Source organism: Caulobacter sp. 05L422, from assembly GCF_056397765.1.
The window spans coordinates 112,149-166,590 of the sequence record NZ_JBFTOB010000011.1 but is presented as its reverse complement, the minus strand read 5'-3'; the positions used below and the strand labels follow the sequence as shown (position 1 = coordinate 166,590).

Below are 54,442 nucleotides of genomic sequence, written 5' to 3'. Positions count from 1 at the left end.
AATACACGCGCTTTGTCCCCGTTCGACGCCGACGGCGGGCGGGGCCTGCAACGCCAGGCTCCCCGGACACGCTGAAGTAACCCCCTCCAGCCCAGTCCCGCTCGATCGCCCCCCGCCGCCGCATCGGTCGCTGGCCATGCGCCCTTTCCTTGCGACGAGGTGGGATCAGGATAAGGGCGGTCTGAAAGGGTGAGGACAAAATCGGGTCGAGAAAATTCAGAGCGTTGAAATCGTGGGAGTTTGTTCGCTGACCGCCGAGGATAAGTCGCCATCCGGGGACATGCTCTCACGGCAAGGCCTTGCAGATCGATCCTGGCGCGTCGGGTGAGTGCGTGTCCCTAACGTCATCCACGACGTCAGAGGCTCATCTCGACTGAGGCTAATCCCAAGCTCAGCGGATCAAGGTGGGGACACGCACTCACCCCGACCGCCCAGCGAACCGGCCGACGCACGGCCGTGAGAGCATGTCCCCGGCCGCGATCACCAACCGCCCGCCCCCCGCACCCAGCCGGACCGCCCCTCGGCGGCCAGGCCGCGCCCTGAAATCCATGGTGGCGAGCCTGCTCTGGGGTCTGACCGTGTCAAGGACGGCGCGCCGCGCCGCCGCGACGCGGTCGCCGGAGGCGATCCTTGACACGGTCAGACCCCAGAGCTCCAATTCCACCAAGGGTTTCAGGACGTGGCGTCATCCGCTGAGGGGCGGATGGCTGCTCGGCCTGCACAAAGGGGGGCTAGGCTTTGGCGTTGCCAGCGACTTTTGATTTGAAGGACGCGGGGATTGTCCGCTTTCGTTCAGTAGAAGACATACGAGAATTTCTGACGAATGAGCTTGAGTCCTGGAGATGGATTTCAGGTATCCATTCTAGGATACATAATCCAAACGATGTACTCTCAGGAATAAGAAATTTATGGGACACGCACCAACAACACATTGGGAATGCTATAGACGCCATTAACGGCGGAAATATCGATGGCGGAGAGAATCGATTCGTTTCGTACTTTGTTGAAGGGGTTCCACTGCCCATTACAGGCTCCCCAAGGCGCGCATTAATCGACGATGTACACGCCAGCATTGGCGAGCGAGCTGCGATCGGAGCTTTAGCGACCCTCACCGATCGGCGGTTTGATGGGCAAGACTCGGAGCAAATTCGAGGTGTGTTTGCTGCCCACGAATTTCTGTCGGGCACCGGTAAGGCGGCGCGACAAAGCGTACAGAGCGGCCTCTCAAAACTCCTCAAGCAGCTCGGTAAGCAACAACAGCGTGCAGAGGAAAAGGCCGACGATCTAGATCGGCGCATTGAGCTGACAGAGCGTCGTCGCGTGCGGCAGTTTCAAAAACTACTTGATGTTGGACGGCGCAGTCGACGCGAGTTTGGCCAGCGCAATCTTGATGAGATCGCCCAATTCACGGATCAAATAAATGATCAGGTCGCTGGAATTATCCGTGAAAAAGACGAATCTATTGCGAGTATCCAGCAAACCGAAAAAACATACTCGGAACATATGGGGTTGCAGGCACCGGTAACGTACTGGCGCAAGAAGGCTAAAGGGCATAGGATAAATAGTTGGATATCGGGTATAATTGGTTTAGCGTTTGCGGTTTCTTTGGTTCATTTTGGAATTACGCACGGCGTCTCGTGGATTTTAGACCTTATTGCGAAGGTGTTCAAAGAAACTAGGCAGTGGCAAGCAACGTATTCCGTGCTCGGGATCGCGGCATTCGTCCTCACCATCATCTTCTGGATTGGTCGCTTAATTAGCAGAACTTATGTGAGTGAAAGCCACCTGGCTATCGACGCGGAGGAACGCGCGGTGATGGTCGAAACATACCTAGCGCTGACGCAAGAGAATAAAATCGACACCTCTGAACGGGTACTCGTCCTTGGCTCCTTGTTCCGCGCATCGTCAGACGGGCTGGTAAAGGATGATGGCGCGCCAGATATCGGCGGGCTGACGACCTGGCTATCTAAGGCGGGCGTTGGCGGTCCAGTCTCTGGAAGGCTATAGCCCGCCGCCGTCGATCTAGCCCCCTACTCCGCCGCCCCAGCCTCCCCCGCCCCCTCGTACGCCGCCATCATCGCCATGTTCAGGATCTTCGACACCGAAGCCGACAACGGCGCGATCTGCACCTGCTTCGACAAGCCCAGCAACACCGGCCCGATCACCGTCGCCCCGCCCAGGCTCTGCACCAGCTTCGTCGCGATCGAGGCCGAGTGGATGGCCGGCATGACCAGGATGTTGGCGCTGTCGGTCAGGCGCATGAACGGGTAGTTGGCGCGCTTTTCCGGGTCGAGCGCCAGTTCGGGCGGCATTTCGCCCTCGTATTCGAAGTCGACGTCCATCTCGTCGAGCATGGCCACGGCCTCGCGCACCTTGTCGGAGCGCTCGCCCATCGGGTTGCCGAAGGTGGAATAGCTCATGAAGGCCACGCGCGGCTTGAAGCCCAGGCGCTTGACGGCGCGGGCGGCCTCGACGGCGATCTCGACCAGCTCGTCGGCGTCGGGCAGCTCGGTGACGTTGGTGTCGGCCACGAACACCGTGCGGCCCTTGGCCAGGACGACCGACATGCCCATGATCCGGCCGCCGGGGGCCGGGTCGATGACGCGCAGCACCTCTTCCAGGGCCTGGTCGAAGCTGCGGGTGACGCCGGTGACCATGCCGTCGGCCTCGCCCAGGGTGACCATCGAGGCGGCGAAGCTGTTGCGGTCCTGGTTGATCAGGCGCTGGACGTCGCGCTTGAGGTAGCCCTCGCGCTGCAGGCGCAGGTACAGGGCGTCGACATAGTCGGGATTGCGGTCGCTGAGGCGGGCGTTGACGATCTCCAGGCCCACGGTGTCGGGGTCCAGGCCCACGACGCGCATGTTCTCGTGCACCAGGTTCTCGCGGCCGCAGAGGATGGCCTTGCCGTAGCCGCCGGTCTGGTAGGCGTAGGCGGCGCGGATCACCGAGGGGTCCTCGCCTTCGGCGAACACGATGCGCTTGGGGTTGGCCAGCACGGCGCCGCTGATCTTCTGCAGGAAGCCGGCGGTGGGATCCAGGCGCTGGGCCAGGCTGGCGCGGTAGGCGTCCATGTCGGCGATCGGGCGGCGGGCGACGCCGGTGTCCATCGCGGCCTGGGCCACGAACGGCGGCACGTACCAGATCAGGCGCGGGTCGAAGGCCGAGGGGATGATGTACTGCGGGCCGAACTTCAGCTGGCGGCCGTGATAGGCGGCGGCGACCTCGTCGGGCACGTCCTCGCGGGCCAGCATGGCCAGGGCGTTGGCGCAGGCGATCTTCATCTCGTGGTTCACGCGGCGGGCCCGCACGTCCAGGGCGCCGCGGAAGATGTAGGGGAAGCCCAGGACGTTGTTGACCTGGTTGGGATAGTCGCTGCGGCCGGTGCCCATGATCGCGTCCTTGCGGATCGCGTGGACCTCTTCGGGGGTGATCTCGGGGTCCGGGTTGGCCATGGCGAAGATGACCGGATTGGGCGCCATGCTGGCGATCATCTCGGGCGTGAAGGCGCCCTTGGCCGAGAGGCCCAGCAGCACGTCGGCGCCGACCACGGCTTCAGCCAGGGTGCGCAGCGGGGTGTCGACCGCGTGGGCGCTCTTCCACTGGTTCATGCCCTCGGTGCGGCCCTGGTAGAGCACGCCCTTGGAGTCGACGGCGATGACGTTGTCGGGCTTGACGCCCATGGCCTTGATCAGCTCCAGCGAGGCGATGCCGGCCGCGCCGGGGCCGTTCAGCACGACCTTCACGTCCTCGATGCGCTTGCCGGTGATGTGGCAGGCGTTGATCAGGCCGGCGGCGCAGATGATCGCCGTGCCGTGCTGGTCGTCGTGGAACACCGGGATGTCGAGCAGCTCCTGCAGCTCGGTCTCGATGCGGAAGCATTCGGGGCTCTTGATGTCCTCCAGATTGATGCCGCCGAACGTGACGCCGATGTTCTTGACCACCGTGATGATCTCGTCGGCGTCCTTGCTGGTGACCTCGATGTCGATGGAGTCGACGTCGCCGAACCGCTTGAAGAGCACGGACTTGCCCTCCATCACCGGCTTCGAGGCGAGCGCGCCGAGGTCGCCCAGGCCCAGGATCGCGGTGCCGTTGGAGATCACCGCCACCAGGTTGCCCTTGGAGGTGTACTCGTAGGCCAGGTCAGGGTCCTTGGCGATGGCCAGGACGGGCACGGCGACGCCGGGGGAATAGGCGAGGCTGAGGTCGCGCTGGGTGGCCATCGGCTTGGTGGCGACGACGCCGATCTTCCCGGGGGTCGGATAGCGGTGGAAGTTCAGCGCTTCCTCGTCCGTGAAGGTCTTCTTTTCCGCGTCGCTCATGGCGCGTTCCCCTGCTTAGTCACACGGTGATGGAGGCGACGAACGATGCGACGCGTCCTTATATGGCCGCACCGTAGCGACCGGGCGGGGCCCTAACAACCTCGCGCGCTTGAAGTTTTTAGGGTGCAAACGCTTGTTCTGCTTGGGATTAGGCCTGTCCAGCGTTGTCATTCGGCTTGACCTGAGGGGAGGTCTCGGGAGACTACCGCGCGCGTCATCCCCGGGAGATCGCCTTGAGCCAGAACGACTTAGCTCCGCAAAAAGGTACCGTTACCATTGCTCTCGCGGGCGCCTTGGGACGCATGGGTCAGGCCTTGGCGAAGACGCTGGACGGGCGCGCGGATGCGAAGGTCGTCGGAAGATTTGATCGTCCCGGAGCGACGGGCGAGGGGTTGGTCGAGCGCGACGAGGCCCTGAAGGCCGCCGACGTGGCCATCGACTTCACGATTCCCGAGGCGTCCGTGGCCCTGGCCGAGGCCTCCGCCGCGAATGGCGGGCCGGCCCTGGTCATCGGTTCGACCGGTTTCAGCGACGAGCAGAACGCCCGCATCGCGGCGGCGGCGACCAAGGTCGCCATCGTCAAGTCCGGCAACTACTCGCTGGGCGTCAACATGCTGATGGGCCTGGTCCGCCAGGCGGCCGCCGCCCTGCCCGCGCGCGACTGGGACGTCGAGGTCTACGAGGCCCACCACAAGCGCAAGATCGACGCGCCCTCCGGCACCGCCCTGATGCTGGGCCAGGCGGCGGCCGACGGGCGCGGCGTGGGCCTGGGCCAGGTCTCCGACCGCGGCCGCGACGGCGTCACCGGACCGCGCAAGGAGGGAGCCATCGGCTTCTCCGTGGTGCGCGGCGGCGGCATCATCGGCGAGCACAGCGTGATCTTCGCCGGCGAGGAAGAGGTGCTGACCCTGTCGCACTCGGCCACCGATCGGGGCCTGTTCGCGCGGGGCGCGGTGGCCGCCGCCTTGTGGGTCAAGGGAAAGCCGCCAGGCCTCTATGACATGCAAGACGTGCTCGGTTTCGAAAACTAGAACGCAGATGCGTTCTAGATCTCCTTGTTTTTACGCGCTTTCTCCGAGCCATTCGGTTTCGGCAGCGCTCGAAAGCGCTACGGGGCCTAACAATCGCCGCAGCTTGCGGCATTGTGCGCCCTGATGGCCGAGCCCTCCACGCCAGATCCCCAGAACGACGCAAAGCCGTCCTCCCCGTCGCGGTCCCGCCGCGCGGCGCTGCTCGACGCCGGTCTGGAGGCGATGAGCTTGGCCGCCCTGGCCTTCATCGCCATCGGTTTCTCGGCCTATGCGGGCCGCCGCGAGATCAGCCGCGAACTGGCCCTGGCCTGGCTGAACGACAAGGGGATCGAGGCGACGCTCGACCTCGACGACCTGGACGCCACCGGCTTCGCGGGCCGGATCCGCCTGGGCCCCAAGAACGCGCCGGTGTTCTCGGCCGAGCGGATCGAGGTGGCCTACGACCTGGTCTCGCCCTGGAGCGGCGGCGAGTTCGCGCTGAACACCCGCGCCGTGCGGCTGGTGCGGCCGCGGGTCAACGCCCGGCTGGACCAGAACGGCCTGAACTTCGGGACCCTGCAGCCGCTGATCGACGCGGCGTTGAAGTCGCCCGCCGAACCGACCACGCCGGGTCCGGCGATCCTGATCGAGGACGCCCGGGTGCTGCTGCGCACGCCCGGCGGCCCGGCCCGCCTGACCGGCGACGCCAGCCTGGACGACGGCAAGCTGCTGCGCTTCGACGGCCGGCTGGCGGCCATGCGCTACGCCACCCGCGACCTGTCGTTCGAGGCCGACGGCGCCCTGGTCAAGGCCCGCAAGCGCGGCGACCGGCTGACTGTCGACGTCCAGCTCGGGCTCAAGACCCTCAGCGCCGGCCAGCTGGACCTGACCGAGGCCCAAGGCTCGCTGCAGGCCGACCTGACCTATCCGGACCTGAAGACGCTCTCGATGGTCGGCCCGGCCGAGGCGCGGCTGGCCCTGAGGGCCCGGGGCGCCGAGGTCGAGGCCGCCAGCCTGGGCGGGCTGGAGGCCAATCTGGTGGTGGCCGGCCTGCTGAGCGGCGACTTCAAGCGCGGCGGCCTGACCGGCAAGACCACCTTCCACGCCCGGGGCGAGCGCCTGACCGCGCAGGGACTGGACAGCCGCGACGTGGTCGCCGACCTCGACCTGTCGAACCTGGCCCTGACCTATGATCCGTCCGGCGTGCGCGGCTCGGCCCGCACCCGCCTGAGCGCCAACGCCGACAGGGCCGTGGCCGGGGGCGCGGCCCTGTCGCGCACGGGGCTCGAGGTCCAGTCGTCCAGCGTCACCCTGGTCTCGGACGCCCAACGCAGCTCGATCAGCGGTCCGCTGACCGTGGCCCTGGGCGCGGGCCGGGCGGCGGCGGGCGGAGTGGTGCTGTCCAGCCTGGCCGCCGATGGCAAGGGCCGGTTCTCGGTCGGGACCGACGGGATCGCCCTGGCCCTGGACGCCCATGCCGACGCCGACGGCGCGATGAGCGGACCGGACGCCGCGCGGGTCAGCGCCGCCCTGCCCAATCCCGACTACGCCCAGGCCGCCGCCAAGGCGCTCTCGGGCTTCGAACTCAGCGCCCCGGCCCTGAAGCTGGGGATCACCGGCGGCCAGACGACGTTGTCCCTGCCCCGCCCCATCGCCCTGACCGCCGCCGGCGGGGCCAAGGCCGTGCTGAGCGCGCCCGGCGGTCCCCTGGTCGCGATGCGGGACGGCGCGGGCGGCGGCCGGGCGGCGCTGGCCCTGGGCGGCGGCGGCCTGCCCGACATCACCTTGAAGGCGCCCCGCTGGCGGTCCGACGCCTCGGGCCTGACCAGCGACGTGATCGTGGCGGGGACCCTCGACGTCCCGCCCCTGTCCGAGCTGGCCGGAACCCTGGCCGGCCAGGCCCGGCTGGCCGGCGGTGGTCTGACGCTCCGGCTGGACCGCTGCACGCCCCTGACCGCCCAGGCGATCCTGATGGGCGAGCCGCCGATCAGCGACGTGAAGTTCACCCTCTGCCCGACCGCCCAGCCGCTGGTCGTCGCCAGCGGCGGCCTGTGGCGGGCTTCGGGGCAGGTCAAGGACGGCCAGGCCCTAGTCAATGTCGCCCAGGCCCGGGTCGAGGGTGCGGCCGCCAGCTTCGTCGCCGGCGGCAAGGGCTTCGACGCCGCCCAGGTCAAGGTCACCGGCGGCCGCATCGTGGAGGCCTCGCCCGACGGCAAGCGTTTCGAGACGGTCGCCATGCTCGGCGAGGTCGACCTGGCGCGCGGCCAGTGGACCGGCAAGCTGAACGCCTCGACGCTGGACGGCCGCCCGGTCGGGACCATGACCCTGCGCCACGACGTGGCCAGCGGCCGGGGCCAGGCCGATATCGACGCCTCGAAGCTGACCTTTTCCAAGGGCGGCCTGCAGCCCCTGGGCCTGACGCCCCTGGCCGCGATCGCCCGCGACGCCGAGGGCCCGGCCGCCTTCACCGGCAGCTTCCACTGGGCCGGCGAGGTGATGACCAGCGAAGGCCAGGTCTCGACCACGGGCCTGAACTTCAAGAGCCCGTTGGGCCAGGTCCACGGACTGAAGGGGCGGATCGTCTTCGACAGCCTGGCCCCGCTGACCAGCCCGCCCGGCCAGGTCCTGACCATCGACAGCATCGACGCCATCGTGCCGATCCAGTCGGTCAAGGCCAGCCTGAGCCTCGGCGCCGAGGCCCTGCACCTGGAGGCCACGACCTTCGAGGCCTCGAAGGGCAAGGTCACCCTGGAGCCGCTGGACCTGCCGCTGGACGGCAAGAGCGCGATGAAGGGCGTGGTCAACATCGCCGGCCTGGACCTGGGCCAGCTGGTCGCGGGCTCGACCCTGGCCGACAAGGTCAAGGTCGAGGCGGTGATCGACGGCCGCCTGCCGTTCGAGGCGGGCCCGGCCGGTTTCAAGTTCGTCGACGGCAAGGTCTACGCCGTCGGTCCCGGCCGCCTGTCGATCGCCCGCGAGGCCCTGACCGGCGTGCAGGCCGGCCAAGGCGGCGTCGACCCCAACGATCCGCTGACCGTCAAGAAGGACGCGCCGGTCAACGCCATCCAGGACTTCGCCTACCAGGCCATGGAGAACCTCAGCTTCAGCACGCTGGAAGCGGGGGTCAGCAGCACCGACAAGGGGCGGCTGGGCGTGCTGTTCCATATCAAGGGCGAGCACGATCCCAAGATCGTCGAAAAGGCCCGGATCGGCCTGATGGAGCTGCTGAACGGCAGCGCCTTCCAGCGCCGCATTCCCTTGCCGGCCAAGACGCCGGTCGACCTGACCCTGGATACGTCGTTAAACTTCGACGAGCTCATCGCGGCCTGGCGGCGCGGATGGCAGGAAAGCGAGGCCGTGACGCCCGCTCCCTCGCCTCCCGCCACGCAAGCGCCACGTTCAGATGCGGTTCAGCCTTGAAACCGCAGATTCCCCGAGAACTGGAGACACCCGCCATGAAGCGCGCTCTGATCCTTCCCCTCCTCGCGGTGGGCGCCCTGGCGGCGTGCACCCCGACGGTGCGGGTCAAGGTCGACCCGATCAACATCTACGCCAAGCTGGACGCCGACGTGCGCGTGCGGCTGGACAAGGAAGTCCAGTCGCTGATCCAGCAAAACCCGAACCTGTTCTAAGAGAGGAACCGACATGATCCGCAAGACTATGACGGTCCTGGCCCTGGCCGCCTCGCTGGGCGCTGTGGCCCTTCCCGTTCTCGCCCAATCAGCCGCCGCCAAGGCGGCCGTCGACGCCGGCAAGGCGTCTGGAACCGTGGGCGAGCAGGCCGACGGCTATCTGGGCGTCGTCTCGGGCGGCGACGCGGCCCTGCGCGCCGCCGTGGCCGAGATCAACACCGGCCGCGCGGCCGCCTACAAGGACATCGCCGCCAAGAGCGGCGTGACTCCCGAGGCCGCCGGCCAGGCCACCGCCAAGCAGCTCTACGCCCGCCTGGCGCCCGGCCAGTACTGGAAGCCGCTGGATGGCGGCTGGACGAAGAAGTAGGGCGGTCGGGCCCTTCTAGGCCCTCCCCCCGCGGGGAGGTGTCGGCGAAGCCGACGGTGGGGGGAGTGATCGGCTGATGGCCGCACCCCGGATCAATGATCCGAAAACTCCCCCCACCGGCCTTCGGCCGCCTCCCCCACGGGGGAGGACCTTTGCCCGGCCCCACCTTGAACCCTCCTCCGCGCGTCGCCACCTAAGTGTCACGTTGCGAGGCCAGGCGCCGATCTCGGGCCTGATCCTCGCGAACGAAGTCGCTTGAGCGAGGACTTCGCGATGACCCGGACGATCCTGTTCGACAGCCCCTTCCTGCTGGGCTTCGAGCACACACGAGACCTGATCGAGCGCGCGGCCAAGGCCGCCGCCGAGAGCTATCCGCCCTACAATGTCGAACAGTCCGACGACGGCGGGGTGCGCATCACCCTGGCCGTGGCCGGCTTCTCGCCCGACCAGCTGCAGGTGACCGTCGAAGGCGGCCAGCTGGTGGTGGCCGGGCGGCGCGACAGCGAAGGCAAGCCCGAGGTCGACAAGGCCTATCTGCATCGCGGCATCGCCGCCCGCGGCTTCCTGCGGACTTTCGTCCTGGCCGACGGCATGGAAGTCACGGCCGCCACGCTCGAACACGGCCTGCTGCACGTGGACCTGGCTCGTCCGGAGCCCGAACGGCTGGTCCGCCGCATCCCCATCCGCTCGGTGGGCTGAACCTCAAGTCGGCCCGCCGACGCATTCTCATGACGATCCCTGGTCGCGGTCTGAACCGAGACGCGCCACGGGGCGTTCCCTTTCCGAAGGAGGTGGTCTTATGACACCGAACCCCGCTACCCCGTTCTTCTCCGCCGAGGCCTTCGCGGCTTTGGGCGCTCCTGACCTGGTCTATGTCCGACCGATCAAGGCCGCGGAGATCCTGGCCGACGTGCCTGTCGGCGTCAGCGACGAGGTCGACCTTTCTCCTGACCAGACGCTCTACGCGGTGTTCCGCGCCGACGGCGCCCGCCTGGCCGTGCTGACCGACAAGGACGCGGCCGTCGCCGCCGCCCTCGCCCACGAACTGGCGCCGGTCTCGGTGCACTAAGCCACCGTCAGCTCCGAGCCGACCCTTGTTCCCTTCGGGTCGGCTCGTGAGCGGCTCTCCTAGTCGAGCCGACGCTGCAGGCGCCGCAAGGACGGCATCCCCTTCAATTGGGTCAGAATGAACGCCGGCTTCCCCGCTTGGCCGCCCGTCGCGGTGCAGGTGAAGCCCTGGAACGGCGCGCCGTCCCGGCGCAGCAACAACAGGCCAGGCGACAGCATCTCGGCGCTGTAGGTCACCCTGTCCAGGACGTCGTGTTCGTCGAGACTCTTCCGGATCTTCGAGACATCCGTCTCGGGCTGGCTCGACCCGTAGTACATCATCCCGCCATCGGCCGAGAACCGCATGTAGTCGCGGGGGAAGCGGGCGTAGTGCGCCTCCACGCCGGTTTCGCCGGCGGTGACGACCTGGCTCTCCCACAGGCCCACGACGTCGGCATAGGCGCAGGGCTTGCCTTCCGCCAACGGTTCGGTCTCCAGTCCCTGGGCGACGGCCGATCCGCCGATCAGCAGCATCATGCCCGTGGCGAGGAGTAGCGTCCTGATCATCGAATGCCCCCGATGCGCCCGCGCCCTGAATGGCGGACCCTGGGTTGTCACTACCAGCCGGACGCGAGGCGGCACAAGCCGGCGCCCGCCCTTGTCCTGTCGACGCGCCCCCTCCGGGCGCGGTAAGGGTTCGTGACCTTCGACAGGGCGAGGAAGACGGAATGAGCGACGCGAGGATCGGACGCAGGGGGCTGCTGGGCGTCGCCGGGCTGCTGATCGCGAGCCCCGCCTGGGCCGCGCCCCCCAAGCCTCAATTGGCCAAACCCCGCGTGGCGATCCAGACCGATCACGGGACGATCGTCGTCGAGATGGAGACCGGCAAGGCGCCGATCACCTCGGCCAATTTCCTGCGCTATGTGGACGCCCACAAGTACGACGGCGGGACCTTCTATCGCGCGTCGAAGACCAAGGGCGTCAAGGGCGCCGGCTCGATCCAGGGCGGCCCGCCCGTCCGGGTCCGCCGCTACGCCCCCATCGCCCATGAAAGCACCCGCCTGACCGGGATCAAGCATCGGGCCGGGACCATCTCGATGGCCCGCAACGCGCCGGGCTCGGCGACCTGCGACTTCTTCATCTGCGCCAGCCCGCAGCCCTATCTCGACGCCCATCCGGGCGGGGCCGGCGACAACGAGGGCTTCGCGGCGTTCGGCGGCGTGGTCCAGGGGCTGGACATCGTCAAGAAGATCCTGGCCCTGAAGGCCGACGGCCCCGCGGCCTATCCGGCCATGAAGGGCCAGATGCTGAATCCGCCGGTGAAGATCCTGAGCATGAAGCGGGTCTAGGGAGTGGGCGCTACGAGGCGGCCTGCAACAGCCACCTCCCTTTCAACCGTCATCCCGGGCCTTGTGCCCGGGACCCCTCTGTCCGCCGCAGGTGCGGGGGTGTGGCGCGCCGGCGCGCCATTGCTGCTCACCGTCAGCTGAACCAGGGGTCCCGGGCACAAGGCCCGGGATGACGGTGTTTATTGGTGTGTTGGAGGGGAAAACCCTCAGGCCGCCGTGGGCTTGCTCTCGTGGGCCTGGGTCAGCATCACGTGCACGGCGTCGGCCGAGCGGGCCTTGCGCAGCTGCTCGCGCATGTCGGGCTCGCGCATCAGCCGCGAGATGCGGGCCAGGGCGCGCAGATGGCTGGAATCGGCGTCCTTGGGCGCGAACAGCGCCACCAGCAGGTCGACGGGCTTGTCGTCCACGGCCCCGAACGCCACCGGCGTCTCCAGGCGCATGAACACCGCCCGGACCCGGTCCAGACCGGCCAGGCGAGCGTGCGGAATGGCCACGCCCTGACCGACGCCCGTCGAGCCCACGCTTTCACGTTCGACAAGCCCCTCGAGGGTCTCGTCGGCGTCGACGCCGAACACGCGGGCGGCGACATCGGCGATCACGCCGAGCACCTGACGCTTGTTGGAGGCGCTGACCCGCAGGGTGACCGCGCCAGGCTCCAGTAGATCGCCGATGGTCATGGGTGGAAACTCGCTCGCAGTCGGTCGTCGCGCATCGTCGCCACAGAGAGGCCTACCGAAACGCGCCGACCGACTGGAGGTTCGATCAGCTTGCGGCCGGTGCGTGCCCGTTCAGCGACTTGGTGCGTTCGGGGTCGATCCAGCCGATATTTCCGTCAGGTCGCCTGTAGACCACCGACAAACCGTCGTGGGCGGCGTTCCTAAACACGATTGCCTGGGACTCGGTCAAGTCCAGTTCCATGACCGCCATGGAAACAGTCATGATCTTCAGCGAGGACTGGGTTTCGGCGATGATCATGGCGGAAGGCGCGCCGGCGGGGTGGCTGTCCTCCGCCGTCCAGTCGTCTTCGTCGATCTCGTCGCCTTCCGGGGCGCGCAGCACGTACATAGCCGCGTTCTCGGCCTGCTTGGCGGTGGCGGCGATCGAATGGCTCTTCAATCGTCGCTTATAGCGTCGGACCCTCGTCTCGATCTTGGCCAGGGCGGCGTCGAAGGCCGCGTGGGCGTCGCCGCCCGAACCATGGCTGATCAGCTGCTGGCCCGAAGCCAGCTTGACCGAACAATCGACACGGAAGGCGAAGCCCTCCTTGCTGATCACGACATCGGCGTCACCGCCGCGGTCGAAATACTTGCCGATGCTCAGGGTGATTTCGTCGGAGACTCGCGCTCGCAGAGCCTCGCCAACGTCGACATGCTTGCCGGAGATTTGGACTTGCATGGCCTATCAACGCGCCCGGTTCGGTCTGGTGTCAAGCGTCGCAAAAGCGACTTAAAACAGCCCCGGAATCATATGCAGGAGGCGCTCGACCGCCGCCGCCACGACCCCGGCGCTGACCACCAGCAGGCCCACGCTGACCGCGGCCATCAGGTAGCCCAGCAGCACCAGAAGGCCGTCGCGCTGCAGCAGGGCCAGGGCCAGGACGGCCACCGTGGCCCCCGGCGCGAGGTTGCCCAGCGGGATCGGCAGGACCAGCACCAGGGCCAGCAGGGTGCAGACCACGCCGATCAGCCGCTCGCCGATCGGCCCGAACAGGATCTCCACCCGCGGCCGGGTGACCAGCTCCATCCGCCGGACGATCGGCGTCAGCCTACGGAACAATCCACGCAGGTCGTCGCGCTTCAGCGGATGCTCGACCAGCTTGCGCGGCAGCCAGGGAATATCGGAACCCCAGGCTATCTGCGGGGCCAGCAACAAGATCGGCAGGCTGAGGATCGTCGACGAGCCCGGGGGCAGGGGCAGGCAGTTCAGCAGGCCGAACACCAGCAGCATGGCCCCGAAGGCGCGGCTGTCGAACTGCTCCAGCATCTGGCCGACGGTCAAGACGGGACGCGTGTCCTCGCCGAAACTCTCGATGACGTCGGACAGGCTCTCGGTGGTCATGTCTTACCTTAGGTCGCGCGGATCAAACGCGTAGCGCGACCATTCGCAGCATGACGTCAGGCGGTTTCCTTGATCAAGCGCCGCCGTTCGACTGACGAGGGAATTCGCAGCGCTTCACGGTATTTGGCCACCGTGCGGCGGGCGATGTCCACGCCGGCTTCCTTGAGGATCTCGACGATGGCGTCGTCGGAATGGACGTCGGCCTCGGTCTTCTCGGCCTCGACCAGGCCCTTGATCTTGTGACGGACGCTGGCGGCCGAGTGGGCCTCGCCGCCTTCGGACGACTGGATCGCCGAGGTGAAGAAATACTTCAGTTCGAACACGCCGCGCGGGGTGGCGATGTACTTGTTGGAGGTCACCCGGCTGACCGTCGACTCGTGCATGCCGATGGCGTCGGCGACGGTCTTCAGGTTCAGCGGACGCAGGTGCTCGACGCCGTAGGCCAGGAAGCCGTCCTGCTGGCGGACGATCTCGCTGGAGACCTTCAGGATGGTCTTGGCCCGCTGGTCGAGGCTTTTGACCAGCCAGTTGGCGGTGGCGAAGCTGTCGGAGACGAAGGTCTTTTCCTGGTCCGTGCGCGCGCCCTTGCTGACGCGGGCGTGGTAGCGCTGGTCGACCAGCACCTTGGGCAGGGTGTCGGTGTTCAGCTCCACGTGCCACAGGCCGCCGGGCGTCTCGCGCACGTGGACGTCTGGCACCAGGGTCTGGGGCGGATCCGAGTGGAAGGCCGCGCCGGGGCGAGGGGTCAGGGCGCGGATCTCGGCGACCATCTCGCGCAGGTCCTCGTCGTCGACGCCGCACAGCTTGCGCAGGGACGCCATGTCGCGCTTGGCCAGCAGGTCAAGGTTGTCGAGCAGGGCGGCCATGCAGGGGTCGTAGCGATTGACGTCCTTCAGCTGCAGGGCCAGGCACTCGCGGACGTCGCGGGCCATGACGCCGGCCGGCTCGAAGCCTTGCAGGACGGTCAGCACGCCTTCGACGAAGGCCAGCTCGCAGCCCAGGCGTTCGGCCACCTCGTCGATGTCGGCGCGCAGGTAGCCGGTCTCGTCGACCGCGTCGATCAGCACGCCGGCCACCACGTTCTGGGCGGGCGACAGGCCGGCCACGGCCAGTTGTTCGGTCAGGTGCTCGACCAGGGTCGGGGGGCGCGACAGGGCGCCTTCGTAATTGTCGTCGCTCTCGAAATTGCCGCCGCCGCCGGTGCGCGACCAGTCGATCTGGCCGCCCGCCTGTTCGGCCCCGGCTTCGGCCCCATCCGGACCTGGCCCGTCGCCGGTGGCGCGCTCGCCGGGCGAGACGTCGTCGGGCGTGGCGTCCATCTGGTGGCTGGCGGCGCTGTCGGAGACGGAGTCGAGGCCCAGGTTCTCGGTCGGACGCTCGACGACCTCATCGGCCGCGCGTTCGGTCTCGACCGGGCCGTCGTCGCGCGCCAGCAGGGGATTGCGCTCGAGCTCGGCCTCGACGAAGGCGTCGAGTTCGAGGTTCGACAGCTGCAGGAGCTTGATCGCCTGCTGAAGCTGCGGCGTGATGACAAGGCCCTGGCCTTGCCGAAGCTCCAATCGATGGCCGAGAGCCAATGCGCCCTCCTGGGCAAATCAACGAACCTGTTGATCGCCATTGAAGGCCAGTTTGGTTAACGGGGCGCCAACGCCAGCAAAAAGCGGGCCACTGCGACCATCTGGCCGCCGAGACCGGTGTTTTTCTCGGCATCGGGCGCCAAGGTGCTGATATCGCGGAGTTTTCCAGGCGCAGAAACATGGGCCTCAGGTCCGCGCGCTCCGAAGAACCGAACGCGCGGCCTGTTAAATCTTGCCCAGGGCAGGGGGCCTCGACTTGAAAATCGAGGCCAGCAGGGCGGTTAGACCCGCTCGTCGAAACTGTCGCCGAGATAGACGCGGCGGACCTCGGGGTTGTCGACGATCTCCTGCGGGGCGCCTTCGAACAGCACCTCGCCGGCGTGGATGATCGAGGCCCGATCGACCATCTGCAGCGTCTCGCGGACATTGTGGTCGGTGATCAGGATGCCGATGCCGCGGTTCTTCAGGTAGCTGACCACTTCGCGGATGTCGGAGATCGCCAGCGGGTCGATGCCCGCGAACGGTTCGTCCAGCAGCATGAACGAGGGTTCGCTGGCCAGGGCCCGGGCGATTTCGACGCGGCGGCGCTCACCGCCCGACAAGGCGACGGCCGGCGACTTGCGGATATGGGTGATCCGCAGCTCTTCCAGGATCTCGGTGACATGCTCGCGCGCCCGGCGCTGGTCCTTCTGGCGCATCTCGACCACGGCCATGACGTTCTGCTCGACCGTCATGCCCCGGAAGATCGAGGCTTCCTGCGGCAGATAGCCCACGCCCATGCGGGCGCGCTGGAACATCGGCTGGGACGTGATGTCCTCGCCGTCCAGATAGATCGAGCCGTAGTCGGCGGCGACCAGGCCGGTGATCATGTAGAAGCAGGTGGTCTTGCCGGCCCCGTTGGGACCCAGCAGACCCGCGACCTCGCCGCGCTTGAGGCGCAGGGAGACGCTCTTGACGACCGGGCGGTCGCCGAACGACTTGCCGATGGCGTCGACGAAGAGGCCGTCTGAGGAGGCCGCGTCGTTGACGCCCAGGGATTGCATCGAAAACGCCATGGGTTCCTACGGCTTGGTCGTGGCGGCGGGCTTCTTGTCTTTGTTCTGGTCGGGATAGAGCACCGCCCGCACACGCGTCTTGCCGCGACCCGTGGCGTTGGATTCCATCTTCACATCGTTGGTCTTGGTCTTGATCGTCATGCGGTCGCCGCGGGCCACGTCCTGGCCCTGCACCGCCACGACGTCGCCGGTCACCACGACGGTGTCGGTGGCGTAGTCGTAGACGGCGTGGTCGCCGCGCACGGTCTGTTCCGGCGTCACATAGAAGACGTTGCCGTCGGCCTCGACGCGGTCGACGTCGCCGCAGTCGTTGTTGCCGGTGGGCGAGGTGGTCTTACCGGGCGTCTTGCGGCGGTTGTAGACGGTCATGGTCGCGGCCCGCATGCGGGCCTTGTCCTGCAGGACCTCGACCGCGCCGCGGAAGATGGTCTTGCACTGGCTGTTGATGACCTCCTGCTCGTCGGCGGAGATGTCCACCGGCGCGCTGGAGTTGTTGCCGCCGGCCGCGGTCTGAGCCATGGCGGAGCCGCCCAAGAGGCCGCTAAAGGGCAAGAGGGGGCCGCTCAACAGGCTGAAGGCGATCGCCGTCGGCGCCATCCATCGATTCATCAACCACGTCCTCATGTCTATTCCGGAGCCGTCCCTGGTTCGGGGACTGCTTCACCCGTCTTCCGGTCCATCCGTGTCTTGACGCCGCCCCGGAAGATGATGCGGTCGCCCTTGTCATATACGGAGTAAGCGTTGGATTGCACCTGTCCAGTTGGACCTTCGCCTTGAAGCGTGGTTTCGCCGGTGGTGTTGCCGTTGCGGGTGTCGACCAGCGCCTCGTCCGAGGCGAAGCGGTAGCCGGCGCCGTCGTCCATGCGGACATTGCCGATCAGCTTGAGCAGCAGCGTGTCCTCCCGATAGACGCCGCGGTCGGCGGTCGAGCGGGTGGGGGCGGGGCTGCCGACGCCCAGGGTCAGGGTCGGGGCGTCCAGGAACACCCGCTTCAGGTCGTTTTCGTCGCGCACCGCCGAGCGGGCGGTGATGATGAACGGCCGCCCGTCGCTGGACTGGCCGTAGAAGCGCGGCGTGACCATGCGGATCTGCGCCTTGTTCTCGGCCGGCCGCTGATCGCCGGCGGTGAACGAGCGCCAGGCCACCTGGCCGCCCACCGTCGCCAGCAGGGCGGCCATGGCCACAGGCAGGACCACGCGCGCCAGCTTGACGCGGCGCGAACGGGCGCGCCAACGGCGCAGGTCCCGTCTGTATCCCGCCCGATCCGCCTCGAGGGTGGTCATGCCTCCCGCCTCAGCTGTGCGCGAAGATGTCGACGTCTTCCCAGCCGGCCAGGTCGAGGGCCGCGCGGTGGGGAAGATAATCGAAGGCGGCCTTGGCCAGCTCCATGCGGCCTTCGCGGACCAGCATGGCGTCCAGGCGCTCGCGCAGGGCGTGGAGATGCAGCACGTCCGAAGCCGCGTAGGCGACCTGTTCGGGCGACAGCGTCGCCGCGCCCCAGTCCGAGCTCTGCTGGACCTTGGACAGCTCGACGCCGACCAGTTCGCGCGTCACGTCCTTCAGGCCGTGGCGGTCGGTATAGGTGCGGGCCAGCTTGCTGGCGATCTTGGTGCAGTACACGGGAGCCGTCATGACCCCCAGATGCAACAGGAACATGGCGATATCGAAGCGGCCGAAGTGGAAAAGCTTCACCACCGACGGATCGGTCAGCAGGCGCTTGAGGTTGGGCGCGTCGTAGGTCGAGCGGTCCAGACGCACCACGTGGGCGTCGCCGTCGCCCGACGACAGCTGGACCACGCACAGCGGGTCGCGGCCCAGGCGCAGGCCCATGGTCTCGGAATCGATGGCGACGGCGGTCGCGCCGGCGAAGGCGCCGTCCGGAAGGTCGCCTTCATGCAGAAAGTTGGCCAAGTCTTCTCGTCTCCGCGCCTCGGTCTCGTTGCGCGGACGCTGCGAATTCCCGATGCGCCTGAATAGTGGGGCGCCGACCCTGTCGGCCGGATGAACAGGATATCTAACGCCTGGCCAGCGTGACCGCCAGCCCATCCCGCGTAAGAGGAGCGCCGCGACATGACCCGCGCAAGGGGATCGCGTCCCCGAGGGGACGAAACGCTATTCTGGATTTTGGGTTTTCTTTCGGCGCCACCCCGACCTTCTTTCGAAGGTTGGTAGGGGGTGGTGCCCAGGAGAGGACTCGAACCTCCACGACCTTTCAGTCACTGGCACCTGAAGCCAGCGCGTCTACCAATTCCGCCACCTGGGCCTGCGGGGCAATCCGTGGATCGCCGCGAGGCCGGGACGTTTATGCAAAGGTTTTGACCGCGTCAATCGCTTAGTTGCGCATTTCGTTGCGATTGGTCTCCGGCTCGTCTATCCCCCGGCTCACGAGTTTAGGACGAGGTTGATTATGCAAGGTCTGGTCACGGTGTTCGGCGGCTCCGGCTTCGTCGGCGGCCAGGTCGTTCGGCAGCTCGCCAAGGCGGGCCATCGCGTCCGCGTGGCGGTGCGCAATCCGAACCTGGCCTACAAGATGCGCATGCTGGGCGATGTCGGCCAGATCGAGGTCGTGCAGGCCAATGTCCGCAACGCCCCGTCGGTGGCCCGCGCGGTCGACGGCGCCGAGGCGGTGGTCAATCTGGTCGGCGTCCTGTGGGAAAGCGGCCGGCAGAAATTCCAGACCCTGCACGTGATGGGCGCCAAGACCATCGCCGAGCAGGCCAAGGCCGCCGGCGTCAAGCGCCTGGTGCAGATCTCGGCCCTCGGCGCCGACATCAATTCCTCGTCCAAGTACCAGCGCACCAAGGCCGAGGGCGAAGCGGCCGTCCGCGCCGCCTTCCCGGGCGCGGTGGTGATCCGCCCGTCGATCGTGTTCGGCGCCGAGGACAAGTTCTTCAACAAGTTCGGCCAGATGGCCGCGCTGTTCCCCGCCCTGCCGCTGATCGGCGGCGGCGAGACGAAATTCCAGCCGGTCTATGTCGGCGACGTGGCCCAGGTGGTGGCGAAAGCCGTCGCCAGCCCGGCCGCCGAGGGCCTGACCTACGAGCTGGGCGGCCCGGCCGTCTACAGCTTCAAGGAGCTGATGGAGTTCATCCTGGTCGAGACGGCCCGCAACCGCGTGCTGGCCCCGATCCCGTTCTTCGCGGCCGGCTGGATCGGCAAGATCGGCGACCTGTCGCCGATCGCCCCGCCGCTGACCTCCGACCAGGTCGAGACGCTGAAGACCGACAATGTCGCGGACAAGGGTCTGCCCGGCCTGGCCGAGGCCGGCGTGGTTCCCACCGCCGTCGAGGCGGTGGTCCCGTCCTACCTCTACCGCTACCGCAAGGGCGGCCAGTACGCCGAGGTCCCGGCGGGCGCGTTCTAGGAATCGAGCCAGTGGACGTCGCGCCGCGAAATCCACTCGGCGACCTGATGGCCGAGTGGCTGTCGGCATGCGATTTCGCAGTCCTGGACCATGGCTTCCTGGAGCATGGTCGCGACTACGGCATGACCGTGCAGGACACCCTCGGCGGCGATATCGGCACACACAGATTGGTCTTCACCCACGTGGTGGCGATGACCTACGAGACTGCCGTGTCCGACGCCGCCTGGGGTCGGTCCTGGGACGACGTGTTCCTCGATCACGAACGGGCCAACGACCTGGACGGCTACGTCTGGGGAACGAACTGGTCTGACGCCTATCCAGGCCTCACCGCGCCCGAGGTGGACGCCGAGGCGATGGAGTGGGCGCGACGCCTCGACAAGCCCATGTACGCCATGAGCCTTGTCACGGACCGTTTCCGCCTCCGTCTCATCTATCATGATGTGCGGTCGCAGAAGCTCAGCGACGACGCGTCGCTGATTCAACAGACGATCCATCCACTCTGACGGCGCGCCTCAGCGCGGGATGTAGATCAGCCCCAGCCCGATCACGCCCACCACGATCCGCCACCAGGCGAACGGGGCGAAGCCGCGCTTGCCGATGAAGGCGATCATGGTCTTGACCACGACCAGACCCGACAGGAACGACACCACGAAGCCGATGGCGATGGTGCCGGCGTGGCTGGGGTCGATGTCCTTGTAGCTCTTGAGCAGGTCCAGGGCGAAGGCCCCGACCATGATCGGGATGGCCATGAAGAAGCTGAACTCGGCGGCCGCCTTGCGGTCCACGCCGATCAGCATCGAGCCGACGATGGTCGAGCCCGAGCGCGACACGCCCGGCAGCAGCGACAGGCATTGGAAGAGGCCGATCAGGAAGGCGGTCTTCAGGGACAGCGCCATGCCGTCCATCTCCTTGGGAGCGGGGGCCTTCTTGTCGACGATCAGCAGCAGGATCCCGCCGATGATCAGCGACACGCAGATCACCTGGGGCAGGAACGGGTTCTCGAAGAAGTGCTTGATCACCCCGTGCAGGGCCAGGCCCGCGGCGAAGGCCGGGATGCAGCCGATGATCACGCTGAGCGCGAAGCGGCGGGCTTCCGGCTTGGTCGGCAGGCCGACCACCACTTGCCACAGGCGCTGGAAATAGACCGCGACCACGGCCAGCACCGCGCCCAGCTGGATCAGGACGATGAAGGTGTCCCAGGTCGGATCGGTCAGGCCCAGGGCGATCTTGGTCAGCAGCAGGTGACCCGTCGACGAGACGGGGATGAATTCGGTCAGGCCCTCGACCAGGCCCAGCACGATCGCGATCAGCCAATCCGGCATCGTCACTCCTTCTAAGGGGTCCCTAAGGGCCTTGGGCCTCTAGGCGCATGGCCTCTGAAACGCCATGCCGGGCGTGCGCCCGACACGGTAAACAACTCGTTTATCCACTAAGTGGACCATTGTGGGCTATAGCTGCGAGTCGCTCGCAATAACCCCACGGTCATCACGGATATATTTGTCCACCATTTTGACTGACGCATTCTTCTTGCCGCGCAGAGTCCGTATGAGGCCCGCGCACGCAAATTTTTCCCCGGAAGCGGGGACGAGGGAAGTCGCATGGCCGAGCGCATGCTGAAATTCACGACCGTCGCCCGCACGACGCCCGAAAAGCGGGCGGCGGACGAGCGCAATGGCGACTTCCACGAGATTTACGCCGACTTCATCGACGCCAAAGCCACCGAGCAGGCCTCCCGTTGCTCGCAATGCGGCGTGCCGTTCTGCCAAACCCACTGCCCCCTGCACAACAACATCCCCGACTGGCTGCGGATGACCGCCGAAGGCCGTCTGGAAGAGGCCTATCAGCTGTCGCAGGCGACCAACTCCATGCCGGAGGTCTGCGGTAGAATCTGCCCTCAGGACCGACTGTGCGAAGGCAACTGCGTCATAGAGCAGTCGGGTCACGGCACCGTGACGATCGGCTCGGTCGAACGCTACCTGACCGACAAGGCCTGGGAGATGGGCTGGGTCAAGCCGCTGACGGCCAAGGCCGACCGCGGCCAGTCCGTCGGGATCATCGGCGCCGGCCCGGCCGGCCTGGCCGCCGCCGAGAAGCTGCGCGAGGAAGGCTACGCCGTCACCGTCTATGACCGCCACGACCGGGCCGGCGGCCTGCTGATCTACGGCATCCCCGGCTTCAAGCTGGAAAAGGACGTGGTCGAGCGCCGCACCCAGCGCCTGGCCGACGGCGGCGTCGTGTTCAAGCTGGGCTTCGAGGTCGGCAAGGACGCCACCCTGGAAGACCTGCGCGCCGAGCACGACGCGGTGCTGATCGCCGTCGGCGTCTACGCGGCGCGCGACCTGGTCGCGCCGGGCGCCGGCAGCCAGGGCGTGGTGCCCGCGCTGGACTATCTGATCGCCTCCAGCAAGAAGACCCTGGGCGACGACGTGCCGGCCTATGACAGCGGCGTGCTGAACGCCGACGGCAAGGACGTGGTCGTGGTCGGCGGCGGCGACACCGCCATGGACTGCGTGCGCACCGCCATCCGCCAGGGCGCCACCTCGGTCACCTGCCTCTATCGCCGCGACAAGGCCAACATGCCCGGCTCGCTGCGCGAAGTGGCCAACGCCGAGGAAGAGGGCGTGACCTTCGAATGGCTGGCCGCGCCGCGCGCCGTGATGGGCGAGGCCACGGGCGTCACCGGCGTGCGCGCCATCCGCATGCGCCTGGGCGCCCCGGACGCCTCGGGCCGCCAGACCCCCGAAGAAATCGACGGCGGCGACTTCGATCGTCCGGCCCAACTGGTGGTCAAGGCCCTGGGCTTCGAGCCCGAGAACCTGCCCGAGCTGTGGTCGGCGCCCGACCTGAAGACCACCCGCTGGGGCACGGTCAAGGCCGACGTCCGCCACCAGATGACCAATCTGGACGGCGTGTTCGCGGCCGGCGACATCGTGCGCGGCGCCTCCCTCGTGGTCTGGGCGATCAAGGACGGCCGCGACGCCGCCGACGCCATGCACCGCTACCTGATGACCAAGACTGGCGCCTCGGCGCTGATCGCGGCGGAGTAAGATCATGTCCGAGCACGACCTCTATCTGAAGAACCGCCAGCTCCTGATCGACGGCCATGCCTACGATCCCACGACCGAGCGCGACGCGTGCGGCGTGGGCCTGGTCTGCGCCATCGACGGCCAGCCGCGCCGCGAAGTCGTCGAACTGGCGATCAAGGCCCTCAAGGCCCTGTGGCACCGGGGCGCGGTCGACGCCGACGGAAAGACCGGCGACGGCGCCGGCGTGCTGGTCAGCGTTCCGCAGGACTTCTTCATCGACCAGGTGCGCCGCACCGGCCACGCCCTGCGCCAGGGCCCGATCGCCGTCGGCCAGATCTTCCTGCCGCGCACCGACCTGGGCGCCCAGGAGGCCTGCCGCACGATCGTCGAGGCCGAGGCCCTGCGCTTCGGCTTCTACATCTATGGCTGGCGCCAGGTGCCGGTCGACACCTCGGTGATCGGCGAAAAGGCCAACGCCACCCGTCCCGAAATCGAGCAGATCATGCTGGCCGCCCCGGCCGGCCTGGAAGGCGAGGCCCTGGAGCGCGCCCTGTTCCTGTGCCGCAAGCGCATCGAAAAGCGCGTCCATTCCCAGAACCTGTCGGGCTTCTATATCTGCTCGTTCTCGGCCAAGTCCTTGATCTACAAGGGCATGTTCCTGGCCGAACACATCGACGAGTTCTATCCGGACCTGAAGGACGAGCGGTTCAGCGCCGCGGTGGCGATCTTCCACCAGCGCTATTCGACCAACACCTTCCCCGAATGGCGCCTGGCCCAGCCGTTCCGGATGCTGGCCCACAATGGTGAGATCAACACCATCAAGGGCAACATCAACTGGATGAAGTCCCACGAGATCAAGATGGCGGCCGACGCCTTCGGCGAGTTCGGGGACGACGTGAAGCCGGTGATCCAGCCGGGCGGTTCGGACAGCGCCAACCTGGACAACACCTTCGAGGTGCTGGTCCGGGCCGGCCGGGACGCGCCGATGGCCAAGACCCTGCTGGTGCCGGAAGCCAACGGCCCGCACATGAAGGCCTCGCACAAGGCCCTCTACAGCTACTGCAACGCGGTGATGGAGCCGTGGGACGGCCCGGCCGCCCTGTGCGCCACCGACGGCCGCTGGGTCGTGGCCGGCAAGGACCGCTCGGGCCTGCGCCCGCTGCGCGTGGCCTATACCGACGACGGCCTGGTGATCATGGGCTCGGAAGCCGGCATGTGCGGCGTCGAGGAAAGCCGCATCACCCGCAAGCTGGCGATCTCGCCGGGCCGGATGATCGCCATCGACCTAGTGGGCGGCAAGCTCTACGGCGAAGACGACATCATCGACGAACTGGCCGAGCGTCACCCCTACACCGACTGGCTGGGCAACATGGTCGATCTCGAAAAGGAGATCGGCCCCGGCCCCGAGCCGCGCAAGTACGGCCGCGAGGAGCTGACCCGCCGCCAGGCCGCCGCCGGCTTCAGCCTCGAAGACCTGGAAATGGTCCTCGCGCCGATGGTCGAGGACGGCAAGGAAGCCGTCGGCTCGATGGGCGACGACACGCCCCTGGCCGTGCTGTCGGAGAAGTACCGCCCGCTCAGCCACTTCTTCCGCCAGAACTTCAGCCAGGTGACCAACCCGCCGATCGATCCCCTGCGGGAGACCGGCGTCATGAGCCTGAAGACCCGGTTCAAGAACCTCGGCAACATCCTGGCCCAGGACGCGGCCCAGGCCGACGTCTACGTGCTGGAAAGCCCGGTCCTGACCACCGGCATGTACGAGCGCATCCACGGCCTGCTGGGCGAGAAGAGCGTGGTGGTCATCGACTGCACCATGCCGCTGCCCGTGCCGGAAGCCCGTCCGGGCGACGCCTTGCGCGCCAATCTGGACCGCATCCGGGCCGAGGCCGAGGACGCGGTGCTGCGCGGCTGCGGCGCCATCGTCCTGACCGACGAGGGCAGCCAGGCCGACCGCGTCGCCCTGCCGATGATCCTGGCCACCGGCGGCGTCCACGCCCACCTGGTCGCCAAGGGCCTGCGCTCGTACGTCTCGATCATCGTCCGCTCGGCCGAGTGCCTGGACACCCACTATTTCGCGGTGCTGGTCGGCGTCGGCGCCACGGCGGTCAACGCCTACCTGGCCCAGGAAAGCTTCCAGGATCGCCTGGAGCGCGGCCTGATCGGCGACAAGTCGCTGCGCGACGTCTGCATCAACTTCAAGACGGCCATCGAGGGCGGCCTGCTGAAGATCATCTCCAAGATGGGCATCAGCGTCATCTCCTCGTACCGCGGCGGCTACAACTTCGAAGCCGTCGGCCTGTCGCGCGCCCTGGCCGCCGAGTTCTTCCCCGGCATGCCCTCGCGCATCTCGGGCATCGGCCTGGCCGGCCTGGAGTCCAAGGCGGTCGAGCTGCACCGCAAGGCCTGGGGCGAGGCGGCCGTGACCCTGCCGGTCGGCGGTCTCTACAAGCTGCGCCGCTCGGGCGAGGCCCACGCCTTCGAGGCGCGGCTGATCCACACCCTGCAGAGCGCCTGCGACACCGGCGACTTCGAGCTCTATCGCCGCTGGTCCAACGGCCTGCGCACCCAGAAGCCGATCCAGCTGCGCGACCTGCTGGACTGGCGCTCGGACCGCAACCCGATCTCGACCGACGACGTCGAGAGCGTCAACGAGATCCGCAAGCGCTTCGTCACGCCCGGCATGAGCCTCGGCGCCCTGGGCCCAGAAGCCCACGGGGCGCTGAACATCGCCATGAACCGCATCGGGGCCAAGTCGGTCTCGGGCGAGGGCGGCGAGGACAGCGCGCGCTACAAGCCCCTGCCCAACGGCGACAACCCCAACAGCGCCATCAAGCAGGTGGCCTCGGGCCGGTTCGGCGTCACCGCCGAATATCTGAACCAGTGCGTCGAGCTGGAGATCAAGGTCGCCCAAGGCGCCAAGCCCGGCGAGGGCGGCCAACTTCCTGGCTTCAAGGTCACCGAGATGATCGCGCGTCTGCGCCACGCGACGCCGGGCGTGATGCTGATCAGCCCGCCGCCGCACCACGACATCTATTCGATCGAGGACCTGGCCCAGCTCATCTATGACCTGAAGCAGATCAACCCGATCGCCCGCGTCACGGTGAAGCTGGTCGCCGCCACCGGCATCGGCGCCATCGCGGCCGGGGTCGCCAAGGCCAAGGCCGACGTGATCCTGGTGGCCGGCGGCGTCGGCGGCACGGGCGCCTCGTCCCAGACCTCGGTGAAGTACGCCGGCGGTCCGTGGGAGATGGGCCTGTCGGAAGCCAACCAGGTGCTGACGCTCAACAACCTGCGCCACTCCGTGGTCCTGCGGGCCGACGGCGGCATGCGCACGGGTCGCGACATCGTCATCGCCGCCATGCTGGGCGCCGAGGAGTTCGGCATCGGCACCGCCTCGCTGGTGGCCATGGGCTGCATCATGGTGCGCCAGTGCCACTCCAACACCTGCCCGGTCGGGGTCTGCACCCAGGACGAGGCCCTGCGCGCCAAGTTCACCGGCACGCCGGACAAGGTCATCAACCTCTTCACGTTCATCGCCGAAGAGGTTCGCGAGATCTTGGCGGGCCTGGGCTTCAAGTCGCTGCAGGAAATCGTCGGCCGCACCGACCTGCTGGCGCAGGTGTCGCGCGGCGGCGAGCACCTGGACGACCTGGACCTCAACCCGCTGCTGGTCCGCGCCGATCCGGGCGCCAACAAGCCCTACAACACCGTGGTCGGCCGCAACGCCGTGCCGGACACGCTGGACGCCCAGATCGTCCGCGACGCCGCCCCCCTGCTGGAGCGCGGCGAGAAGATGCAGCTGACCTATACGGTCCGCAGCACCGCCCGTTCGATCGGTTCGCGCACGTCCAGCCACATCGTGCGCAAGTTCGGCATGAAGGGCCTGCCCGCCGGCCACCTGACCGTCCAGCTCAAGGGCTCGGCCGGCCAGAGCCTGGGGGCCTTCGCGGTCCAGGGCCTGCGCATCGAACTGACCGGCGAGGCCAACGACTATGTCGGCAAGGGCCTGTCGGGCGCGACGATCGTCATCAAGCCGGCGCGCGGCCTGGCCGCGCCAGAGACCAACACCCTGATCGGCAACACCGTGCTGTTCGGGGCCACCTCGGGCCGCCTGTTCGCGGCCGGCCAGGCGGGCGAGCGCTTCGCGGTTCGCAACTCGGGCGCCACCGCGGTGGTCGAGGGCTGCGGCGCCAACGGCTGCGAGTACATGACCGGCGGCCAGGTGGTGATCCTGGGCCCGACGGGCGGCAACTTCGGGGCCGGCATGACCGGCGGCATGGCCTTCGTCCTCGACCAGCACGGCCGGTTCGAGAACCTGGTCAATCCGGACAGCATTCTGGTCCAGCGCCTGGCCTCGCCCTATTGGGAAGGCGTACTGCGCTCGCTGCTGGCCGAACACGCCCGCGAGACGGACTCGGCCTTCGCCGAAAGCCTGATCCGCGACTGGGACCGCGTGCGGGACCTGTTCTGGCAGGTGTGTCCCAAGGAGATGGTCTCGCGGCTTCCGCAGCCGCTGGCGGCGGAAGAAGCGGTTCACGAGCGGGCTTAGCGGCTCACCCACTTGCCCCCACCTGACCGCTCCGCGGTCTGTCCGCCCCCATAGGGGGCGGAGGATTTCGCACGGCGCGCCTCTTCCCCCTTTGGGGGAAGACGGTCGCGAAGCGACCCGTAGGGGCAAGTGTTCGCCGCTAAGTCGCCGGCAGCACGCCCACATACCGCGCCCGGGGCCGGATCAGCTTTCCCGTCTGCAGCTGCTCGATCGCGTGGGCGTGCCACCCCGCCATCCGTCCCACCGCGAACAGGCTGAACGGCGCGTCGGCAGGCAGGGCCAGGGTCCGGGCCATGGCGACCAGGGCGAAGTCGATGTTCGGCGCCAGGCCGGTGGCCGCCTCGGTTTCCGCGCGCAGCTCGGCCAGCACCACCGGAGCCTTGAAAGCCTCCAGCAGGGCCGCCGCGCGCGGGTCGCCGTCCGGATAGAGCGGATGGCCGAAGCCCGGCATGGCCGAACCCTGGGCCAGGCGCTCGGCCACGGCCTTGGCCGGTCCGCGTCGCTGCGCCTCGTCGACGAACATCTCGACCCGCGCCGCCATGCCGCCGTGCAGGGGTCCCGACAGCGCCGCCAGCCCGGCCAGGGACGCGGCCGCCAGCGAGGATCCGGTAGAGGCCGCCACCCGCACCGCGAAGGTCGAGGCGTTCAATTCGTGGTCGGCCAGCAGCACCAGGGCCCGGCGAACCAGGTCGGCGCCCGAGGCGTCCAGGCCCCAGGCGTCCGCCAGCCGTCGATGGATCGGGCCGTCGCCGATGGAGCCGGCCACCGCGTCGGCTGCGGCCTCCAGCAGGCCGGCGGCCTCCATGGCCAGGGCCAGGGGCGCGCGGCCCCGGGCCGGTGGGTCGATCCCGGCTCGGGCGGCCAGGGTCGAAAACAGGCGCGCGCGCGGCGTCTCGCCCTTCTTGGGTTTCTTCGGCTCGGGTCCGGTCAGCGGGGCGCCGTGGCCGCCGCGCAGCAGGCGGGCCGTCTGCTCCAGGCTGTGCATGCGGGCCAGGTCGACGGCGTCCTGGCCGCGGTAGAACAGTCGGCCGTTGATGACCGTGGTGATCGCCGAGGGCAGGACCGGCTCGCCCCAGGCGATGGCCTCGGCCGCCACGTCGGCGGCGCGCCGGCCCCGGGCCTTCTTGGCGGCCAGGGCCGCGATGTCGGAGGCCCGGTACAGGCTGCGGCGCGGATCGTCGGGATGGGCGGCCGCGCCCACCCGGCCCCGGCTGACATAGGCGTACAGCGTCTGGGCCCGCACCCCCAGCGTCGCCATCGCCTGTTCCGCGTCGATCCATTCGGCCATTTATATTGATTACATTGATCAAGATTGACGATCAAGCATGGTGGGCATGGAGTTGGCGGCGAAAGGAGACCTAATCCCATGTCCAAGGGTCTTTCCACCATCCCCGCCGCTGAGGGCCTGGAGGGTATCGTCGCCGCCCACACCGTGTTGTCCGACGTCGACGGCCAAGCCGGCCGCCTGACCATCCGGGGCTACGCCGTCGAGGACCTGGCGCACCGCACCGGGTTCGAGGACGTCGCCCACCTTCTGCTCGACGGCTTCTTCGACGCCCCCCTTTCAGCAAATGGGCCTTCCGACCTGGCGCCCGCCCTGGGCGCGGCCCGGGTCCGCGCCTTCACCGAGGTCGCCGCCCTGGACGAGGGCCTGGCTAGGCGCGACCCGGTCGAGGCCGTCCGGGCCCTGATCGCCCGCCTGCCCGACGGCGACGGCCTGGACACCGCCCTGCTGCTGATCGCCGCTCCGGCGGTCTTCACCCCCGCCGTGCTGCGGGTCGCCGCCGGCCAGTCGCCGGTCGCCCCCGACGCGGCCCTGTCGCACGCCGCCGACATGCTGCGGATGACGCGCGGCGTTCCGGCTACGGACGGGGAGGCGAGGGCGCTGGACGCCTATCTGGTCACGGTCTGCGACCACGGCCTGAACGCCTCGACCTTCGCCGCCCGCGTGGTGGCCTCCACCCGCGCCGGCCTGACCTCGGCGGTGCTGGCCGGGATCTCGGCCCTGAAGGGTCCGCTGCACGGCGGCGCGCCCGGCCCGGTGATCGAGATGCTGGACGCCATCGGGGCGCCGGACAACGCCCAGGCCTGGCTGCTGGGCGCCCTGGCGCGCGGCGACCGGTTGATGGGCTTCGGCCACCGCATCTACCGGGTCCGCGACCCGCGCGCCGACGCCCTGAAGGCCGCGATCCGCCAGCTGGCCCAGACCTCCAACACGGTTCCCGGCCGCCTGGCCTTCGCCGAGGCGGTCGAGCAGGCCGCCTTGCGGATCCTGCGCGACCACAAGCCCGACCGGCCGCTGGAGACCAACGTCGAGTTCTACACCGCCATTCTGCTGGAGGCCCTGGGCCTGCCGCCGGCCAGCTTCACCTGCGTGTTCGCCATGGGCCGCACGGCCGGCTGGATCGCCCACGCCCGGGAGCAACTGGCGACCGGCAAGCTGGTGCGCCCGCAGTCGGTCTATGTGGGCCCACGGACGAAGGCGGCGGCTTAAGAGTGCTTTGATGACGCCACATACCCGTCTGGCCAGCGCGATGTCTCCAAGACATAGATTGGGTCGCGCGGAGGCTTCCCCCCGAGAATGTCGATCGCTCGACTCGCATTGAGGACGAAATTCCCCGGACTTGGGCTGTGTAGAAACGCGTCTTGCTCAAAATAGAGTGTCGTGTATCGTTCCTGTTATTAAGGAGGCGATACATGACATTTCTGGCTTACATCGCCAAGAAGCGTCGATTTCTGAAGCAAAACTTCGACTTCTTGATCGCCGACGAAGTTGGCCAGATTTGGTATGACGGGTCTCCTGATCAACGATCGCCGGAACGCGTGTGGTGCGTAAGGCATATTCGTAGGGGGATGACCGTCGTCGACGCCGGAGCCCATCATGGCATGTTCGCCATGATCCTGGCGGAGGCCGTGGGTCCCTTGGGAAGGGTCTTCGCCTACGACCCGTTGCCCAGAAATGCGGATGTCGTGACGCGGAACGCCCTGCTGAACGGATACGACAATGTCGTTTCGCGTCCGGTCGGCCTGTCGGATTCCGCCGGCGTGCTGATCGTCAATGAGAACAGCGGCAACGTGATCAGCGTAGTCAATGCTTTGCCCGAAGGTTATGAGGGTCTGGCCTTGGATATGGTCTCTCTGGATGGGGATCTGGCCGATGAACGCGTCGATTTTCTCAAGATCGACGTCGAGGGAGGCGAGCTCGCCGCCCTTCGCGGGGCCACGAAAGTCTTAGCCGGCCGGCCCTTCGTCAATCTTGAACTACACAATGCGTTGTTCTCGAATCGCCGAGAAACAATGGCGGAAATCTTCGAGATTTTTGACCATGAACGATGGACCTATCATGTGCTCGCGGAGCAACACCACAATATCCGGGCCATTGATGGTCCTATGGATATCGAATGGCTAGCGGCGTTTGACTATCCGCATGTCTTCGGGGTGCCCCGCCGCGTCGGCGATCGGAGCGGTAAGTCGCGCCGTTGGTGGTCGTTGGACCGTTGGCGCCAAGATTGGGTCAACTGGTCCATTCACAAGCCGCGCCGTTGGTGGTCATTGAAACGCTGGCTCCGGGAACGGAAGAACAGGTCCATTCTCAGGAAGTCGCCCGGTGGGTCGACCCAACCGAGCCGGTAGGTGCGAAGGCGGCGCCGAGAACGCCGAGAAGATAGTTTTTGGCCCGTTCGCCGCCAGAGCCTATTGAACACCGCCTGGAACACCGCGAGTCGTTCTCGCTGGGGCTGCATCGCCGCCCTTGCTACACAGGCGGCATGTCCACCGCCCCCACCTCCGCCCTGACCGCCGCCGAGTCCCTCGTCCTCACCCGCCGGGTCACCACCCTGTCGGTCGGCGTGGCGGCGGTGCTGATCGCGATCAAGGGCGCGGCGTGGCTGAGCGGCCATTCGGTGGCCATGCTGGCTTCGCTGGCCGACAGCGGCCTGGACCTGGTCGCCTCGCTGGTGACCTTCTTCGCCGTGCGCTACGCCGCCGTTCCGCCAGACGCCGAGCACCGGTTCGGCCACGGCAAGGCCGAGGCCTTCTCCAGCCTGACCCAGGCGGGTCTGGTCTTCGCGTCCGGAGCCCTGATCGGCCAGGAGGCGATCAAGGGCCTGCTGCACCCCAAGCCGATCGCCGCCGAGGGGCTGGGCGTGGCGGTCATGGTCGTGTCGATCCTGCTGACCCTGGCCCTGATCCGCGCCCAGGCCGAGGTGATGAAGCGCACCCGCTCGGTGGCCGTATCGGGCGACAAGGCCCACTACGCCGCCGACCTGGCCTCCAACGCCGTCAGCCTGATCGGCATCGCCGCCGCCGGGTTCCTGGGCCTGACCTGGGTCGACGCCGCCGCCGGGCTGATCGTCGCCGTCTGGCTGATCTGGGGCGCGATCGGGGTGTTCCGCGAGGCGTCGCACCAGCTGATGGACCACGAACTGCCCGACGAGGACCGTGCCCGCATCCTGGCCCTGCTGACCGCCGACCCCCGGGTGATGGGCGTGCACCAGCTGCGCACCCGGGCCTCGGGACCGTTCGTCCACGTCCAGGCCCACATGGACTTCGACGCCGAGACGCCGCTGGCCTTGGCCCACACCCTGATGGTCGAGGCCGAGGCGCGGGTGCTGCAGGCCTTCCCGACCGCCGACATCCTGATCCACCCCGATCCGCGCGGCGTCGCCGAACCCCACGCCGGGGCCTTCAGCGAGCGCGAGCCGCTCTGAAGGCTTGCGGCGCGCGGTCCACGGGGCCAAATGGCGCTTCTTGTTAGAGAACGAGCGACCGACCTGATGGACGACACCCTGGCCAAGCTGCCGCGAGCCTTTTCGGGCGCCACCGTGCTGGTGCTGGGCGACGTGATGCTGGACCGCTTCGTCTATGGCGCGGTGGACCGCATCTCGCCCGAGGCGCCGGTGCCGGTGATCGCCGTCGAGCGCGAGACGGTGATGCTGGGCGGGGCCGGCAACGTGGCCCGCAACGTCGCGGCCCTGGGCGGCCGGGCGGTGCTGGTGGGCGTGGTCGGCGACGACGACGCCGGCCGGGTCCTGACCGGCCTGATCGACCGCGAGCCCAGCCTCGACTCGGCCCTGATCGTCGACGCCAAGCGCCGCACCACCGAGAAGACCCGCTACATCTCCGGCTCGCACCAGATGCTGCGCGCCGACCGCGAGGACAGGGGCGAGGCCGACGGCGTGGCCCTGCTGGCGGCGTTCAACGCCCACCTGCGCGAGGTCGACGTGGTGGTGCTGTCCGACTACGCCAAGGGTGTGCTGACCCCGGTGGTGCTGAAGGCCGCCATCGCCGCCGCCAACGCCGCCGGCAAGCCGGTGATCGTCGATCCCAAGAGCCGCGACTTCACCCGCTACGACGGCGCGACCCTGATCAAGCCGAACCGCCGCGAGGCCGCCGAGGCCACCGGCGTGACCGGGGCCGGCGACGAAGCCGCCGCCGAGGCCGCCGACGCCATCCTGACCACCGCCCCCAACCTGGCCGCCGCCCTGATCACCCGGGGCGGGGCGGGCATGACCCTGGCCGTGCGCGGCGAGGCGCCCGTCCACCTGCCGGCCACCGCGCTGGAGGTGTTCGACGTCTCCGGGGCCGGCGACACCGTCGCCGCGACCCTGGCGCTTTCGCTGGCGCGCGGGGCTTCGCCGCTGGATGCGGCCCGCCTGGCCAACCTCGCCGCCGGCCTAGTGGTGGCCAAGCTGGGCACCGACGTGGTCACCGCCGACGAGCTGGTCGGCCTGGCCCATGGCGAGCACGGCGATCCGGTGGCCGACAAGATCGCCGACCTCGACGGGGCGCTGGCCATCGTCGCCGGCTGGCGGGCGCGGGGGCTGAAGGTGGGCTTCACCAACGGCTGCTTCGACCTGCTGCACCCCGGCCACGTCTCGCTGCTGGCCCAGGCCAAGGCCGCCTGCGACCGGCTGATCGTCGGCCTCAACACCGACGCCTCGGTCCAGCGCCTGAAGGGCCCGACCCGGCCTGTGCAGAAGGAAGGCGGCCGCGCCACCGTCCTGGCCTCGCTGTCGGCGGTGGACCTGGTGGTGCTGTTCGACGAGCAGACGCCGCTGAACCTGATCAAGGCCTTCCGCCCCGACGTGCTGGTCAAGGGCGCCGACTACACGGTCGAGACCGTGGTCGGCTCCGACGTGGTGCTGGGTTACGGCGGCAAGGTGGTGCTGGCGCAGCTGAAGGCCGGCCAGAGCACGACCAACCTGATCGGTCGGATGAACGCGCCGGAGAGCGTGAAAGGCTAGTTCAAGAGTTAACGCGGCCCCTCAAGGTGAAGCTTGAGGAAGAATGCCCTCATTTTGACCACGAACGCGGTCGAGAAACAGCGTTCAGCAAGTTCTTGTTAAACAAAACGGCGCATCGATCGAACGATGCAGCCTGAATGCGCGTGGGCATGAGCGTCGAACGAACCCTTCACCACTTCCCCCTGGACCCGGCCTCGCGCCAGGTGCGTCTCGCCCTGGGCGAGAAGCGCCTGCCGTTCGTCGAGGTGCAGGTGCGCTATTGGGAAGGGCCGGCCGAGTTCCTCAAGCTCAACCCGTCGGGCGTGCCGCCGGTGCTGGTCGAGACCAAGCACCAGCGCACCACGGTGATCGCCGAGACCCGCGCCATCCTCGAGCACATCGAGGAGCAGGACCCCGAACCGGCCCTGCTGGGCCGCGAGCCGGGCGAGCGGGCCGAGGCGCGCCGCCTGCTGCAGTGGTTCGACCGCAAGTTCGACAACGAGGTCAACGGCTTCCTGCTGCACGAGAAGATGGAGAAGCGCCTGCTGCGGCTGGGCGCGCCGGACCTGTCGTCGCTGCGCCGGGGTCGCGACGCCCTGCGCCAGCACATGGACTATATCGAGGGCCTGCTGAACACCCGCGACTGGCTGGCTGGCCGCCGGATGAGCCTGGCCGACTTCGCCGCCGCCGCCCACCTGTCGGTGATCGACTATTTCGGCGACGTGCCGTGGAAGGACTTCCCGATCACCAAGACCTGGTACATGAAGCTGAAGTCCAGGCCCGCCTTCCGACCCATCCTGGCCGATCGCTGGCCGGGCCTGGCGCCGGTCGCGCACTATGACGATCTCGACTTCTAGCCACCCGAACGAAAGTCTGCGGGACGAAATCCGAGCCGAAGCCCTTCGGCTGGGTTTCGACACCTGCGGTTTCGCCAGCGCGTCGGACGCCTGGCCCAACGGCGGCTGGCTGCGCGAGTTCGTGGCCGAGGGCTTCCACGGCGACATGGGCTGGATGGCCGAGACGCTGGACCGGCGGTCCCACCCCACCGCCATGTGGCAGGACGCGACCACGGCGGTGGTGCTGGGCGTCAACTACGGTCCCGAGCACGATCCGCTGCTGGCCCTCGAAGACCCGTCGCGCGCGGCGATCAGCGTCTACGCCCAGGGCGACGACTATCACGAGGTGATCAAGAAGCGCCTCAAGCAGCTGGCCCGCTGGATGCACGGCCGGTTCGGCGGCGAGGTGAAGGTGTTCGTCGACACCGCGCCGCTGATGGAAAAGCCCCTGGCCCAGCGCGCGGGCCTGGGCTGGCAGGGCAAGCATACGAACCTGGTCTCGCGCCAGTTCGGCTCGTGGCTGTTCCTCGGTTCGGTGCTCACGACGCTGGACCTGCCGGCCGATCCGCCCGAGCGCGACCACTGCGGCTCGTGCCAGGCCTGCCTGGACATCTGCCCGACCAACGCCTTCCCCGGTCCCTACCAGCTGGATGCGCGGCGCTGCATCTCGTACCTGACCATCGAGCTGTCGGGGCCGATCCCGGTGGAGTTCCGTCCGGCGCTGGGCAACCGCATCTACGGTTGCGACGACTGCCTGGCCGCCTGCCCGTGGAACAAGTTCGCCAGCCTCTCCAGCGAGATGGCCTTCCACGCCCGCGAGACCCTGAAGGGTCCCTCCCTGGCCGAGCTGGCGGCGCTGGACGACCCGTCGTTCCGCGCCCTGTTCAGCAAGAGCCCGGTCAAGCGCATCGGCCGCGACCGGTTCGTGCGCAACGTGCTCTACGCGATCGGCAACAGCGGCGACGCGGGCCTGATGCCGGCGGTCGAACCGCTGCTGGCCGACCCCTCGCCGACCGTGCGCGGCGCGGCGGTGTGGGCAGCGCGACGGCTGCTGGACGGTGAGGCGTTCGCGCTGTTGGCCGGAGCGGCGGTCGAGGAGGATGAGGCCGTGCGGACGGAGTGGTTGGGCGCCGCCTAGCCCCGCGCCAGCCGTAGCAAGTACTGCCCATACTCCGTCTTGCCCATGGCCTCGCCCAGCGCGGCGACCTGGCTGGCGTTGATCCAGCCCTGGCTGAAGGCGACCTCCTCGGGACAGCCGACCTTCTGGCCCTGGCGCTTTTCGATGGCGCGGATGAACTCGGTGGCCTCGACCAGGCTGTCGTGGGTGCCGGTGTCGAGCCAGGCATAGCCGCGGCCCAGCTTGGCGACCGACAGCTGGCCCTTGTCGAGATAGAGCCGGTTGATGTCGGTGATCTCCAGCTCGCCCCGGGCCGAGGGCTTGAGGGCGCGGGCCATCTCGACCACCTGACGATCGTAGAAATAGAGTCCCGTCACCGCCCAGTTCGAACGCGGCGTCTCGGGTTTCTCCTCCAGCGACACCGCCCGGCCCTCGGCGTCGAAATCGACCACGCCGTACCGTTCCGGATCTGTGACGTGATAGGCGAAGACCGTCGCGCCGGCGTCCGAGGCGGCGGCCTCGGCCAGGGCCTCGCTCAGGCCATGACCGAAATAGAGGTTGTCGCCCAGCACCAGGGCGCATTGGTCGTCGCCGATGAAGGCTTCCCCGACGATGAACGCGTCGGCCAGGCCGCGCGGGCTTTCCTGGATCGCGTATTCGAAGCGCACGCCCCAGGCCGAACCGTCGCCCAGCAGCTCCCGGAACAGCGGCACGTCCCGGGGGGTCGAGATGATCAGGATGTCGCGGATCCCGGCCAGCATCAGGGTGCTGATCGGGTAGTAGACCATCGGCTTGTCGTAGATCGGCAGCAGCTGCTTGCAGACGGCCAGGGTCAGGGGATGGAGGCGCGTGCCGGATCCGCCGGCGAGGACGATGCCCTTCATGAGGCTTGGAGCTCCATCTCGTTCATGCAGGCCGCCAGACTTTCCCGCCACGGCCGTGGGGTCCAGGACAGGGCGGCTTGGATCTTGCCGCAGTCCAGGCGGGAATTGGCCGGACGCGTGGCGGGGGTGGGATATTCGTCGGTGGTGATCGGGCGCACCCGGGCGGTCGGACCGCCGCGCCGCGCCGATTCCGCGAAGGTCGCCGCGGCCAGGTCGGCCCAGCTGGCGTCGCCGGCGCCGCTGAGGTGGTAGAGGCCGGCCAGGTCGGGGTCGCCTTGCAGGCCGTCGACCGCCAGCAGGGCGGCGCGCGCGCCGTCGCGGGCCCAGGTGGGGCGGCCGATCTGGTCGACGACGACGCTGATCTCGTCACGGTCGGCGGCCAGGCGCAGCATGGTCTTCACGAAATTGGTCCCATGGGCGCTGTAGACCCAGGCGGTACGCAGGATGATCGCAAGTCCGCCGGCCGCCGTCACCACCTCTTCGCCCGCCAGCTTGCTGGCGCCATAGACGCTGGTCGGGCCGGTCGGATCGGTCTCGACATAGGGCCGGTCCAGCGCGCCGTCGAACACGTAGTCGGTGGAGAAATGCACGAACGGCAGGCCGCGCGCCGCGCAGGCCCGGGCCATGGCGGCCGGGGCGTCGCGGTTCAGGGCGTAGGCGGCGTCCGCCTCGCGCTCGGCCCGGTCGACGGCGGTGTAGGCGGCGGCGTTGATCACCGCGCTGGGCGCCAGGTCGGCGATCAGGCCGTCGATCCCGGCGGAATCGGTCAGGTCGAGGGTTTCGCGGCCGGCGAAGACGATCGCGCGCCCGGCCGCGACGCGGGCCAACTCGCGCGCCACCTGGCCGTTGCGGCCGAAGACGAGGACGGGTCCCGTCATGAACCTCAGCCGGCCTTGGCCGTCAGCAGGCCCAGTCGCCGGCCGTCATAGGCCGCTCGCAGCGGTTCCCACCAGTCGGCGCGGGCCAGATACCATTCGACCGTCTTGCGGATGCCGGTCTCGAAGGTCTCGCGGGCCCGCCAGCCCAGCTCGGTCTCGACCTTGGTGGCGTCGATGGCGTAGCGCTGGTCGTGGCCCGGACGGTCGGCGACGAAGGTGATCAGCTCGCGGTGCGAGCCCTCGGCGCTGGGGGTCAGCTCGTCCAGCAGGTCGCAGATCGTCTCGACCACCTGCAGGTTGGAGCGCTCGTTGCGGCCGCCCACATTGTACTTCTCGCCCGGACGGCCCTTCTCCAGGATCGCGCGCAGGGCGCGGGCGTGATCCTCGACGAACAGCCAGTCGCGGATATTGGCCCCGTCGCCGTAGACCGGCAACGGCCGGCGATCCAGGCCGTTCAGGATCATCAGCGGGATCAGCTTCTCGGGGAAGTGATAGGGCCCGTAGTTGTTGGAGCAGTTGGAGACCAGCACCGGCAGGCCGTAGGTGTGGAACCAGGCCAGGGCCAGGTGGTCGGCCGCCGCCTTGGAGGCCGAATAGGGCGAGGTGGGGGCGTAGGCGGTGGTCTCCTCGAACAGCCCCTCGGCGCCCAGGCTGCCATAGACCTCGTCGGTGGAGACGTGGACGAAGCGGAAGGCGTCCTTGGCCGCGCCTTCCAGGCCCCGCCAGTAGTCCAGCGCGCAGTCCAGCATCACGTACGTACCGACGATGTTGGTCTCGACGAAGGGTCCGGCGCCCGAGATCGAGCGGTCGACATGGGACTCGGCGGCCAGGTGCAGCACGGCGTCGGGCTTGTGAGCCTCGAAGACGGCCTTGATCGCGGCGCGGTCGGCGACGTCGGCCTGGACGAACACGTAGTCGGGCGAGTCCGAGACCTCGGCCACCGAGGTCAGGGTGCCGGCATAGGTGAGCTTGTCGACATTGACGACCTGGTCGCCGGTTTCGCCGAGCAGAAGACGGCAGACCGCCGAGCCGATGAAGCCCGCGCCGCCGGTGACCAGTATCTTCACGCCCTATTCCTTCCAGGCCGACGGCGCGGCGTTTCCGAAGCCGGGTCCGGTCGCCGGCGCCCGATCAGCATGCGCACGAAAAGCGGAATATCATCTGCCGCGGGGCTTCGATAGCCGCACGCGGGCTCACTCGAAAGGACTGTCCAGCTGCGCCAGCAGCGGCGCCTGGGCGTCGCGGGTGTTGGTGGTGATCTCGGCGGCCGGGACCGTCCAGTCGATCGCCAGGGCCGGATCGTTCCAGCGCAAGGTCCCCTCGGCTTCGGGCGCGTAGTAGTCGGTGACCTTGTAGATCACCTCGCAGTCGTCGCTCAGCGTGCAGTAGGCGTGGGCGAAGCCCTTGGGGGTCAGCAGCTGCGCGCCGTTCTCGGCCGACAGCTCGGCCCCGACCCAGCGGCCGAAGGTCGGCGAGCCCCGGCGGATGTCGACCGCGACGTCGAAGATCGCGCCGCGCACGCAGCGCACCAGCTTGTCCTGGGCGCGCGGCGGAGCCTGGAAGTGCAGGCCGCGCACCACGCCGCGCCGGGTCGAGCGCACGTGATTGTCCTGCACGAAGGCGCCGCCGGAAAAGCCGGCCTCATCCAGGGCCGACCGGCGGAAGGTCTCGGCGAACCAGCCCCGCTCGTCGCCATGGCGCTTGGGCGTGATCAGCAGCACGTCGGGGAGGGAAAGCGGTTCGATCTTCAAGGCGAGGTCTTTCTTCAGGCGGCGGCCGGACCTAGGGCGTCGCGCATCTGGGCGGCGACGACCGACGGGGCGAGACGGCGTTGGATCATGGTTCGGGCCTCGGCGCCCAGGCGGGCGCGGCGCTCGGGGTCGTCGATCAGCTGGGCCAGGGCTTGGCCGGCCGCTTCGGTGTCGGCCTGCGCCCACAGGCCGCCGCTATAGATGCCCTGCTCATCCTCCACCGCCGTCAGGCCGTAGGGGACCAGAACGGCGCAGGCGTCGTCCATGAAATCCAGATTGCCGGACCAGGCGGTGGCGACCACGGGCTTGCCGGCCGCCATGGCTTCGGCGGGAAACAGACCGAAGCCTTCCGAGCGATGCAGCGACAGCAGGATGTCGCAGCTGGCCAGCAGCTGATCGCGCTCGGCGGCGCTCAGCGGCTGCGTCATCAGCCTCACGTCGGCGTCGTCGCCGATCGCGTCCTTCAACCGGCGCTGCGCCTCGGGGACGTCTTCGCCGCCCACGGTCTTGAAGACCAGGGTCGCGGGGCGCCGCGCGACCGCCTTGGCGCGGCGGAAGGCGTCCAGCGCCGCCAGCGGATTCTTGCGGGCGAGGGTCGAGCGGAAGTCGAACGCGCACAGGACGATCGTCTCGTCGCCGAATCCGAACCGGTCGCGAGCCGGGGCCGTGTCGTTCAGCGGCACGGCGATGGGCATGACGCGCACTTTCACCCGTCGGGGCGCGGCGCGGCGGACGGCGTCGGCGGTGAACTCCGACAGCGCCCAGACCTCGTCCACATAGCGGAACGCCGGCTTCCACAGGGCCGGGATCTCGGACAGCTCCCAGGCCCAGCAGCCGATGACGTACTTGTCCTCGAACGCCGCCGCGCCGGTCGTGCCGATCAGGCGGATCAGTTCGGGCGGGTTCATCTGGGCGATCAGCACGCCGGGGCCCGGCGCGGGCGGGGCGGTGTCGCCCTGCGGCAGGCGGCGCGCGTGGCCCATCAGTTCGGAAATGTCCCAGGCCTGAACCGCCACGCCGGCGTCGCGCAGGGCCGAGGTCGCCGAGCGCACCGCCTCGCCCAGGCCCAGGACCGCGCCGTGGAAGCCGGCGATGGTGACCGGCGCGACCCGCGGCGGCCGCGCGCGACGGCGCCAGCCATAGAGGCGCCAGGCCCGGAGCGCGGGCAAGCGCGTCGAGACCGCCTGGCTGAAAGCCGGCGCATGGCGCCAAGCCAGGTCGCGGAGATATTTCATCACGATCACTGTACCTGAGAGAGGTCAGGCTGTGTTAGCCAGTTCCCCCGCTTCCCTTCAATAGAACAGTCGTGTCCATGGGCTCTCCGCCGCTCGTCAGCGTGATCATCGTCTCCTACCAGAGCGGTCGGACGCTTGCGCGCTGCCTGGAGGCGCTGAAGGCCCAGACCTTCACCGACTTCGAGATCCTGCTGGTCGACAACGCCTCGACCGACGGCGCGCCGCAGGCCGCCGTGGCGGCCGACCCGACCCTGCGCTTCCTGCAACCGGGGGCCAATCTCGGCTTCGCGGCCGGCAACAACCTGGCGGCCGCCCAGGCCCGGGGGCGCTGGCTGGTGCTGCTCAACCCCGACGCCTACGCCCGTCCCGACTGGCTGGAGGCGCTGGTCGCCGGGACCGCGCGCCACCCCGAGGTCCGCTGCTTCACCTCGCTGCAGATGGCGGCCGACGAGCCGGGCCTGATGGACGGGGCGGGCGACGTGATGACGTCCGCCGGCATCCCGTTCCGGGGCGGCTATCGCCGGCGTCGGCCGGCCGATCTGCTTGAGGGCGAGGTGTTCTCGGCCTGCGGGGCGGCGACCCTGATCGACCGCGAACTGTTCCTGGGCCTGGGCGGCTTCGACGAGCGGTTCTTCTGCTATTGCGAGGACGTCGACCTGGGCTATCGCCTGCGGCTGGCGGGCGAGCCGACCCTGCTGCTGCCGAGCGCGGTGGTCGAGCACGTGGGCTCCGCCAGCACCGGGGTGCGGTCGGAGTTCTCGATCTTCCACGGCTCGCGCAACCGGGTCTGGACCTTCCTCAAGAACACCCCGCCTTTGCTGTTGTGGCTGACCGCGCCGCTGCACGTGGCGGTGACCGCCGGCCTGCTGCTGCTGCACTGGCGGCGGGGCGACGCCGGGCCGGTGGTGCGCGGCATCCGGGCCGCCTTCCAGCGCGAGGCCCTGGATCCGATCCTGGCCTCGCGGCGCGAGGTGCAGGCGGCGCGCAAGGCCGGCTCCTGGGACATCCTGCGGGTCATGGCCATCGATCCGGTGGCCTTCTTCGGCCGGCGGATCGTCATCCGGCGTTATCGACCCTAGCCCCTCAGGCCTGGGAAAGATCCTCGATCAGCCGGCGCATGAAGGCCGCGCCGCGCTCCATCTGGCTGATCTCGACATATTCGTCGGGCTGGTGGGCCTGGTCGATCGAGCCGGGACCGCAGATCACCGTCGAGAAGCCCGCGCCCTGGAACTGGCCGGCCTCGGCGGCGTAGGGCACCACGCGCGGCGGGCCGTTGTCGCCGGCGATGCGGCGGGCGAAGGTCTCGGCCGCGCCGTCGACCTCGGGCGCGAAGGCCGGGGTCATCGACCGCGTCTCGACCACCACGCCCCCTTCGGGGGCCTTTGCCTTGACCTCTGCGTCGAGTTTTTCGGCCAAGGCGAAGAAGTCGGTCAGGATCGCTTTCGGATCGAGGCCGGCCGGGACGCGCAGGTCGAAGATGAACACGCACTCCCGGGCCAGGATGTTGACCGCCGTGCCGCCGTTGACCTGGCCGACGGTCAGGGTCGCGCCCTTGGGAGTGAACAGCGAGGCGGGGTCGGCCTCGCGCTCCAGCCGCTCGGACAGCTCGACCAGATGGTTCATCAGCTTGATGGCGACCATATTGGCCGAGACGCCCAGGTGGGTCAGGCTGGAATGGGCTTCGCGGCCGGTGACCGTGACGCGGAAGCTGGCGATGCCCTTGTGGCCGCGCACGGCGACCATGTCGGTGGGCTCGCCGACCACCACCAGGGCGGGGCGGGGCAGCTCGTTGGCGATCACCGCGATCATGTCCGGCGCGCCCAGGCAGCCGATCTCCTCGTCATAGGAGAAGGCCAGGTGGACGGGGCGCTCGAGGCTCGCCTTGGCCAGGTCCGGCGTGGCCGCCAGGGCCAAGGCCAGGAAGCCCTTCATGTCGCAGGTTCCGCGACCGTAGAGGCGGCCGTCGCGCGGGGTCAGGACGAACGGGTCGCTGGTCCATGGCTGGCCGTCGACCGGCACCACGTCGGTGTGGCCCGACAGCACGACGCCGCCGGGGATGGCCGGGCCGATGCTGGCCAGCAGGTTGCTCTTGGTCCCGTCGTGATTGGGCACCCGCCGCGAGGCGACGCCGAGGTCGGCCAGATAGGCCTCGACCCACTCGATCAGGGCCAGGTTGGACAGCCGCGAAGTGGTGTCGAAGGCCACCAGGGTGGAGAGGATGTCGACGGCGCGGGCGGCGAGGACTTCAGACGACGAGATTTCGGTGGAGGGAACCATGGCGCGACCCTAGCGCGGCTCCCGGCGCGCGCCTACCGGGGCTGAGCCTTAACGGCCGGCTTCGCGTTCAATGCCTGCATGCCAAGCGGAGACGAGCGATGATCGACCTCTACACCTGGACCACGCCCAACGGCCGCAAGATCCCGATCGCCCTGGAGGAGATGGGGTTGGAGTATCGGGTCCATCCGGTCGACATCGGCCAGAACCAGCAGTTCGCGCCCGATTTCCTGAGCATCTCGCCTAACAACAAGATCCCCACCATCGTCGACCACGACGCGCCAGATGGGCCGCAGTCGGTGTTCGAGAGCGGGGCGATCCTGGTCTATCTGGCCGAGAAGACCGGCAAGCTGCTGGCCCCGTCGGGTCCGGACCGGGTGGCGGCGCTGGAATGGACCTTCTGGCAGGTCGGGGGCCTGGGGCCGATGGCCGGCCAGCTGGGCTATTTCGCCCTGCGCGCGCCGGAACCGATCGAGCTGGCCATCGACCGCTTCGCCGACGAGGTGCGGCGGCTGCTGGGGGTGATGGAGGGGCGGCTGGAGAAGGTCCAGTACCTGGCCGGGACGGACTATTCGATCGCCGACATCGCCAGCTACGCCTGGACCAAGGCCTCGCTGGAGGTGCTGGAGAAGATCCAGCCCGACCGGCCGCCGTTGCCGTCGGTGCGGCGCTGGCTGGACCTGGTCGGCGAGCGCGCGGCCGTGCGCCGGGGCATGGCCGTGCCGAAGATTTAAGCCGGCGGGCGCTGTTTCGGCGCCTGGATCTTCGTCGTCATCACGTCGATCAGCTCGATGCGGAAGATCATCACGCTGTTGCCGGGGATCGGGCCCTTGTCCTGGGCGCCGTAGCCCAGTTCCGGCGGCACATAGAGCGTCCATTCGTCGCCCGGACGCATCATGACCAGGGCTTCGCGCCAGGCCGGCACCAGTCCCTGCAGCGGGAACGAGGCAGGCACGCCGCGCTCGTAGGAGCTGTCGAACACCGTGCCGTCGACCAGCTTGCCCTCGTAGTTGACCTTGACCTCGTCGGTCGGGCTGGGCTTGGGGCCGCTCGCCGGACCCGAACGGACGATCTTGTACTGCAGGCCGTCGGCCAGGGTGACGACGCCCGGCTGCTTGGCGTTTTCGGCCATGAAGGCCTGGGCGACGGCCAGGCTTTCCTGCTGCTTCTTGCTGGGACCGCAGGCGGACAGGGCCAGAGTCGCGCCGAGGGCGAGGGCTGCGAGGGCGAAGCTTAGGGGGCGGATCATGGGACGGCGGACTCCGACGAACATTCGTCCGTGCTAGACCATTTCGCGCTCGCCCGCGCGCCGATTTTGGGCGCTCCCCGGTTTGGCCCAGGTTTGAGACGCATAGTCACAGAACAGTGGTGGCGCGAGATCGCGGCGCGCCCTAGAAACCGTCCCCACCCAGTGACCGCTCACGAGGCCTTCATGAAACCCGTCCGTAAAGCCGTCCTTCCCGTCGCGGGCTTCGGCACCCGGGTCCTGCCCGGCACCAAGACCACCCCGAAGGAGCTGCTCAACGTCGTGGACAGGCCGATCCTGTCCTACATCGTCGAGGAAGGCCGCGCGGCGGGCATCGAGCACTTCGTCTTCGTGACGGGCCGCAACAAGGGCGCGATCGAGGACTATTTCGACCACCAGGTCGAGCTGGAGGTCGCCCTGGCCGCCAAGGGCAAGACCGCCCTGCTGGAAGAGCTGCTCGGCGAGCTGCCCAAGCCCGGCGAGATGAGCTTCGTGCGCCAGATGGCCCCCCTGGGCCTGGGCCACGCGGTGTGGTGCGCCCGCGACATCATCGGCGACGAGCCGTTCGCGGTGATGCTGCCCGACATGGTGATGTCGGCCAGCCAGCCGGCCCTGGCCCAGGCCATCGAGGCCTACGACCAGAAGGGCGGCAACATCGTGGTGGTCGAGCCAGCCCCCGAGGGTATGGCCCACCAGTACGGCATCGTGGCGCTGGACGGCCAGGACGGCCGCTTGAACCGCATGACCGGCATGGTCGAGAAGCCGCCGAAGGGCACCGAGCCCTCGAACCTGTTCATCTCGGGCCGCTACATCCTGCAGCCGGAAATCTTCGACCTGCTGGCTCAGCAGGGCAAGGGCGCCGGCGGCGAGATCCAGCTGACCGACTCGATGCTGTCGCTGCTGAAGACCCAGGACTTCCACGCTCTTGAGTACGAGGGCGAGACCTATGACTGCGGCGACAAGATCGGCCTGCTGCGGGCGAACGTGGCCCTGGCCCTGAAGCGCCCCGACCTGGCCGACGCCGCGCGGGAAATGATCAAGGGGCTGCTGTAGGCTTCATCAAATCCCTCTCCCCTTGCGGGAGAGGGTGGCCTCCGAAGGAGGTCGGGTGAGGGGTTGAAGAACAGAAACGCCGCGACAGCCGTTGGGCCGGTCGCGGCGTTTTGCTTTTGCGAGACCCCTCATCCGTCGGCTTTCGCCGACACCTTCTCCCGCAAGGGGAGAAGGAAGGATCAGACCGCGCGCGGCGGGTAGCCCTTCTCGCGCAGGGCGTCCATGACGTCCTGGGTGTGCTGGGCGTCGCGGGTCTCGATGGTGATGTCGAACTCCGCGCCCTTGGCCGGCACGTCCAGGGCCAGGCGGTTGTGGTTGACCTCGATGATGTTGGCGCCCATCGAGCCGATGACGCTGGCGACGGTGGACAGCAGGCCGGGACGGTCGTCGCCGACGATGCGCAGGGACACCAGGCGCTGGGCGCGCACCAGCTCGCGGGTCAGGACCGAGGCCAGCAGGCGGGTGTCGATATTGCCGCCGCACAGGATCAGGCCGCACTTCTTGCCGCGGAACCGCTCGGGATAGGCCAGCAGGGCCGCCAGGGAGGCGGCGCCCGCGCCCTCGGCGATGGTCTTCTCGACGTTGCAGTACAGGGCCACGGCCTGCTCGATGTGCGGCTCCTCCAGCAGCAGCACGTCGTCCAGCAGCGGCCGGGCGACGCCGTAGGTCAGCTCGCCCACCTGCTTGACCGCCACGCCCTCGGCTATGGTCTGGCCGCCGCAATGGGCCGCGACGCCGCGCATCTTGGCGGTGAAGGACGGATACATCGCCGGTTCGCAGCCGATGATGCGGATGTCGGGCTTGATGGCCTTGGCGGCGGTGGCCACGCCGCTGATCAGGCCGCCGCCGCCGATCGGCACGGGCATGATCTCCAGGTCGGGCGCGTCTTCCAGCATCTCCAGGGCGATCGTGCCCTGGCCGGCCATGATGTCGTAGTCGTCGAACGGGTGGACGAAGGTCAGGTCCTGCTCGGCCTGCAGCTTGCGGGCGTGGGCGCTGGCGTCGTCATAGGTCTCGCCCTCGATGACCACGGTCGCCCCGAAGTCGCGGGTGTGCTGCACCTTGATGAAGGGGGTGGTCTTGGGCATGACGATGGTCACCGGCACCCCGAGGCGGGCGCCGTGATAGGCCAGGCCCTGGGCGTGGTTGCCGGCGCTGGCGGCGATGACGCCCTTGGCCTTTTCGGAGTTGGACAGCAGCATCAGCTTGTTCAGCGCGCCGCGCTCCTTGTAGGCGGCGGTGAACTGCAGGTTCTCGAACTTCACCCAGACTTCCGCGCCCGTGATCTTGGACAGCGTCTTGGAATAGCGGCAGGGCGTGCGCTCGATCTGGCCGGCGAGGCGGGCGGCGGCGGCGCGGATGGCGGTGATGTCGAGGGTCATAAAGGCAATGCTGCTTCTGCGTTGAGGCGACGAGACGTCAAGCCCGCATCGCTTCGTACATTTCTCGAAGCAGGGCTGCTAGCGGCTTTCGAGACCAGGCGCCGATACGGGCGTCCAGCCGCGCGCGATCGCCGACGATGCGCTGAGGTTCGCCCTCGCGGAAGAAGGCGGGATTGCTGACGATCTCGATGGATCGACCGGCGATCTCCTGCAGGATCTCGACCACGTCGCGCAGCTTGGTCCCGACCCCCGAGCAGAGGTTCAGGACGGGCCCCGGCTGGGCCTGGTCGATCAGGCGGACATAGGATTCGACCACGTCGTCGAGCGCGGAGATGTCGCGATAGAGATCGATGTTGCCCAGCTCGATCGTGTCGCGGTCTTCGGCGAAGTGCTTGACGATCTTGGGCACGAGGAAGTTCGGAGCCTGGCCGGGGCCGGTATAGTTGAACGGCCTCAGGACCTGGACCGGCAGGGACGGCTCCAGGCCGAACATGTGCTCCATGGCCAGCTTGCTGGCGGCGTAGTGGTTCAGCGGCGAGAGACGGGCGTCCTCGGCCAGGGGCTCGTCGGACGGGGCGTAGACCGTCGCGCTGCTGGCCACCAGGATCTGGGAGGGCTGGGCCTTGGTCCTCTTGAGCGCGTCGATCAGATTGGCGCCGCCGCCGACATTGACCTGATAGATCTCGGACAGCGACGGGTGGGCGGGGAAGGTCACGCCGGCCAGATGGACCACCACGTCGGGACGCACCTGGTCCAGGGCGGCTGTCAGCGACTCCGGATCGGACAGGTCGCCGGCCACCTCATTGGGTCCGGAAGGCCGCCGGGCCATGCCGACGACCGTCCTGCCCTGATCGGAGAGCGCCTGGCCGAGTCGCCGGCCGGTGAGGCCGGTCGACCCGGTGATCAGGACGATCTCAGAACGAGGCGCCAACGGCGTTTCTCTTGAGGTCCGCTTCGACCATCATGCGGCTGAGTTCTTCGACCGAGGTCTTGGGCTCCCAGCCGAGTTCGCGCTTGGCCTTGTCGTAGTCGCCGAGCAGCAGCTCGACCTCGGCGGGGCGGAAGAACTTGGGATTGATGCGGACCAGGACCTTGCCGGTCTTGGTGCAGACGGCCTTCTCCTCGACGCCCGAGCCCGACCAGGCCAGCTCGATATCGGCGGCGCCGAACGAGAGGTCGACGAACTTGCGCACCGTGTGGGTCTGGTTGGTGGCCAGCACGAAGGTGTCGGGCGTGTGGTGCTCGAGCATCAGCCGCATGCCGTCGACATATTCGGCGGCGAAGCCCCAGTCGCGCTGGGCGTCCAGGTTGCCCAGTTCGAGCGCCTCGTCGGAGCCGAGCTTGATGCGAGCCACCGTGTTGGTGATCTTGCGGGTCACGAACTCCTGCCCGCGCAGGGGGGATTCGTGATTGAAGAGAATGCCGCTGGACGCGAACAGGTCGTAGGATTCCCGGTAGTTGACCGTCATCCAGTGCGCGTAGAGCTTGGCCACCGCATAGGGACTGCGGGGGTAGAACGGGGTGTCCTCGTTCTGCGGCACGGCCTGGACCTTGCCGTAGATCTCGGAGCTGGACGCCTGGTAGAAGCGGATCGACTTGTCGACGATCCGGATCGCTTCCAGCAGGTTCAGCGGGCCCAGGCCCGTGGCCTGGGCCGTCGCCATCGGCTGGTCGAACGAGACGCCCACGAAGCTTTGGGCGGCCAGGTTGAAGACGTGCGTCGGGCGGGTGGTTTCCAGCAGCCGGATGGCCGAGCCGAGATCGAGCAGGTCGTACTCGACCAGCTCGAAGTTGTCGGCGCCCTGAAGACCTAGTTCGTTGATCCGCCAGAAGTTGCTCGAACTCGTCCGACGGAACGTGCCATAAACCTTGTATCCTTGCTGAAGAAGGATTTGGGCCAAGTAAGCACCATCTTGTCCGGTAATGCCGGTGACGATCGCAGTCTTCATATTCCCTCTCGTAACGACCTCAGAGGGCCGAATTTTCTATTTCTCTGCTTAGGCAATTGGCGGAACGATCAAAATGGTGGTCTCAGGCGTATGCGCCCGAGAACCAATCCTCAGTTGCCCCAAAGAATTTGATCCTGCCGCCTTCCATGACGCAGACTTTATTGCAGACATGTTTCACGAGGTCCACGCTGTGCGTCGCCAGGACCAGGATGCTGGCGCGATTGACGAAGTCCTTCATGCGATCTTCGGCCTTGTGTACGAAGTCCGCGTCGCCGGCGCCGAGCCATTCGTCGAGGATCAGGACGTCCGGATCGAACGCGGTGGTCACGGCGAACATCAGGCGCGCCACCATGCCGGCCGAATAGGTGCGGACCGGAAGCTTGATGAACTGGGCCAGGCCCGAGAACTCGATGATCGAGTCCATCTTGTCCTCGATCAGCTTGCGCGGCACCAGGCGGGTCGTCGCGAGGTTGCGGATGTTCTCCAGGCCGGTCAGCTCCATGTCGAGCCCGGCGCCGGCGGCGATGGTCGAGGTCAGCGAACCGCGCACGGTCACGCGGCCGACCGTCGGCTCGTAGATGCCGGCGATGACCTTCAGCAGCGTGGTCTTGCCCGAGCCGTTGTGGCCCAGCAGCGCCAGGCGATCGCCTTCGGTGATCGAGAAGCTGACGCCGGACAGCGCGCGGACCACGGGCGAGGCGCTCTTCTGGTACATGCGACCGCCGACCGCCGCGTTGAACACGGTGGAGCGGAGGGACTGGGCGGTGACCGTGTAGATCGGATAGTCGAGAGTGACGTTCTCGACGTGGATGGCGTTGCTCATCTTTGTCTCACAGCCAGAAGATTACGCGCTTGCGGTACAGGCTCAGCATGATGACGCCCACGACGGTGCTGACGCCGAGCGTCGCCAGGCCCCAGAGCCAGTCCTGCCCCGCGGCGACGTGGCCCAGCAGGGGCTGACGGATCAGCTCGATCTGGTGCGCCAGCGGATTGTAGTCCAGCAGCACGCGACGGGGCCCCTTCATCTGGTCGCTGTGCCAGAAGACGGGGCTGAGGAAGAAGGCCACCTGGGCGCCCAGGCCGATCATGTGGCCCAGGTCGCGGAAGCGGGTGGAGGGGATCGCCACGATCAGGCTGATCATGAAGGTGTTGCCGTAGACCAGCAGCAGGCCGGGCAGGATCGTCCAGTGGGGGAACTTGAACAGGCCCACGCAGATGAGCAGGATCCAGGCGGTGATCAGCTGAGCCAGGAAGTTGATCACCATCCGGTACATGTGGATGAAGATCTGGAAGGACAGCGGCAGCTTCTGGACCTGCATCAGGCCCGCGCCCATCAGGAACGCGGTCGCGCCTTCGGCGATGGCGCCGCCGATCATCGCCCAGGCGATGATCCCGGTGATGACGAAGGGGAGGTTCTCGCGCCACGGAATGCCGAGCAGGCCGCCGAACACGAAGCTGAGCGCGAAGGCCAGCGCCAGGACGCCCGAGGACATCCAGAACGGGCCCAGGACGGTACGGTGGAATCGAGCGAGGGTTTGACGCCAGCCGAGCGCCGCCCAGAGCGGCGCGAGCTTAACCCCGTCCCGAAGGTCTGCGAGACCCGCAGACAGAATTTTGAACATTAGATCACCATTATGCGTGATGGACGCGGCGTCTCGGACCGGTTGGGGAGAACGATCGAGATCCGCGGGAAAGGGAGAGAACAGCGCCGCTTCGCAAGCGAAAAGTACATCATCGGCGCCGCTGAGGCAGAATTTCGTCAAGGACGGACAGCATGAGCTCGCACTGGGACGCGGTCTGAGCGGCCACGGCGCGGGCGTCGTACGAGGCGAGATTGTAGAGTTTGACGATCAAACGCTCCAACGGACCAAAGCGCATGATGGGGCCGCCCCACCAGGTGTTGCGGATCCAATCGGGCGCCTTGTCGCGCGGCAGGCCGCGGACGCGCAGGATCTCGGTGTTGGCCCTCATCGCCTCGAGGGCCGCCAGGGCATGGGCCGAAGGGGCGCGCAGGCCATGGCCCTCGGTTCCCTGCGACAGGCTCGGAAGAGGCTGTTTGCCCTCCACGGCCAGGGTCAGGCGCGCGGCGTGCACGAGCGCGCGGGACCGGACGGCGACCTGTTCGCGATAGACCGCGACGTCGCGGTCGAGGGTCGCGGGGGTCGCCAGCGGCGGCGAGGCCAGGGTTTCGGCGGCGTCGTCCGCGGCGAGGCGCTGCAGGCGGTTCATCAGTCGGCGACGACGCCAGGCCAGCATGTCGGACCGCAGGGCCAGCTCCGCCTCCGGCGTGCGTTCCGACGCGGTGTAGGTGGCGTGCGCGAGCAGGCGCGGATCGACGCCCTCGCCGCTCTTCGGGGGGATGGAGGTCTTGCCAAGCGCGCCCAAGGTTTTCTTAGGACTCGGCATCACTCGCTTCCCTTTCGGGCTCCGGCTCGCTCCGCCACCAGGCCGGCGACCATGCCGTAGAGGCGCCGCGCCAGGATCGCGGGATGGTTGGCGGCGACCCAGGCCTGCTGCTGATTGAGCAGGCGGGCCTGTTCACGGGGGTGCTCGTAGATCGACATCGCTGTCTCGGCGAACGCGGCGACATCGCCGATGTCCTCCATCGCCACCACCTGCTTGAACTCGTCGAAGATCGCCTCGCGGGACGCCAGGATCGGCCGGGCGGCGCTGAGGGCGCGACGGATCGAGGAGCTGGCCGATTCCCGGGTCGGACGATTGGGCAGCATGATCACGTCCGCGGCCTGCAGCAGCAGCACCGACTCCTCGTGCGAGAGATAGTCGGTGACCATGATCACGTTCGGCTCGACGCCCCGATCGAGGATGATGCTCTCGATCCGCTCGATTTCCTGGCGGGAGACGGGGTTGGGATACTCGGCGTTGATCATCAGCAGCAACGCGTTGCGATAGCGCTCGCGCACCAGCTTCAGCACGTCGATGGCGGCGTCCAGGCCCTTGTTGGGCAGGAAGAAGCCGTAGGTGGCGAGGATCGGCCGGTGATCCTCCAGGGCCAGGGCCGAGCGCACGCCTTCCAGGTCGCGCGGGAACGAGTCGAACGACAGCACCGGCAGCAGCGACAGCTTCTCGGCGTCGACGAACTCGCGCATCAGGTTGAGGTCGGCCGGGTTGTGCACCAGAACCCGGTCGATGCATTTCCAGAGGTCGGGGGCGCTCTTCAGACGCGCGGCGGGCGACTCCTCGCCCCGCACCTCGATGGCGTGAAGCTCGATCACCGTGGCGATCTGCTGGGCGTGGAACGCCTTCACCAGCCGCTCCAGCGGCTGCATGCTGAAGAAGCCGTGGTTGAACTGGATGACGACCGACTTGCAGCCCGAGTTCATCACCTCGGTGAACGTCGGCGTCATGTCGCCGTCGAGGTGATCGCTCCAGGTGATGCGGAAGGGCGCGTGCAGGTCGCGCGTCTCCCGCTTGTCCTTGTTGGTCAGCACCAGCGGATCGACGGCGTTGTTGGGCGCCTCGTCGAGATACGAGATCGAGTAGTCGCTGATGCCGCACCGCGAACCGTAGGTGGACATCCAGGCGACGTTGTGCCGGATCGACGGGGCGGGCTTGGCCTCGACGGCCTTGGCGGCCTGGGCGATCTCCCGGCCGACGTCACCCCAGCTCGGCAGCTTGGCCAGGCCGTGCGTCGCGGCGGTCTTGCCGCGGGCCGGCTTGCCGGCGGCGGCGACCGCCTCCTTGAGCGCCCGGCGCGCGTCGGCCTCGGCGACCGTCGACCACACCGAGCCGGACTGGTTGAGGTGGCTGCGGGCCTGCTCGTAGGTCCAGGGGACGTTGATCTCACGCTCGGTCTGCGGGAAATCCGCCAGAGCCGAGTGTCGCGGGAAGATGACCGTCTTGTTCAGGCCGATCGCCTCGCCCACGGGGAAGCCGTAGCCCTCGCCGCGGCTGAAGGTCACGATGGCGTCGGCTCGCCGCTGCAGCCAGAGCATCTCGTCGAGATCGCGCTCGTCGTGGTCGACGATCAGCTGCGGGGCGTCGGGCAGATTGAAACCGTTCTCGGCCCATAGCCGGTCGATCTCGTTGTGCGGGTTCCGGAAGGTCTTGATGTAGAGGACGATGTCGTCGGTGATCGTGAATTCCCGACGATAGGCGGCCAGCAGGGTGTCGATCCCCTTGCGGGGGAAGGCCGACGAGACGTGCAGCAGCAGCTTGGCGTCCTTGGGGATGTAGTCGCCGAAAGCCGGCTTCTTGCCGACTTCGCCCGCTTCGATCTTGGCGCGCAGGGCCGTGTCGATCGCGCAGCCGACCACGGGCGTCGGGCCCGCGTAGCCGCTGTCGCGCAAGGCCTTGGCCACGAAGTGGCTGGGGCAGAACACCGCGTCGAGATGGGTGTTGAAACGCTGGATGATCCAGTCGGGAACCAGCGACTCTTCCCAGAAGAAATAGGACGCCTGGTAGAGGCCGCGGGCGTCGATCGGACGCGGCGGCCACATGTTGTCGATCACCCAGCGTCGCGACTGGATCTTCACCGGCTTTTCGACCGCGGCCGCCAGGGCCGGCATGGTCTTGGTGTCGTCCGGGGTCGGCTGGAAGTCGCCGCCGCCCTCGGTGAGCTGCCGTTCGGTGGCCGTGCCGAAATTGGCCTCGAGGCCGTCGGCCAGGTTGCGGTTGACGATCGACAGCGAGTAGCTGCCGAAGAACGGACCGCGGACGGTCATCGGACGCTCGCCCTCGAAGGCGGTCTCCAGATCGCCGGCGGGGATGGCGGCGATCGGCGCCAGGGCGTCGCGCAGGGCGTCGTAGATCTTCGGCGTGTCGTAGCGCAGGCGCGCCGTGCGCTGGCTGGCGATGACGTTGCGACGGCCTTCGCGGCCGGTCAGCAGCGGCGCCAGGGCGTCGGCCACGTCGTCGGCGCCCGCCTGGGGCGACAGCAGCACGCCGCCGCCGTTCAGGGTCTCGGAAATGGCGCCGACGTCGCGCGCGACCACCGGAAGGTCGTTGATGAACGCCTCGACGATCGGAACGCAGAAGCCTTCGTGGTTGCTGAGCACGGCCAGGACGTCGGCGGTGCGATAGTAGCCGGCCAGGTCCGAGTCGCTGACATGGCCGACGATGTCGATGATGTCTTCCAGGTCCGCGTCGGCGATGGCGCGGCGCACGGCGGCGTAATAGGGGTCGCTTTCGCCGTAGCTGCCCACGACGCGCCACTTGAAGTTCAGGCCCGGGACCTGGCGGTCGCGCAGGGCCTTGGCGGCCTGCACCAGTTCCAGGTGGCCCTTGTTGGGGGCGATGCGGCCCACGGTCAGGATGTTGCGGACCGATTGAAGCTCGTCCAGCCGGTCGAAGGTGACTTCCTGCTGGGCGCGCGACGCCAGGTCGACCAGCACCGGCACGACGGCCACGGGCTTGCCGGTGAACGGCTTGAGGCCCTCGCCGTTGAAGCTGGAGTCGGCCAGCAGCACGTCGCAGGCCTTGCAGACGGCTTCGAGCTGATCGAGGCCCTTCTTGGCGTAGGCCGCCATGAAGGGGACGTTGGCGAAGAATTCGGGCGGCGTGATGTTGTGATAGATCAGCGCCTTGCGCTGCGGCAGGGCCAGCACGTCGTCGAGGCGGTCGTGGCCCAGCGAGTGGTGGTAGATCAGCGTCGCGCTCTTGTCGGGGCGCAGCTGGCTGAGCGGTTTGATCTTGCCCGCGATCTTGGGGTCGATGTGTTCGGCGTAGACGTCGCCGTCGATGCCAGCGCTTCTCAGCAGCTTCTGGAGATAGAGCATCCCATTTGTGATGGCGTCGCCGTAGGCCGAGCCGGAATGGAATTGGTCTATGCGCATTGGGCGGACACTCTGAGCATTGGCCGAATGCCGGCTCGGCTAGATGGGAGAAGCGTCGTGTTGGCCTGGCGGCTGCTCCGCCAAGCCAGGCTGGCGAAGCGGCCGGAGCCGCCTCCCGGGGGGAAGCGGCTCCGTACGACTAGAGGGCGAAGCCGATGTCGGAGAACGGCGCGTCGTAGTAGCGACGCCAGTTGTCCTTATCGATGATGTGCAGGCGCGGCAGGGGCAGCACGATCTTGCCGCCGCGTTGCAGGAACTCCTGTTCGTCGTCCAGGATCTCCTTGCGGAAGTGCCAGATCAGCACGAACAGATAGTCCGGCTTGGCCTCGCGCATGGCTTCCTGGGTGATGATCGGGATACGCGTGCCCGGGGTGACCAGGCCGTCCTTGACCTTCTGGCGGTCGCAGATGGCCGGCAGGTCGTCCTTGGTGATCCCGCAGTAGTGCAGGGTGATGTTGCCCTTGGTCG

General features: G+C 68.1%; 48 protein-coding genes, 1 tRNA gene and 2 pseudogenes (1 of these 51 running past the window's edge). 22 read left to right on the top strand and 29 right to left on the bottom strand.

Annotated features, from left to right (window positions below):
• Positions 1 to 75 precede the first annotated feature (75 nt).
• Positions 76 to 185, top strand: a pseudogene (locus AC1DMQ_RS12510) (hypothetical protein); the annotation flags it as partial.
• 553 nt (positions 186 to 738) lie between these two features.
• Entirely contained in the window at positions 739 to 2,007 is a 1,269-nt protein-coding gene (locus AC1DMQ_RS12505; protein ID WP_477033885.1) for a DUF6161 domain-containing protein, read from the top strand.
• 23 nt (positions 2,008 to 2,030) lie between these two features.
• Here the strand turns inward: AC1DMQ_RS12505 and AC1DMQ_RS12500 are convergent, their stop codons facing one another.
• Entirely contained in the window at positions 2,031 to 4,319 is a 2,289-nt protein-coding gene (locus tag AC1DMQ_RS12500; RefSeq protein ID WP_477033884.1) for an NADP-dependent malic enzyme, read from the bottom strand.
• Positions 4,320 to 4,552: 233 nt separating this feature from the next.
• Here AC1DMQ_RS12500 and dapB point away from each other — a divergent pair, with 233 nt between their 5' ends.
• The 6 genes from dapB to AC1DMQ_RS12470 all read left to right on the top strand — a co-directional run bounded on the left by dapB (position 4,553) and on the right by AC1DMQ_RS12470 (position 10,397).
• Entirely contained in the window at positions 4,553 to 5,350 is a 798-nt protein-coding gene (gene dapB / locus AC1DMQ_RS12495) for a 4-hydroxy-tetrahydrodipicolinate reductase (RefSeq protein WP_477033883.1), read from the top strand.
• A gap of 222 nt (positions 5,351 to 5,572) precedes the next feature.
• Positions 5,573 to 8,749 (top strand): intermembrane phospholipid transport protein YdbH family protein, encoded by a 3,177-nt coding sequence (locus tag AC1DMQ_RS12490; protein WP_477033882.1) that lies wholly within the window; start codon positions 5,573 to 5,575, stop codon positions 8,747 to 8,749.
• Positions 8,750 to 8,784: 35 nt separating this feature from the next.
• Positions 8,785 to 8,961: a YnbE family lipoprotein gene (locus AC1DMQ_RS12485; protein WP_422182393.1), complete on the top strand. Its 177-nt coding sequence runs from the start codon at positions 8,785 to 8,787 to the stop codon at positions 8,959 to 8,961.
• A gap of 13 nt (positions 8,962 to 8,974) precedes the next feature.
• The gene (locus AC1DMQ_RS12480) at positions 8,975 to 9,328 is read left to right on the top strand and encodes a YdbL family probable chaperone protein (RefSeq protein ID WP_477033881.1); all 354 of its coding nucleotides are present in this window, start codon (positions 8,975 to 8,977) and stop codon (positions 9,326 to 9,328) included.
• A 273-nt stretch (positions 9,329 to 9,601) separates the two neighbouring features.
• Positions 9,602 to 10,027 carry an Hsp20 family protein gene (locus tag AC1DMQ_RS12475; protein WP_477033880.1) on the top strand — a complete coding sequence of 142 codons (426 nt, stop codon included), beginning with the start codon at positions 9,602 to 9,604 and terminating at the stop codon, positions 10,025 to 10,027.
• A 100-nt stretch (positions 10,028 to 10,127) separates the two neighbouring features.
• Positions 10,128 to 10,397 (top strand): DUF1150 family protein, encoded by a 270-nt coding sequence (locus AC1DMQ_RS12470; protein WP_056443342.1) that lies wholly within the window; start codon positions 10,128 to 10,130, stop codon positions 10,395 to 10,397.
• A gap of 59 nt (positions 10,398 to 10,456) precedes the next feature.
• Here AC1DMQ_RS12470 and AC1DMQ_RS12465 read toward each other — a convergent pair whose 3' ends face one another.
• Positions 10,457 to 10,942, bottom strand: coding sequence for a hypothetical protein (locus tag AC1DMQ_RS12465; RefSeq protein WP_477033879.1), 486 nt, complete (start codon positions 10,940 to 10,942; stop codon positions 10,457 to 10,459).
• 161 nt (positions 10,943 to 11,103) lie between these two features.
• On the opposite strand from AC1DMQ_RS12465, the gene AC1DMQ_RS12460 reads away from it, so the two are divergent.
• Positions 11,104 to 11,724, top strand: coding sequence for a peptidylprolyl isomerase (locus AC1DMQ_RS12460; protein WP_477033878.1), 621 nt, complete (start codon positions 11,104 to 11,106; stop codon positions 11,722 to 11,724).
• 206 nt (positions 11,725 to 11,930) lie between these two features.
• On the opposite strand, the gene ptsN is transcribed toward AC1DMQ_RS12460, so the two are convergent.
• From ptsN to AC1DMQ_RS12415, 9 genes are all read right to left on the bottom strand, one after another.
• Positions 11,931 to 12,401: a PTS IIA-like nitrogen regulatory protein PtsN gene (ptsN, locus tag AC1DMQ_RS12455; protein ID WP_477033877.1), complete on the bottom strand. Its 471-nt coding sequence runs from the start codon at positions 12,399 to 12,401 to the stop codon at positions 11,931 to 11,933.
• An 85-nt stretch (positions 12,402 to 12,486) separates the two neighbouring features.
• The gene (hpf, locus tag AC1DMQ_RS12450; protein WP_477033876.1) at positions 12,487 to 13,119 is read right to left on the bottom strand and encodes a ribosome hibernation-promoting factor, HPF/YfiA family; all 633 of its coding nucleotides are present in this window, start codon (positions 13,117 to 13,119) and stop codon (positions 12,487 to 12,489) included.
• Between the two features lie 51 nt (positions 13,120 to 13,170).
• On the bottom strand, positions 13,171 to 13,782 hold the full coding sequence (locus AC1DMQ_RS12445; protein ID WP_477033875.1) for an exopolysaccharide biosynthesis protein: 612 nt from the start codon (positions 13,780 to 13,782) through the stop codon (positions 13,171 to 13,173).
• A gap of 56 nt (positions 13,783 to 13,838) precedes the next feature.
• Positions 13,839 to 15,359 (bottom strand): RNA polymerase factor sigma-54, encoded by a 1,521-nt coding sequence (gene rpoN / locus AC1DMQ_RS12440; RefSeq protein WP_477033874.1) that lies wholly within the window; start codon positions 15,357 to 15,359, stop codon positions 13,839 to 13,841.
• Between the two features lie 281 nt (positions 15,360 to 15,640).
• A complete protein-coding gene (lptB, locus tag AC1DMQ_RS12435) occupies positions 15,641 to 16,402 on the bottom strand; it encodes an LPS export ABC transporter ATP-binding protein (protein ID WP_477033888.1) in 762 nt (253 codons plus the stop codon).
• Between the two features lie 18 nt (positions 16,403 to 16,420).
• Positions 16,421 to 16,933, bottom strand: a complete 513-nt coding sequence (locus AC1DMQ_RS12430) for an LptA/OstA family protein (RefSeq protein WP_477033873.1) — start codon at positions 16,931 to 16,933, stop codon at positions 16,421 to 16,423.
• A 107-nt stretch (positions 16,934 to 17,040) separates the two neighbouring features.
• On the bottom strand, positions 17,041 to 17,697 hold the full coding sequence (lptC, locus tag AC1DMQ_RS12425) for an LPS export ABC transporter periplasmic protein LptC (RefSeq protein WP_477033872.1): 657 nt from the start codon (positions 17,695 to 17,697) through the stop codon (positions 17,041 to 17,043).
• 10 nt (positions 17,698 to 17,707) lie between these two features.
• On the bottom strand, positions 17,708 to 18,325 hold the full coding sequence (locus tag AC1DMQ_RS12420) for a ribonuclease D (RefSeq protein WP_477033871.1): 618 nt from the start codon (positions 18,323 to 18,325) through the stop codon (positions 17,708 to 17,710).
• A gap of 265 nt (positions 18,326 to 18,590) precedes the next feature.
• Positions 18,591 to 18,677, bottom strand: a tRNA-Leu gene (locus AC1DMQ_RS12415).
• 144 nt (positions 18,678 to 18,821) lie between these two features.
• Between AC1DMQ_RS12415 and AC1DMQ_RS12410 the strand changes: the two genes are divergently transcribed.
• Together AC1DMQ_RS12410 and AC1DMQ_RS12405 are read left to right on the top strand one after the other, a co-directional pair.
• The gene (locus tag AC1DMQ_RS12410) at positions 18,822 to 19,778 is read left to right on the top strand and encodes a complex I NDUFA9 subunit family protein (RefSeq protein ID WP_477033870.1); all 957 of its coding nucleotides are present in this window, start codon (positions 18,822 to 18,824) and stop codon (positions 19,776 to 19,778) included.
• A gap of 11 nt (positions 19,779 to 19,789) precedes the next feature.
• The gene (locus tag AC1DMQ_RS12405; protein ID WP_477033869.1) at positions 19,790 to 20,281 is read left to right on the top strand and encodes a YxiG-like protein; all 492 of its coding nucleotides are present in this window, start codon (positions 19,790 to 19,792) and stop codon (positions 20,279 to 20,281) included.
• Positions 20,282 to 20,290: 9 nt separating this feature from the next.
• Here the strand turns inward: AC1DMQ_RS12405 and AC1DMQ_RS12400 are convergent, their stop codons facing one another.
• Positions 20,291 to 21,100 (bottom strand): undecaprenyl-diphosphate phosphatase, encoded by an 810-nt coding sequence (locus AC1DMQ_RS12400; protein ID WP_477033868.1) that lies wholly within the window; start codon positions 21,098 to 21,100, stop codon positions 20,291 to 20,293.
• A gap of 276 nt (positions 21,101 to 21,376) precedes the next feature.
• Here AC1DMQ_RS12400 and AC1DMQ_RS12395 point away from each other — a divergent pair, with 276 nt between their 5' ends.
• Complete coding sequence (locus tag AC1DMQ_RS12395; RefSeq protein WP_477033867.1) at positions 21,377 to 22,825, top strand: NAD(P)-dependent oxidoreductase; 1,449 nt, start codon at positions 21,377 to 21,379, stop codon at positions 22,823 to 22,825.
• A gap of 4 nt (positions 22,826 to 22,829) precedes the next feature.
• Positions 22,830 to 27,353: a glutamate synthase large subunit gene (gene gltB / locus AC1DMQ_RS12390; protein WP_477033866.1), complete on the top strand. Its 4,524-nt coding sequence runs from the start codon at positions 22,830 to 22,832 to the stop codon at positions 27,351 to 27,353.
• Positions 27,354 to 27,492: 139 nt separating this feature from the next.
• On the opposite strand, the gene AC1DMQ_RS12385 is transcribed toward gltB, so the two are convergent.
• A complete protein-coding gene (locus AC1DMQ_RS12385) occupies positions 27,493 to 28,641 on the bottom strand; it encodes a citrate synthase (RefSeq protein WP_477033865.1) in 1,149 nt (382 codons plus the stop codon).
• A gap of 78 nt (positions 28,642 to 28,719) precedes the next feature.
• On the opposite strand from AC1DMQ_RS12385, the gene AC1DMQ_RS12380 reads away from it, so the two are divergent.
• The 6 genes from AC1DMQ_RS12380 (at position 28,720) to queG (ending at position 35,551) form a co-directional block, all read left to right on the top strand.
• On the top strand, positions 28,720 to 29,847 hold the full coding sequence (locus AC1DMQ_RS12380) for a citrate synthase/methylcitrate synthase (RefSeq protein ID WP_477033864.1): 1,128 nt from the start codon (positions 28,720 to 28,722) through the stop codon (positions 29,845 to 29,847).
• A 203-nt stretch (positions 29,848 to 30,050) separates the two neighbouring features.
• Positions 30,051 to 30,986 carry an FkbM family methyltransferase gene (locus tag AC1DMQ_RS12375; protein WP_477033863.1) on the top strand — a complete coding sequence of 312 codons (936 nt, stop codon included), beginning with the start codon at positions 30,051 to 30,053 and terminating at the stop codon, positions 30,984 to 30,986.
• A gap of 134 nt (positions 30,987 to 31,120) precedes the next feature.
• Complete coding sequence (locus AC1DMQ_RS12370) at positions 31,121 to 32,062, top strand: cation diffusion facilitator family transporter (RefSeq protein WP_477033862.1); 942 nt, start codon at positions 31,121 to 31,123, stop codon at positions 32,060 to 32,062.
• 66 nt (positions 32,063 to 32,128) lie between these two features.
• Complete coding sequence (gene rfaE1, locus AC1DMQ_RS12365; protein ID WP_477033861.1) at positions 32,129 to 33,598, top strand: D-glycero-beta-D-manno-heptose-7-phosphate kinase; 1,470 nt, start codon at positions 32,129 to 32,131, stop codon at positions 33,596 to 33,598.
• 149 nt (positions 33,599 to 33,747) lie between these two features.
• Positions 33,748 to 34,434, top strand: a complete 687-nt coding sequence (gene fzlA / locus AC1DMQ_RS12360; protein WP_477033860.1) for an FtsZ-binding protein FzlA — start codon at positions 33,748 to 33,750, stop codon at positions 34,432 to 34,434.
• The gene (gene queG, locus AC1DMQ_RS12355; RefSeq protein ID WP_477033859.1) at positions 34,415 to 35,551 is read left to right on the top strand and encodes a tRNA epoxyqueuosine(34) reductase QueG; all 1,137 of its coding nucleotides are present in this window, start codon (positions 34,415 to 34,417) and stop codon (positions 35,549 to 35,551) included. The genes fzlA and queG overlap by 20 nt, the downstream gene beginning before the upstream one ends.
• On the opposite strand, the gene rfbA is transcribed toward queG, so the two are convergent.
• The 5 genes from rfbA to AC1DMQ_RS12330 all read right to left on the bottom strand — a co-directional run bounded on the left by rfbA (position 35,548) and on the right by AC1DMQ_RS12330 (position 40,278).
• Entirely contained in the window at positions 35,548 to 36,414 is an 867-nt protein-coding gene (gene rfbA, locus AC1DMQ_RS12350; protein WP_477033858.1) for a glucose-1-phosphate thymidylyltransferase RfbA, read from the bottom strand. The two genes, queG and rfbA, sit on opposite strands and share 4 nt — an antisense overlap.
• On the bottom strand, positions 36,411 to 37,292 hold the full coding sequence (rfbD, locus tag AC1DMQ_RS12345; protein ID WP_477033857.1) for a dTDP-4-dehydrorhamnose reductase: 882 nt from the start codon (positions 37,290 to 37,292) through the stop codon (positions 36,411 to 36,413). The genes rfbA and rfbD overlap by 4 nt, the downstream gene beginning before the upstream one ends.
• Positions 37,293 to 37,297: 5 nt before the next feature.
• Positions 37,298 to 38,359: a dTDP-glucose 4,6-dehydratase gene (rfbB, locus tag AC1DMQ_RS12340; RefSeq protein ID WP_477033856.1), complete on the bottom strand. Its 1,062-nt coding sequence runs from the start codon at positions 38,357 to 38,359 to the stop codon at positions 37,298 to 37,300.
• Positions 38,360 to 38,485: 126 nt separating this feature from the next.
• Positions 38,486 to 39,043: a dTDP-4-dehydrorhamnose 3,5-epimerase gene (gene rfbC / locus AC1DMQ_RS12335; RefSeq protein ID WP_477033855.1), complete on the bottom strand. Its 558-nt coding sequence runs from the start codon at positions 39,041 to 39,043 to the stop codon at positions 38,486 to 38,488.
• Between the two features lie 14 nt (positions 39,044 to 39,057).
• Positions 39,058 to 40,278: a glycosyltransferase family 4 protein gene (locus AC1DMQ_RS12330; protein ID WP_477033854.1), complete on the bottom strand. Its 1,221-nt coding sequence runs from the start codon at positions 40,276 to 40,278 to the stop codon at positions 39,058 to 39,060.
• Between the two features lie 77 nt (positions 40,279 to 40,355).
• Between AC1DMQ_RS12330 and AC1DMQ_RS12325 the strand changes: the two genes are divergently transcribed.
• On the top strand, positions 40,356 to 41,357 hold the full coding sequence (locus AC1DMQ_RS12325) for a glycosyltransferase family 2 protein (protein WP_477033853.1): 1,002 nt from the start codon (positions 40,356 to 40,358) through the stop codon (positions 41,355 to 41,357).
• A 4-nt stretch (positions 41,358 to 41,361) separates the two neighbouring features.
• Here the strand turns inward: AC1DMQ_RS12325 and argE are convergent, their stop codons facing one another.
• Complete coding sequence (gene argE / locus AC1DMQ_RS12320) at positions 41,362 to 42,555, bottom strand: acetylornithine deacetylase (RefSeq protein WP_477033852.1); 1,194 nt, start codon at positions 42,553 to 42,555, stop codon at positions 41,362 to 41,364.
• 98 nt (positions 42,556 to 42,653) lie between these two features.
• Between argE and AC1DMQ_RS12315 the strand changes: the two genes are divergently transcribed.
• Entirely contained in the window at positions 42,654 to 43,286 is a 633-nt protein-coding gene (locus AC1DMQ_RS12315) for a glutathione S-transferase N-terminal domain-containing protein (protein ID WP_477033851.1), read from the top strand.
• Here the strand turns inward: AC1DMQ_RS12315 and AC1DMQ_RS12310 are convergent.
• Positions 43,283 to 43,801 carry an FKBP-type peptidyl-prolyl cis-trans isomerase gene (locus tag AC1DMQ_RS12310; RefSeq protein WP_477033850.1) on the bottom strand — a complete coding sequence of 173 codons (519 nt, stop codon included), beginning with the start codon at positions 43,799 to 43,801 and terminating at the stop codon, positions 43,283 to 43,285. The two genes, AC1DMQ_RS12315 and AC1DMQ_RS12310, sit on opposite strands and share 4 nt — an antisense overlap.
• Positions 43,802 to 43,984: 183 nt before the next feature.
• On the opposite strand from AC1DMQ_RS12310, the gene AC1DMQ_RS12305 reads away from it, so the two are divergent.
• Positions 43,985 to 44,851, top strand: coding sequence for a UTP--glucose-1-phosphate uridylyltransferase (locus AC1DMQ_RS12305; protein ID WP_477033849.1), 867 nt, complete (start codon positions 43,985 to 43,987; stop codon positions 44,849 to 44,851).
• An 11-nt stretch (positions 44,852 to 44,862) separates the two neighbouring features.
• On the opposite strand, the pseudogene AC1DMQ_RS12300 reads toward AC1DMQ_RS12305, so the two are convergent.
• The 9 genes and pseudogenes from AC1DMQ_RS12300 to AC1DMQ_RS12260 form a co-directional block, all read right to left on the bottom strand.
• Positions 44,863 to 45,015, bottom strand: a pseudogene (locus tag AC1DMQ_RS12300) (hypothetical protein); the annotation flags it as partial.
• A gap of 15 nt (positions 45,016 to 45,030) precedes the next feature.
• Positions 45,031 to 46,233 (bottom strand): threonine ammonia-lyase, encoded by a 1,203-nt coding sequence (locus AC1DMQ_RS12295; protein ID WP_477033848.1) that lies wholly within the window; start codon positions 46,231 to 46,233, stop codon positions 45,031 to 45,033.
• A 37-nt stretch (positions 46,234 to 46,270) separates the two neighbouring features.
• Positions 46,271 to 47,164: an NAD-dependent epimerase/dehydratase family protein gene (locus AC1DMQ_RS12290; RefSeq protein WP_477033847.1), complete on the bottom strand. Its 894-nt coding sequence runs from the start codon at positions 47,162 to 47,164 to the stop codon at positions 46,271 to 46,273.
• Positions 47,148 to 48,182 (bottom strand): GDP-mannose 4,6-dehydratase, encoded by a 1,035-nt coding sequence (gene gmd, locus AC1DMQ_RS12285; protein ID WP_477033846.1) that lies wholly within the window; start codon positions 48,180 to 48,182, stop codon positions 47,148 to 47,150. The genes AC1DMQ_RS12290 and gmd overlap by 17 nt, the downstream gene beginning before the upstream one ends.
• A gap of 82 nt (positions 48,183 to 48,264) precedes the next feature.
• Positions 48,265 to 49,005: an ABC transporter ATP-binding protein gene (locus tag AC1DMQ_RS12280; RefSeq protein ID WP_477033845.1), complete on the bottom strand. Its 741-nt coding sequence runs from the start codon at positions 49,003 to 49,005 to the stop codon at positions 48,265 to 48,267.
• A gap of 7 nt (positions 49,006 to 49,012) precedes the next feature.
• Positions 49,013 to 49,804 carry an ABC transporter permease gene (locus AC1DMQ_RS12275; RefSeq protein ID WP_477033844.1) on the bottom strand — a complete coding sequence of 264 codons (792 nt, stop codon included), beginning with the start codon at positions 49,802 to 49,804 and terminating at the stop codon, positions 49,013 to 49,015.
• Positions 49,805 to 49,913: 109 nt separating this feature from the next.
• The gene (locus tag AC1DMQ_RS12270; protein ID WP_477033843.1) at positions 49,914 to 50,588 is read right to left on the bottom strand and encodes a hypothetical protein; all 675 of its coding nucleotides are present in this window, start codon (positions 50,586 to 50,588) and stop codon (positions 49,914 to 49,916) included.
• The gene (locus AC1DMQ_RS12265; RefSeq protein ID WP_477033842.1) at positions 50,588 to 53,974 is read right to left on the bottom strand and encodes a glycosyltransferase family 4 protein; all 3,387 of its coding nucleotides are present in this window, start codon (positions 53,972 to 53,974) and stop codon (positions 50,588 to 50,590) included. The genes AC1DMQ_RS12270 and AC1DMQ_RS12265 overlap by 1 nt, the downstream gene beginning before the upstream one ends.
• Before the next feature lie 139 nt (positions 53,975 to 54,113).
• Positions 54,114 to 54,442 carry the final stretch of a class I SAM-dependent methyltransferase gene (locus AC1DMQ_RS12260; protein ID WP_477033841.1) on the bottom strand. 967 nt of this gene lie beyond the right edge of the window, so the window shows 329 of its 1,296 coding nt (coding positions 968–1,296); the start codon falls outside the window, past its right edge; the stop codon is at positions 54,114 to 54,116.

Excerpts from the sequence above, each read along its gene's own strand:
- AC1DMQ_RS12500 (WP_477033884.1), bottom strand. The coding sequence starts at position 4,319 with ATGAGCGACGCGGAAAAGAAGACCTTCACGGACGAGGAAGCGCTGAAC.
- AC1DMQ_RS12490 (WP_477033882.1), top strand. The coding sequence starts at position 5,573 with ATGAGCTTGGCCGCCCTGGCCTTCATCGCCATCGGTTTCTCGGCCTAT.
- AC1DMQ_RS12485 (WP_422182393.1), top strand. The coding sequence starts at position 8,785 with ATGAAGCGCGCTCTGATCCTTCCCCTCCTCGCGGTGGGCGCCCTGGCG.
- AC1DMQ_RS12480 (WP_477033881.1), top strand. The coding sequence starts at position 8,975 with ATGATCCGCAAGACTATGACGGTCCTGGCCCTGGCCGCCTCGCTGGGC.
- AC1DMQ_RS12475 (WP_477033880.1), top strand. The coding sequence starts at position 9,602 with ATGACCCGGACGATCCTGTTCGACAGCCCCTTCCTGCTGGGCTTCGAG.
- AC1DMQ_RS12470 (WP_056443342.1), top strand. The coding sequence starts at position 10,128 with ATGACACCGAACCCCGCTACCCCGTTCTTCTCCGCCGAGGCCTTCGCG.
- AC1DMQ_RS12465 (WP_477033879.1), bottom strand. The coding sequence starts at position 10,942 with ATGATCAGGACGCTACTCCTCGCCACGGGCATGATGCTGCTGATCGGC.
- AC1DMQ_RS12460 (WP_477033878.1), top strand. The coding sequence starts at position 11,104 with ATGAGCGACGCGAGGATCGGACGCAGGGGGCTGCTGGGCGTCGCCGGG.
- ptsN (WP_477033877.1), bottom strand. The coding sequence starts at position 12,401 with ATGACCATCGGCGATCTACTGGAGCCTGGCGCGGTCACCCTGCGGGTC.
- hpf (WP_477033876.1), bottom strand. The coding sequence starts at position 13,119 with ATGCAAGTCCAAATCTCCGGCAAGCATGTCGACGTTGGCGAGGCTCTG.
- AC1DMQ_RS12445 (WP_477033875.1), bottom strand. The coding sequence starts at position 13,782 with ATGACCACCGAGAGCCTGTCCGACGTCATCGAGAGTTTCGGCGAGGAC.
- lptB (WP_477033888.1), bottom strand. The coding sequence starts at position 16,402 with ATGCAATCCCTGGGCGTCAACGACGCGGCCTCCTCAGACGGCCTCTTC.
- AC1DMQ_RS12430 (WP_477033873.1), bottom strand. The coding sequence starts at position 16,933 with ATGGCTCAGACCGCGGCCGGCGGCAACAACTCCAGCGCGCCGGTGGAC.
- lptC (WP_477033872.1), bottom strand. The coding sequence starts at position 17,697 with ATGACCACCCTCGAGGCGGATCGGGCGGGATACAGACGGGACCTGCGC.
- AC1DMQ_RS12410 (WP_477033870.1), top strand. The coding sequence starts at position 18,822 with ATGCAAGGTCTGGTCACGGTGTTCGGCGGCTCCGGCTTCGTCGGCGGC.
- AC1DMQ_RS12400 (WP_477033868.1), bottom strand. The coding sequence starts at position 21,100 with ATGCCGGATTGGCTGATCGCGATCGTGCTGGGCCTGGTCGAGGGCCTG.
- AC1DMQ_RS12395 (WP_477033867.1), top strand. The coding sequence starts at position 21,377 with ATGGCCGAGCGCATGCTGAAATTCACGACCGTCGCCCGCACGACGCCC.
- gltB (WP_477033866.1), top strand. The coding sequence starts at position 22,830 with ATGTCCGAGCACGACCTCTATCTGAAGAACCGCCAGCTCCTGATCGAC.
- AC1DMQ_RS12385 (WP_477033865.1), bottom strand. The coding sequence starts at position 28,641 with ATGGCCGAATGGATCGACGCGGAACAGGCGATGGCGACGCTGGGGGTG.
- AC1DMQ_RS12380 (WP_477033864.1), top strand. The coding sequence starts at position 28,720 with ATGTCCAAGGGTCTTTCCACCATCCCCGCCGCTGAGGGCCTGGAGGGT.
- AC1DMQ_RS12375 (WP_477033863.1), top strand. The coding sequence starts at position 30,051 with ATGACATTTCTGGCTTACATCGCCAAGAAGCGTCGATTTCTGAAGCAA.
- AC1DMQ_RS12370 (WP_477033862.1), top strand. The coding sequence starts at position 31,121 with ATGTCCACCGCCCCCACCTCCGCCCTGACCGCCGCCGAGTCCCTCGTC.
- rfaE1 (WP_477033861.1), top strand. The coding sequence starts at position 32,129 with ATGGACGACACCCTGGCCAAGCTGCCGCGAGCCTTTTCGGGCGCCACC.
- fzlA (WP_477033860.1), top strand. The coding sequence starts at position 33,748 with ATGAGCGTCGAACGAACCCTTCACCACTTCCCCCTGGACCCGGCCTCG.
- queG (WP_477033859.1), top strand. The coding sequence starts at position 34,415 with ATGACGATCTCGACTTCTAGCCACCCGAACGAAAGTCTGCGGGACGAA.
- rfbA (WP_477033858.1), bottom strand. The coding sequence starts at position 36,414 with ATGAAGGGCATCGTCCTCGCCGGCGGATCCGGCACGCGCCTCCATCCC.
- rfbD (WP_477033857.1), bottom strand. The coding sequence starts at position 37,292 with ATGACGGGACCCGTCCTCGTCTTCGGCCGCAACGGCCAGGTGGCGCGC.
- AC1DMQ_RS12330 (WP_477033854.1), bottom strand. The coding sequence starts at position 40,278 with ATGAAATATCTCCGCGACCTGGCTTGGCGCCATGCGCCGGCTTTCAGC.
- AC1DMQ_RS12325 (WP_477033853.1), top strand. The coding sequence starts at position 40,356 with ATGGGCTCTCCGCCGCTCGTCAGCGTGATCATCGTCTCCTACCAGAGC.
- argE (WP_477033852.1), bottom strand. The coding sequence starts at position 42,555 with ATGGTTCCCTCCACCGAAATCTCGTCGTCTGAAGTCCTCGCCGCCCGC.
- AC1DMQ_RS12315 (WP_477033851.1), top strand. The coding sequence starts at position 42,654 with ATGATCGACCTCTACACCTGGACCACGCCCAACGGCCGCAAGATCCCG.
- AC1DMQ_RS12310 (WP_477033850.1), bottom strand. The coding sequence starts at position 43,801 with ATGATCCGCCCCCTAAGCTTCGCCCTCGCAGCCCTCGCCCTCGGCGCG.
- AC1DMQ_RS12305 (WP_477033849.1), top strand. The coding sequence starts at position 43,985 with ATGAAACCCGTCCGTAAAGCCGTCCTTCCCGTCGCGGGCTTCGGCACC.
- AC1DMQ_RS12295 (WP_477033848.1), bottom strand. The coding sequence starts at position 46,233 with ATGACCCTCGACATCACCGCCATCCGCGCCGCCGCCGCCCGCCTCGCC.
- gmd (WP_477033846.1), bottom strand. The coding sequence starts at position 48,182 with ATGAAGACTGCGATCGTCACCGGCATTACCGGACAAGATGGTGCTTAC.
- AC1DMQ_RS12280 (WP_477033845.1), bottom strand. The coding sequence starts at position 49,005 with ATGAGCAACGCCATCCACGTCGAGAACGTCACTCTCGACTATCCGATC.
- AC1DMQ_RS12275 (WP_477033844.1), bottom strand. The coding sequence starts at position 49,804 with ATGTTCAAAATTCTGTCTGCGGGTCTCGCAGACCTTCGGGACGGGGTT.
- AC1DMQ_RS12270 (WP_477033843.1), bottom strand. The coding sequence starts at position 50,588 with ATGCCGAGTCCTAAGAAAACCTTGGGCGCGCTTGGCAAGACCTCCATC.
- AC1DMQ_RS12265 (WP_477033842.1), bottom strand. The coding sequence starts at position 53,974 with ATGCGCATAGACCAATTCCATTCCGGCTCGGCCTACGGCGACGCCATC.